55 protein-coding genes, 2 tRNA genes, 2 pseudogenes and 1 riboswitch (1 of these 60 running past the window's edge) are annotated in these 57,671 nt (G+C 51.2%); of the genes and pseudogenes, 16 read left to right on the top strand and 43 right to left on the bottom strand.

Annotation, left to right across the window (positions count from 1 at the left end; all coding sequences use genetic code 11):
- A pseudogene (locus BZG76_RS14535) lies at positions 1-113 on the bottom strand (hypothetical protein); its annotated part reaches 168 nt to the left of the window's first position; the annotation flags it as partial.
- Between the two features lie 87 nt (positions 114-200).
- On the opposite strand from BZG76_RS14535, the gene rsmD reads away from it, so the two are divergent.
- Both rsmD and BZG76_RS14525 read left to right on the top strand, forming a co-directional pair.
- Positions 201-815, top strand: a complete 615-nt coding sequence (gene rsmD / locus BZG76_RS14530) for a 16S rRNA (guanine(966)-N(2))-methyltransferase RsmD (protein ID WP_077461878.1) — start codon at positions 201-203, stop codon at positions 813-815.
- A gap of 27 nt (positions 816-842) precedes the next feature.
- Positions 843-1,109 (top strand): DUF1145 domain-containing protein, encoded by a 267-nt coding sequence (locus BZG76_RS14525; protein WP_021022233.1) that lies wholly within the window; start codon positions 843-845, stop codon positions 1,107-1,109.
- A 5-nt stretch (positions 1,110-1,114) separates the two neighbouring features.
- On the opposite strand, the gene BZG76_RS14520 is transcribed toward BZG76_RS14525, so the two are convergent.
- The 4 genes from BZG76_RS14520 to BZG76_RS14505 all read right to left on the bottom strand — a co-directional run bounded on the left by BZG76_RS14520 (position 1,115) and on the right by BZG76_RS14505 (position 3,710).
- Positions 1,115-1,414 (bottom strand): putative signal transducing protein, encoded by a 300-nt coding sequence (locus BZG76_RS14520; protein ID WP_021022232.1) that lies wholly within the window; start codon positions 1,412-1,414, stop codon positions 1,115-1,117.
- 2 nt (positions 1,415-1,416) lie between these two features.
- Positions 1,417-2,052, bottom strand: a complete 636-nt coding sequence (locus tag BZG76_RS14515; protein WP_077461877.1) for a lysoplasmalogenase — start codon at positions 2,050-2,052, stop codon at positions 1,417-1,419.
- A gap of 139 nt (positions 2,053-2,191) precedes the next feature.
- Positions 2,192-2,551: a DUF4145 domain-containing protein gene (locus tag BZG76_RS14510; RefSeq protein ID WP_077461876.1), complete on the bottom strand. Its 360-nt coding sequence runs from the start codon at positions 2,549-2,551 to the stop codon at positions 2,192-2,194.
- A gap of 148 nt (positions 2,552-2,699) precedes the next feature.
- Complete coding sequence (locus tag BZG76_RS14505; RefSeq protein WP_077461875.1) at positions 2,700-3,710, bottom strand: acyltransferase; 1,011 nt, start codon at positions 3,708-3,710, stop codon at positions 2,700-2,702.
- A 249-nt stretch (positions 3,711-3,959) separates the two neighbouring features.
- Between BZG76_RS14505 and BZG76_RS14500 the strand changes: the two genes are divergently transcribed.
- The 3 genes from BZG76_RS14500 (at position 3,960) to BZG76_RS14490 (ending at position 7,641) form a co-directional block, all read left to right on the top strand.
- Positions 3,960-5,558: an AbgT family transporter gene (locus tag BZG76_RS14500; protein WP_077461874.1), complete on the top strand. Its 1,599-nt coding sequence runs from the start codon at positions 3,960-3,962 to the stop codon at positions 5,556-5,558.
- Between the two features lie 121 nt (positions 5,559-5,679).
- Positions 5,680-6,702 (top strand): alpha/beta fold hydrolase, encoded by a 1,023-nt coding sequence (locus tag BZG76_RS14495; RefSeq protein ID WP_077461873.1) that lies wholly within the window; start codon positions 5,680-5,682, stop codon positions 6,700-6,702.
- Between the two features lie 135 nt (positions 6,703-6,837).
- Positions 6,838-7,641 (top strand): Cof-type HAD-IIB family hydrolase, encoded by an 804-nt coding sequence (locus BZG76_RS14490; protein WP_077461872.1) that lies wholly within the window; start codon positions 6,838-6,840, stop codon positions 7,639-7,641.
- Positions 7,642-7,682: 41 nt separating this feature from the next.
- On the opposite strand, the gene BZG76_RS14485 is transcribed toward BZG76_RS14490, so the two are convergent.
- Complete coding sequence (locus BZG76_RS14485; RefSeq protein WP_077461871.1) at positions 7,683-8,138, bottom strand: EVE domain-containing protein; 456 nt, start codon at positions 8,136-8,138, stop codon at positions 7,683-7,685.
- Between the two features lie 93 nt (positions 8,139-8,231).
- Here BZG76_RS14485 and BZG76_RS14480 point away from each other — a divergent pair, with 93 nt between their 5' ends.
- Both BZG76_RS14480 and BZG76_RS14475 read left to right on the top strand, forming a co-directional pair.
- A complete protein-coding gene (locus BZG76_RS14480; protein WP_077461870.1) occupies positions 8,232-9,263 on the top strand; it encodes a hypothetical protein in 1,032 nt (343 codons plus the stop codon).
- A 58-nt stretch (positions 9,264-9,321) separates the two neighbouring features.
- The gene (locus tag BZG76_RS14475; protein ID WP_158011350.1) at positions 9,322-10,011 is read left to right on the top strand and encodes a tRNA-uridine aminocarboxypropyltransferase; all 690 of its coding nucleotides are present in this window, start codon (positions 9,322-9,324) and stop codon (positions 10,009-10,011) included.
- Between the two features lie 55 nt (positions 10,012-10,066).
- Here the strand turns inward: BZG76_RS14475 and BZG76_RS14470 are convergent, their stop codons facing one another.
- The 6 genes from BZG76_RS14470 to ftnA all read right to left on the bottom strand — a co-directional run bounded on the left by BZG76_RS14470 (position 10,067) and on the right by ftnA (position 17,170).
- Entirely contained in the window at positions 10,067-11,947 is a 1,881-nt protein-coding gene (locus tag BZG76_RS14470; protein WP_077461868.1) for a methyl-accepting chemotaxis protein, read from the bottom strand.
- A 344-nt stretch (positions 11,948-12,291) separates the two neighbouring features.
- Positions 12,292-13,623, bottom strand: a complete 1,332-nt coding sequence (locus BZG76_RS14465) for an ATP-binding protein (protein ID WP_077461867.1) — start codon at positions 13,621-13,623, stop codon at positions 12,292-12,294.
- Positions 13,624-13,755: 132 nt separating this feature from the next.
- Entirely contained in the window at positions 13,756-14,940 is a 1,185-nt protein-coding gene (locus tag BZG76_RS14460; RefSeq protein ID WP_021022221.1) for an NAD(P)/FAD-dependent oxidoreductase, read from the bottom strand.
- A gap of 76 nt (positions 14,941-15,016) precedes the next feature.
- On the bottom strand, positions 15,017-16,138 hold the full coding sequence (locus BZG76_RS14455) for a mechanosensitive ion channel family protein (RefSeq protein WP_101494574.1): 1,122 nt from the start codon (positions 16,136-16,138) through the stop codon (positions 15,017-15,019).
- Positions 16,139-16,238: 100 nt separating this feature from the next.
- Positions 16,239-16,586 carry a universal stress protein UspB gene (locus tag BZG76_RS14450; protein ID WP_021022219.1) on the bottom strand — a complete coding sequence of 116 codons (348 nt, stop codon included), beginning with the start codon at positions 16,584-16,586 and terminating at the stop codon, positions 16,239-16,241.
- A 53-nt stretch (positions 16,587-16,639) separates the two neighbouring features.
- A complete protein-coding gene (gene ftnA / locus BZG76_RS14445) occupies positions 16,640-17,170 on the bottom strand; it encodes a non-heme ferritin (protein ID WP_021022218.1) in 531 nt (176 codons plus the stop codon).
- 221 nt (positions 17,171-17,391) lie between these two features.
- Between ftnA and BZG76_RS14440 the strand changes: the two genes are divergently transcribed.
- A complete protein-coding gene (locus tag BZG76_RS14440) occupies positions 17,392-17,817 on the top strand; it encodes a universal stress protein (RefSeq protein WP_021022217.1) in 426 nt (141 codons plus the stop codon).
- A 143-nt stretch (positions 17,818-17,960) separates the two neighbouring features.
- A complete protein-coding gene (locus BZG76_RS14435; protein ID WP_021022216.1) occupies positions 17,961-18,866 on the top strand; it encodes a carboxylate/amino acid/amine transporter in 906 nt (301 codons plus the stop codon).
- A gap of 61 nt (positions 18,867-18,927) precedes the next feature.
- On the opposite strand, the gene fre is transcribed toward BZG76_RS14435, so the two are convergent.
- The 5 genes and pseudogenes from fre to trxA form a co-directional block, all read right to left on the bottom strand.
- On the bottom strand, positions 18,928-19,644 hold the full coding sequence (fre, locus tag BZG76_RS14430; protein WP_021022215.1) for an NAD(P)H-flavin reductase: 717 nt from the start codon (positions 19,642-19,644) through the stop codon (positions 18,928-18,930).
- A gap of 161 nt (positions 19,645-19,805) precedes the next feature.
- Positions 19,806-21,227: pseudogene (gene ubiD, locus BZG76_RS14425) on the bottom strand (4-hydroxy-3-polyprenylbenzoate decarboxylase); the annotation flags it as partial.
- Positions 21,228-21,301: 74 nt separating this feature from the next.
- Positions 21,302-22,321 (bottom strand): hypothetical protein, encoded by a 1,020-nt coding sequence (locus BZG76_RS14420; RefSeq protein WP_131825132.1) that lies wholly within the window; start codon positions 22,319-22,321, stop codon positions 21,302-21,304.
- A 136-nt stretch (positions 22,322-22,457) separates the two neighbouring features.
- A complete protein-coding gene (gene rho, locus BZG76_RS14415) occupies positions 22,458-23,723 on the bottom strand; it encodes a transcription termination factor Rho (protein WP_021022212.1) in 1,266 nt (421 codons plus the stop codon).
- 183 nt (positions 23,724-23,906) lie between these two features.
- Complete coding sequence (gene trxA / locus BZG76_RS14410; RefSeq protein WP_021022211.1) at positions 23,907-24,233, bottom strand: thioredoxin TrxA; 327 nt, start codon at positions 24,231-24,233, stop codon at positions 23,907-23,909.
- Between the two features lie 112 nt (positions 24,234-24,345).
- On the opposite strand from trxA, the gene rhlB reads away from it, so the two are divergent.
- Together rhlB and gppA are read left to right on the top strand one after the other, a co-directional pair.
- Positions 24,346-25,656 carry an ATP-dependent RNA helicase RhlB gene (gene rhlB / locus BZG76_RS14405; RefSeq protein WP_077461864.1) on the top strand — a complete coding sequence of 437 codons (1,311 nt, stop codon included), beginning with the start codon at positions 24,346-24,348 and terminating at the stop codon, positions 25,654-25,656.
- Positions 25,657-25,685: 29 nt separating this feature from the next.
- Positions 25,686-27,218 (top strand): guanosine-5'-triphosphate,3'-diphosphate diphosphatase, encoded by a 1,533-nt coding sequence (gene gppA, locus BZG76_RS14400; protein WP_077461863.1) that lies wholly within the window; start codon positions 25,686-25,688, stop codon positions 27,216-27,218.
- Between the two features lie 73 nt (positions 27,219-27,291).
- On the opposite strand, the gene prlC is transcribed toward gppA, so the two are convergent.
- The gene (prlC, locus tag BZG76_RS14395) at positions 27,292-29,334 is read right to left on the bottom strand and encodes an oligopeptidase A (protein WP_077461862.1); all 2,043 of its coding nucleotides are present in this window, start codon (positions 29,332-29,334) and stop codon (positions 27,292-27,294) included.
- A gap of 285 nt (positions 29,335-29,619) precedes the next feature.
- On the opposite strand from prlC, the gene gorA reads away from it, so the two are divergent.
- A complete protein-coding gene (gorA, locus tag BZG76_RS14390) occupies positions 29,620-30,975 on the top strand; it encodes a glutathione-disulfide reductase (protein WP_021022207.1) in 1,356 nt (451 codons plus the stop codon).
- An 81-nt stretch (positions 30,976-31,056) separates the two neighbouring features.
- On the opposite strand, the gene BZG76_RS14385 is transcribed toward gorA, so the two are convergent.
- From BZG76_RS14385 to BZG76_RS14370, 4 genes are all read right to left on the bottom strand, one after another.
- Positions 31,057-31,410, bottom strand: a complete 354-nt coding sequence (locus tag BZG76_RS14385) for an Hpt domain-containing protein (protein ID WP_077461861.1) — start codon at positions 31,408-31,410, stop codon at positions 31,057-31,059.
- A gap of 339 nt (positions 31,411-31,749) precedes the next feature.
- Positions 31,750-32,046: a hypothetical protein gene (locus BZG76_RS14380; protein ID WP_077461860.1), complete on the bottom strand. Its 297-nt coding sequence runs from the start codon at positions 32,044-32,046 to the stop codon at positions 31,750-31,752.
- A complete protein-coding gene (locus tag BZG76_RS14375; RefSeq protein WP_021022204.1) occupies positions 32,047-32,826 on the bottom strand; it encodes a class I SAM-dependent methyltransferase in 780 nt (259 codons plus the stop codon). It abuts the gene before it with no gap.
- 35 nt (positions 32,827-32,861) lie between these two features.
- On the bottom strand, positions 32,862-36,011 hold the full coding sequence (locus BZG76_RS14370; RefSeq protein WP_241824102.1) for a bifunctional diguanylate cyclase/phosphodiesterase: 3,150 nt from the start codon (positions 36,009-36,011) through the stop codon (positions 32,862-32,864).
- A 128-nt stretch (positions 36,012-36,139) separates the two neighbouring features.
- Between BZG76_RS14370 and asnC the strand changes: the two genes are divergently transcribed.
- Positions 36,140-36,601, top strand: coding sequence for a transcriptional regulator AsnC (gene asnC / locus BZG76_RS14365; RefSeq protein WP_021022202.1), 462 nt, complete (start codon positions 36,140-36,142; stop codon positions 36,599-36,601).
- Between the two features lie 78 nt (positions 36,602-36,679).
- Here the strand turns inward: asnC and hemB are convergent, their stop codons facing one another.
- From hemB to rmuC, 9 genes are all read right to left on the bottom strand, one after another.
- Positions 36,680-37,732, bottom strand: coding sequence for a porphobilinogen synthase (hemB, locus tag BZG76_RS14360; RefSeq protein ID WP_077461859.1), 1,053 nt, complete (start codon positions 37,730-37,732; stop codon positions 36,680-36,682).
- 69 nt (positions 37,733-37,801) lie between these two features.
- Positions 37,802-38,584, bottom strand: a complete 783-nt coding sequence (locus BZG76_RS14355; protein ID WP_077461858.1) for a TatD family hydrolase — start codon at positions 38,582-38,584, stop codon at positions 37,802-37,804.
- A complete protein-coding gene (gene tatC / locus BZG76_RS14350; RefSeq protein ID WP_021022199.1) occupies positions 38,581-39,333 on the bottom strand; it encodes a twin-arginine translocase subunit TatC in 753 nt (250 codons plus the stop codon). Before tatC ends, BZG76_RS14355 begins: the two co-directional genes overlap by 4 nt.
- A gap of 39 nt (positions 39,334-39,372) precedes the next feature.
- Positions 39,373-39,753, bottom strand: coding sequence for a Sec-independent protein translocase protein TatB (gene tatB / locus BZG76_RS14345; protein ID WP_077461857.1), 381 nt, complete (start codon positions 39,751-39,753; stop codon positions 39,373-39,375).
- A 3-nt stretch (positions 39,754-39,756) separates the two neighbouring features.
- Entirely contained in the window at positions 39,757-40,002 is a 246-nt protein-coding gene (gene tatA / locus BZG76_RS14340; protein WP_021022197.1) for a Sec-independent protein translocase subunit TatA, read from the bottom strand.
- A 53-nt stretch (positions 40,003-40,055) separates the two neighbouring features.
- Complete coding sequence (gene ubiB / locus BZG76_RS14335) at positions 40,056-41,702, bottom strand: ubiquinone biosynthesis regulatory protein kinase UbiB (RefSeq protein ID WP_077461856.1); 1,647 nt, start codon at positions 41,700-41,702, stop codon at positions 40,056-40,058.
- Complete coding sequence (locus BZG76_RS14330) at positions 41,699-42,313, bottom strand: ubiquinone biosynthesis accessory factor UbiJ (RefSeq protein ID WP_077461855.1); 615 nt, start codon at positions 42,311-42,313, stop codon at positions 41,699-41,701. The genes ubiB and BZG76_RS14330 overlap by 4 nt, the downstream gene beginning before the upstream one ends.
- A gap of 9 nt (positions 42,314-42,322) precedes the next feature.
- The gene (gene ubiE, locus BZG76_RS14325; protein ID WP_077461854.1) at positions 42,323-43,090 is read right to left on the bottom strand and encodes a bifunctional demethylmenaquinone methyltransferase/2-methoxy-6-polyprenyl-1,4-benzoquinol methylase UbiE; all 768 of its coding nucleotides are present in this window, start codon (positions 43,088-43,090) and stop codon (positions 42,323-42,325) included.
- Positions 43,091-43,165: 75 nt separating this feature from the next.
- A complete protein-coding gene (gene rmuC / locus BZG76_RS14320; RefSeq protein WP_077461853.1) occupies positions 43,166-44,701 on the bottom strand; it encodes a DNA recombination protein RmuC in 1,536 nt (511 codons plus the stop codon).
- Between the two features lie 133 nt (positions 44,702-44,834).
- On the opposite strand from rmuC, the gene BZG76_RS14315 reads away from it, so the two are divergent.
- On the top strand, positions 44,835-45,740 hold the full coding sequence (locus BZG76_RS14315; RefSeq protein WP_077461852.1) for a DMT family transporter: 906 nt from the start codon (positions 44,835-44,837) through the stop codon (positions 45,738-45,740).
- An 83-nt stretch (positions 45,741-45,823) separates the two neighbouring features.
- On the opposite strand, the gene tsrA is transcribed toward BZG76_RS14315, so the two are convergent.
- Both tsrA and BZG76_RS14305 read right to left on the bottom strand, forming a co-directional pair.
- Positions 45,824-46,117: an H-NS-like global regulator TsrA gene (gene tsrA / locus BZG76_RS14310; RefSeq protein ID WP_021022191.1), complete on the bottom strand. Its 294-nt coding sequence runs from the start codon at positions 46,115-46,117 to the stop codon at positions 45,824-45,826.
- A 206-nt stretch (positions 46,118-46,323) separates the two neighbouring features.
- On the bottom strand, positions 46,324-47,529 hold the full coding sequence (locus BZG76_RS14305) for a multidrug effflux MFS transporter (RefSeq protein WP_077461851.1): 1,206 nt from the start codon (positions 47,527-47,529) through the stop codon (positions 46,324-46,326).
- Positions 47,530-47,627: 98 nt separating this feature from the next.
- Here BZG76_RS14305 and BZG76_RS14300 point away from each other — a divergent pair, with 98 nt between their 5' ends.
- A complete protein-coding gene (locus tag BZG76_RS14300; RefSeq protein WP_077461850.1) occupies positions 47,628-48,608 on the top strand; it encodes a LysR family transcriptional regulator in 981 nt (326 codons plus the stop codon).
- Positions 48,609-48,671: 63 nt separating this feature from the next.
- Complete coding sequence (locus BZG76_RS14295) at positions 48,672-50,459, top strand: aminopeptidase P family protein (protein WP_077461849.1); 1,788 nt, start codon at positions 48,672-48,674, stop codon at positions 50,457-50,459.
- 55 nt (positions 50,460-50,514) lie between these two features.
- On the opposite strand, the gene BZG76_RS14290 is transcribed toward BZG76_RS14295, so the two are convergent.
- From BZG76_RS14290 to BZG76_RS14245, 10 genes are all read right to left on the bottom strand, one after another.
- On the bottom strand, positions 50,515-50,745 hold the full coding sequence (locus BZG76_RS14290) for a glutaredoxin family protein (RefSeq protein ID WP_069361819.1): 231 nt from the start codon (positions 50,743-50,745) through the stop codon (positions 50,515-50,517).
- A gap of 13 nt (positions 50,746-50,758) precedes the next feature.
- On the bottom strand, positions 50,759-51,910 hold the full coding sequence (gene thiH / locus BZG76_RS14285) for a 2-iminoacetate synthase ThiH (RefSeq protein WP_077461848.1): 1,152 nt from the start codon (positions 51,908-51,910) through the stop codon (positions 50,759-50,761).
- On the bottom strand, positions 51,910-52,683 hold the full coding sequence (locus tag BZG76_RS14280) for a thiazole synthase (RefSeq protein WP_077461847.1): 774 nt from the start codon (positions 52,681-52,683) through the stop codon (positions 51,910-51,912). Before BZG76_RS14280 ends, thiH begins: the two co-directional genes overlap by 1 nt.
- A 2-nt stretch (positions 52,684-52,685) precedes the next feature.
- Positions 52,686-52,883, bottom strand: coding sequence for a sulfur carrier protein ThiS (gene thiS, locus BZG76_RS14275; RefSeq protein ID WP_077461846.1), 198 nt, complete (start codon positions 52,881-52,883; stop codon positions 52,686-52,688).
- Positions 52,867-53,634 carry a HesA/MoeB/ThiF family protein gene (locus BZG76_RS14270; protein ID WP_077461845.1) on the bottom strand — a complete coding sequence of 256 codons (768 nt, stop codon included), beginning with the start codon at positions 53,632-53,634 and terminating at the stop codon, positions 52,867-52,869. The genes thiS and BZG76_RS14270 overlap by 17 nt, the downstream gene beginning before the upstream one ends.
- A complete protein-coding gene (gene thiE / locus BZG76_RS14265; RefSeq protein WP_077461844.1) occupies positions 53,618-54,286 on the bottom strand; it encodes a thiamine phosphate synthase in 669 nt (222 codons plus the stop codon). The genes BZG76_RS14270 and thiE overlap by 17 nt, the downstream gene beginning before the upstream one ends.
- Positions 54,283-56,259, bottom strand: coding sequence for a phosphomethylpyrimidine synthase ThiC (gene thiC / locus BZG76_RS14260; protein WP_077461843.1), 1,977 nt, complete (start codon positions 56,257-56,259; stop codon positions 54,283-54,285). Before thiC ends, thiE begins: the two co-directional genes overlap by 4 nt.
- Before the next feature lie 94 nt (positions 56,260-56,353).
- A riboswitch (TPP riboswitch) is annotated at positions 56,354-56,453 on the bottom strand.
- A gap of 56 nt (positions 56,454-56,509) precedes the next feature.
- On the bottom strand, positions 56,510-56,890 hold the full coding sequence (gene crcB, locus BZG76_RS14255) for a fluoride efflux transporter CrcB (RefSeq protein ID WP_069586806.1): 381 nt from the start codon (positions 56,888-56,890) through the stop codon (positions 56,510-56,512).
- A gap of 257 nt (positions 56,891-57,147) precedes the next feature.
- A tRNA-Trp gene (locus tag BZG76_RS14250) sits at positions 57,148-57,224 on the bottom strand.
- 256 nt (positions 57,225-57,480) lie between these two features.
- Positions 57,481-57,557: transfer RNA gene (locus BZG76_RS14245), tRNA-Asp, on the bottom strand.
- Positions 57,558-57,671: the final 114 nt, after the last annotated feature.

Below are 57,671 nucleotides of genomic sequence, written 5' to 3'. Positions count from 1 at the left end.
GCCACGTCTGGCGAATGCGTTGATGATTCTTGTTCTGGGTCCGGCTGTGCCTGGTCTTTTTTACGACCCAAGCCCAACCATGACATAAATCCACGTTTCTTTTTTTCTGCCATTGGCAAATCCTAAAGCATGCTTGATACAATCAGCGGCACAATACCGAATCGGCATAGTCTACCACCTTCTTAACGGTCAAAAAATCTATGGTTAAACGCGCCAACCGCAAACCCTCATCGCCTACCCCTTCTCGTGGGGTTGGGTCTGTCCGTATTATTGCTGGCCGCTGGCGTGGCCGTAAGCTTGCGGTACAAGACGCGCAAGGGCTCCGCCCCACCACTGACAGGGTGAAAGAAACCGTTTTTAACTGGCTCGCGCCTTATTTGCCAGAGGCTCGCTGCCTCGATATTTTCGCAGGAAGTGGCGGACTCGGCTTTGAAGCGCTCTCTCGTGGCGCAAGCTGGGTCCATTTTTGTGAGAAACATCCCGCGGCAGCCAAACAATTACGGGCTAATGTAGATCACCTTGGGGCGCAAAACGCACACATTGATTGCGGCGATGCGCTCGCCCTACTTGCCACCGCCCCCAAAGACGGTCCGTATGATATTGTGTTTGTCGATCCGCCTTTTCATCAAGGCCTACTCGAGGACACCTTGGCCGCGTTAGACGCCAATCATTGGCTTGCGCCAAACGCCTGTGTTTATGTCGAAGCCGAGAGTGATTTAGAGGCCTATCAGATCCCCGCGCATTGGCACTGTCACCGTGAAAAACGCGCAGGACAAGTCAACTACCGGTTATATTTTACTGAACCCGATCATTAAGCAAACAAGACCCGTGAGAGAAAAACTATGAAAGTGTTAATCTTATTGGCGAAAGCCGCCATCGCCTTTGTGTGGCTGGTGTTGATTGCCAATATTGTCCATCCTTTTCCTGGTGTCGCCGCCATGGCACTGTACATCATGACGGGCTTTTTGTTAGTCATGCACGGCTTACAAATGCTGATCTTTTTAGGGGCCTTTGGCGATAAAGTTGCCATGAGCCGCTGGGAGAAGTGGTCAATTCTTATTTTTGGGATCTTTGCGCTGCTCGATATTCGCCGTAAGTATATGGTGTAACGCAATCACTCGCGACTATGCTGGCACTGCCAGCATAGTTCAAAGCTACCGGCATTCTCTTCACCGCATGCTTGGCAAATCCAATGGGTGTGACTTTGGGCTTCGTATTCCTGTAGCAACGTCCGCGCCTGAGTCACCTTTTCTGGCTCGACCCACAAGGTGACCCCCTGAACATCCGGGGGTAGCTCTCCCACCGCGGCACTCAATGTTTCACCTTTTAACACACAATCAATCTGGTGGCTGACCAGTAGCCCTTTTAGGCTGTGTGCTTCTAAGAGGTTCATCGCTTGATAGACTTGCTCCATGGTTATCCTCCTTGGGCGATCACCACCGAGGCGCTAATCAATGCTTGCGCCAAAAAGTAACTCGACATCACCATCGCTTGTGCTGCACGGAACTCACCTTTAAAACGCGCAAAAGCAAGCACCGTATCTGAGAACATGAATAATATTGCTCCCGCTAACGCCATCCCTGCTGCGAGAGAATGGGTGTTCAACCAGTACTCGCCTGCGGCCCATACCATCTGTGTGATCACGGCAATATAGATAGCAACCGGCAAGGCAAAACGCCCAAGGTTGGGAAGTAGCAAAAGAAAGACGATCACTCCAAGGCCTGAGAGCATGGCAGGTAACCACCACACCATGTGGCCGTCAAATTGCGCCCAGAACGCAAATATATAAACGAGATGTGCGAATAAAAAGCTGGTTAACCCATGGACAAATCTGTCTTTGGGTAGCATTAAAAAGACATCACCGACCACTGACAGTAATAGTGCAACGAATACCCATTGCGCATAATGGGAGACGCTAAGGTGTGCACCAACAATGAGCATCAGCAGCACAATGGTCAGCGGTTTAAAAAGATAAAACTGCCAACGCGGGCCCCGGTAGGCTGCGGAGATATGCAGCAGTCCAGAACAACAGACAGCGAACCAGCTCCACATGATTATCATTCCTTTCACAACAAGGACGCCAAGTCTAGGCAGGTTAGCGAAGATGTCCAGTGTACCTTGATAAGAACAAGATCCAGTTTAAAAAAATCGTAACGTTAACGAGGCGGTGACAGTCGCGGCGAGTCGTTCGTTAGCCGCTCCATTGCGGCCAAACTTGCGCGTAAAAACCTATCGCCCCGGCGGTAAACAGCAGAATAAGAGCAGCAGCAAGGCGCCATATTAAGCGGTTGCTTCGCGGTACCAGTTCCGACTCACAATACTTGCTTACCGATATAAATTTACGCATATCATCGACTTGGTAACCGTCTTCATGCACCACTTTATTCCTAATGGTCGCCACGAAGCGCAGCTTTTTGACCACATCATGGGGAAGCCGTTTTTGACTGCTGTCGATAAGCTGGTGGAGCCCTTTCCCTTCCGCGTGATAGTGCTGGCGCAGTAAGCTTTCTAGGCGCTTACTGTGCTTAATAACCACTGCTACATCATCCATGATCTCTCTCCTTGCTGGCTCACTGCCATCTTTCTAGTATGACGGTTTTTACGCCCTTTAGGGATTCGCGATTTCATGATTGGGATCTGACTCCGTATACATGCTTTCAATTACTTATGACTGCTTTTATCGCAAAAAGTGTCATCCACTAGGGAACCAGCCACGCGGTGATGCGCTGACGCTGTAATAATGCCGTTATCAACGCCGCGCCTGCAAACGCATAAATCGTCAGAGCCGGGATCCATAGCCACGATGGCGACAAGGTCGGCCAGTATGCACGCACCGGCCAAAGGAAAATCGGATGAATCAAATAAATGCCGAGGCTATAACGACTTAGCGTGGCCACCCATGATGGTGTGGTTCGTCCCTGCCGCCACTGCCGAACCGCCAAAAAGACCGCGGCGCTGATCAGTACCGTGTTGATCGTCGTGTAAGATAACCAGCCTTCGGTGATATAACGCTGGTATTGGATACTGGTACCAAGCACATGGTATCCGGTCATTCCCACGGCGAGTAACCCTAAAACCCACCAAAGAGGCCGCGCGCGTGGGTAATAATGAAGCCAAAACCCCAGCCACAAATAACCGCCATAAAGAATAAAGTCATTCCGCCACCACCCCTGCGCGCCCGATAAATACCAGGCGGTGACGCCCATCCACGCAAGCCCCACCGCCGCCACGCCCGATGCCGGTAAATGCGCGACAACGGGACGCAGTATCGGAATCCAAAGTAATAGCGGGATGTAATAGTAAAAAAAACCCAGATGATAATAGGTCTCATGGTCGGGCGCAGCGTGTAATGTTTGCGCTACCGTCTGCCAAGAAAAGCCTTCAGCAGTGAGTCCAGATAAGCCCGCGAACAATAGCGACCAAAGCACAAAAGGCACCACCACTTTCATCACCCGACGCTGAATAAAGTGTCTAAGCGTGAACCGGTGCGAGGACGACAACAGCAACACCCCTGAAATCATAATAAATATAGGGACCACCCAGCGGCTGGCGCTATTGAGTCCAACCGCCACGCTCCAATCTGATAAAGCGATCTGCCCAATTTCAGTGCGATATGGCCCCAAGACATGAATTGCGACCACAAATAATGCGGCCAACACGCGAAGTACATCGAGATACGCAATATGCCCTTGATGTTGCGCTGGTTGCATTTGTTAACACCTTTAACCATCTGAGTGAACAAGACGAACTTCATAATACGCCAAATTGCCGTCAAAAGACGCTCATTCACGACAACTTACAGTCAAGTATGTCAATTTTTATGCCGATAACTAGCACGCAGATCGGCTTATTACGTTAAAAGTTAGCATTTAATGTTGATATTTGGTTTAAAAAACAATTAACATCCGGCTTTCTTTCCCATTGACGGGAAGTGCAGTACTAACATGGAGACGAATGACATGCACTCAAACACCTCCGAGCAACGGGGCGGCCCACATAAACGCACGCTGTTTACGCGTTTTCTCGATACCGTCGAGTGGCTCGGCAACTTATTACCCCATCCTGTGACCTTATTCGCAATTTTCTGCGTCGCTATTCTGCTGGCATCGGGTGTCGCCGGTTACTTTGATGTTTCAGTGGCGGATCCGCGTCCAGAAGGCGCAAGCGGGCGTGCCGCCGATGGCATGATCTACGTGCAAAGCCTGCTTAATGCCGAAGGTTTGCAAATGATCGTCACCAATTTGGTGAAAAACTTTACTGGCTTTGCGCCATTAGGCACCGTATTGGTTGCTATGTTGGGTGTCGCAGTAGCCGAGCACTCTGGCTTACTCTCAGCATCAATGCGTGGTTTAGTGATGGGCGCCTCTCGCCGTACCGTCACCTTTACCATTGTCTTTGCCGGTATTATCTCTAACACCGCCTCAGAGCTCGGTTATGTGGTCTTAATTCCGCTCGCGGCGATGATCTTTCACTCGTTAGGCCGCCACCCACTTGCCGGCTTGGCAGCAGCATTTGCCGGGGTGTCGGGCGGCTATTCAGCTAACTTATTGCTGGGTACCGTCGACCCATTGCTCTCCGGGATCACCGAATCTGCTGCACAAATGATTGATCCCGAGTACACCGTGGGCCCAGAGATGAACTGGTACTTTATGTTTGTCTCCACCTTCTTTATTGCCTTTGTCGGCGCCTGGATAACCGATAAGATTGTTGAGCCTAAGCTTGGACCTTATGACCAAAGCCAAGCGTCTGAAGACATTTCTGCGGCCTCGGCCAGTAAGCTTAATGATGACGAAAAACGCGGCCTGCGTAATGCGGGGATTGCGGTGCTGATTGTCAGTGGTATTTTAGCACTCACCATTGTCCCAGAGTGGGGAGCACTGCGTCATCCCGAGACCGGTGACGTGGCGGGATCTCCGTTCTTGAAAGGGATTGTCGCCTTTATCATGGTGTTCTTCGCGGTACCGGGTATCGTGTTTGGTCGTACGGTTGGTACCATCAACAACGATCGTGATGTGATTGACTCGATGTCGAAATCGATGAGTGCGATGGGGATGTACATCGTACTGGTGTTCTTCGCCGCTCAGTTTGTCGCCTTCTTTAAGTGGACCAACTTCGGCCAAGTGATTGCCGTCGGCGGCGCAGACTTTCTGCAAACCATTGGTTTAACCGGCCCTGCGTTATTCTTTGCCTTTATTTTAATGTGCGGTCTAATCAACCTATCGGTGGGATCTGCATCGGCACAATGGGCGATTACCGCACCGATTTTTGTGCCGATGTTAATGTTGGTGGGGTATGCACCAGAGACCATCCAGTCCGCTTATCGTATCGGTGACTCGGTCACCAATATCATTACTCCGATGATGAGTTACTTTGGGCTGATTTTGGCGGTAGCTTGCCGCTATGTGAAAAACCTGGGGATTGGTACCTTAATAGCCACCATGCTGCCTTACTCGATGATCTTTATGGTCGGGTGGAGCATCTTGTTCTATGTGTGGGTTTTTGTTCTCGGTTTACCGGTCGGCCCGGGCGCTGAGACGTACTACAACTTTAACCAATAATCGTCTTTGATTCTTTACCAGGCAAGCCGATCACGCTTGCCTTTTTTCCTTCTTAAGTGGGATTTTCATCCTTCCTCGAAGACGGTTATAGTAACGCTATCTCAATGATGGTAGCCAACAAATGACAACTCTTGCCGACAGTCAGGACCAACCGGCTTGCGACGCTCACTCTCTTGCCCGCGAGGCACAACTGAGTGAGACGTTTAAACACAATATTACGCCCTTTTGGCAGCAACGTGAGCATGGATTTTTCCATGGAGAAAGTGGCTTGCGTCTGCATTGGTGTAGCTTTACGCACCCACAACACACGCGTGCAGTCGTGGTGGTAAATGGCCGCATTGAAAGCGTAATGAAGTACCAAGAGATCTTTTATGACCTCTTTCAAATGGGCTATGACGTTTACAGCTTTGATCATCGCGGCCAAGGTTTATCAGAGCGTTTAGTCATTAAACCGCGCGATTTGGGACATGTTGAACGTTTTGACGATTATGTCACCGATCTCGCGACCTTCATGCAAACCATTCGGGCCCATCGTCATTATGATCAGACCTTCATGCTAGGTCACTCGATGGGGGGCGCCGTTGCCACACTCTATGCGCATCAGTATCCGAACGCGCTCGCAGGATTAGCCATGACCGCGCCCATGTTTGGCGTACAAGTGAGTCCCTGGCTCGGCCGTATCGCGCCTTGGCTTTGTCGCTCGATGGCACGCTATCAACACCCACCGCGTTTTGGGCCGGGGCAAGTGGGCTATCGTCATGTGCCGTTTGAGCAAAACCGCCTGACTCACTCGCGAGCACGCTATGCCTGGTTTCGCCAGCTATATATCAACCAACCTCAGTTACAAATCGGTGGACCGAGCGCGCGCTGGATTGCCGAAGGCATGGCCGCAGGCGAACAATGCTTAGCGGTCGCATCACAATTAACGACGCCAACATTTATCTGCCAAGCTGGTGGCGAGCAAATCGTCTCTAATCCAGCCATGTCGCAATTTCATTTTTTACGCCAACAGGCCAATCAACCCAGCCAATGGCAGTTTTTTGCGGGGGCACGGCATGAGATCCTGTTTGAAACCGACACCCATCGTATTGCCGCTTTATCCGCGATACGCGACTTTTTTGATCGCCAATTAGAGGATCGCTAATGCAAGCTGTCGGCTCATCCATGTGCTCACTAAAAGCGGAAATCAAACAGTGATAGTGTTCCCTTTTTAACCGCTACGAGTTGCAGTAGACTCAAAGGATACTGTGATTGTGATCGCCAAACTAATGAGGACATGATGTACAAACTTGTCGCTTCTGATCTAGACGGTACCTTGCTGACGCCTGAGCATCGTATCGCCCCCTATACCAAGCAAGTGCTGGAGCACCTTCATCAGCAAGGTATTCACTTTGTGTTTGCGACAGGTCGCCATCATGTCGACGTTGCTAGCATTCGTGAAACGGTTGGTATTCCAGCTTACATGATCACCTCGAACGGCGCCCGTGTGCACGACAGTGATAACCAGTTGGTTTACCAGCATAATGTTGACCCTGCTATCGTCGCGAGTCTGATTCAAGACGTCAAAGATGATGCAACTGTCACCATTCACTTATACCGTGATGATGAATGGCTACTGAGTAAAATGGACGAAGAACTCGCCCGTTACCATCAAGACTCAGGGTTCCAGGCCCGTGAATTTGACGTCGATAATCCCCCGGTTGATAACGTGGCCAAGATTTTCTTTATCCGTCATGATCATGACTACCTACTGCAGTATGAGCATCAATTTATTGAGCAGTATGGGGATCAAGTCAGCATTGCCTTCTCTACCCCTTTCTGTCTCGAAGTCATGGGGAGTGGGGTGTCAAAAGGCGCAGCCTTAGAGGCCGTCGCCCGCCGCCACCAGCTCAATCTCAGTGACTGTATTGCGTTTGGCGATGGCATGAATGATGTCGAAATGCTGAATGCCGCCGGCCAAGGGCTGGTGATGGCAACGGCACAAGCACGGGTAAAAGCGACTCTTTCAGACAAGGCAATCATTGGCAGCCATGCCGACGAAGCCGTCGCTCGCTATTTAAAAGCCCATTTATTGGATCAGTGACAGCTTCATTGGGCTTACTTTTGGCGCCAGCCTCGCTGTGGTTACTCCCCCACCATGGCGAGGATGGCCTGCCATTGCGTATCCGTCACCGGCATCACACTTAGACGGTTGCCTTTTTTCACCAAGGGCATCTCAGCCAGGGCCGGATTACCTTTCATCTCAGCCAAGGTAATTAACGGTAAATGACGCTGATAGGCCACATCCACCATAAACCACCTCGGTATCTGTGGCGTCGATTTCGGATCAAAATAGCCGCTTTGTGGCTCAAACTGGGTATGATCGGGATAACACGCACGCACCACGGTCGCCACGCCGACTACCCCAACGTGCTTGCAGGATGAGTGATAAATCAACACCTGATCACCGACCGTCACCTCATCACGCAGCATATTTCGTGCTTGATAATTGCGCACCCCTTCCCAGCATGAAACCTTTTGCTGCTTTAAGGTGTCTATGGAAAACGTATCTGGCTCGGTTTTAAATAACCAATAACGCATGCTAGCTTGCTCTTCATCCAACCCTAACGGCAATCTTGCCCGCCAGCTTGAATCGGCGCAAGTCTGTCTATCGCTTATCACAAGGAGTTTATCGTGCCATCCACTCGTCATCTGTTCGTGATTACCGCTGTGAGTGTGCTCAGTTTGGTGGGATGTAGCCAATCTTCTGGCCCTATAGAGCTTGGGCACCGTAGCGATGTCGTTGCCTCGGGACTCAGTCAGTCGCCAATTCCTTTTATGCAAAGCGGTCGCATCGCCGTGAGTCCCGAAACAGCCAGTTTTACCCCCTGCGGCAGCCAACAACAGTACTGGCTCGATTTAACCAGCGAACAGCGCGCGGCACTTGACCAGCATGAGGCGTCGGTTTATGCCGAATTTGAAGGCTTTTTCACCCCTGTCTCTCGCCGAGGTTTTAGTGCCGATTACCCTGCCGCCGTCACCGTTTCGCGCTTAAACATGCTGACAAGTGAGCTAAAAGGTTGTGCTCAACCGCGTAATACTGTGCTGGCCGAAGGCAGTGATCCCCGACTTTGGTCCGCCGCGGTAGGAAAAGGACATGTAGCGTGGGAAAGTGACAATGATACCCAAGAGGTTCCCCTATCCGACTATCAGTTGGACGATGAACAGGCACAGTTTAGCAGTAAAGAGGCCGTTCTCACTCTCACCCTCAACGGCTGCCAACAAAGCGAACACACCCTCTATGGCTGGCAGGCTCGTTTAAAAACAGCCCAAAATACCTTCCAAGGCTGCGCGGTTTTGCCTTCAGCCGATACCAGCCAGCATTGGACGGGCCAGTATCAAGGGATTAGCCAACACTCGGGCCAACCAACACTGACCACCCAACTGACGTTACTGCCTGACCACAGCGCCATCACTACCTATCACCCGCAAGGGGAAGCCGTGACTAAAGAAACCGGGGTTTGGCAGCCGGTCGCTAACAATAAGGTACAAGTACTGACCACTCGTAGCGGCGAACAAATGGTGGTGTCTGAGCGTATTTATCAACGCAACGGCTTGTCCTTGACCGCAACCGAAGAGACATTTAATGGCAATACGTATCCTTTGGGCCCTGAAGGGTTAACACTTAAGCGTCAGGTCGATGGCGCGGACAGCAGACAACAATGACCTGGTATTCGTGGCTGGGCTTGCGCACAATAGCGCGCTATTAACCAAGGAGACAATCATGGCCCGTTCGCCCTGCCGCCAATGCGGTTTTACCTATCACTGTATCTGTCACTGCTATTGGCCGCTTGAAAGCCAATTGCAATGCGTGCTGGTGATGCACGAAAACGAAGCGGCGCGCCAATCCAACACCGGCAAACTGGTTAAAACAGCGCTGCCCCACACTCAGATAGAGATTTGGCAACGCAAACAACCACCGCAAGCCTTGCTCGACAGCTGGGCACGCGGTGATGTGTCACCTTGGTTGTTGTTTCCCAGTGATGATGCTATCCCCGCAGATAGACTCTTCGCTGACCCGGCTCGGTCTGTCTCTTGCGAGAATAGGTTAGTCTCTTGCGCGGAGACGTTAGCCGCCACGAATGCGCCTCGCGCGCCGTTACAGTTTGTGGTGCTGGATGCGACTTGGCAGCAGGCGCGAAAAATACTCAATAAAAGCCCATGGCTCAATCGTCTGCCGCGGGTCAGTTTGCCGTCGACAGCCGCCTCGCAATATACGCTCAGGCGCAACCAGCCACCTGGACACCTGTGTACCAGTGAAGCGGTGAGTGCATTACTACGAAGCCGAGGCGACGTGGATGCCGCCACGCAGCTGGACTATTTTCTTGCCCACTTTATCGAGAGCTACGAGGCCGACCGCCATCATCAAACCGAGCCTCTCCCCGCCGCCAAGGTGCTGACGCCAAAAGAATAAAAAAAAACGCCGAGCACAGCGCGCTGCCATGCTCGGCGTTTAAGCGGTTTATAGGTTACAGCTTAAAGCGGCTGATCTCTTGCTCGAGGCTATGAGAAAGCTCGGATAACGTCGCGGCTTGACGCGCGGCTTCATCCGCTTCAGTCGATAACTCATTAGACACATCGCGAATGCCCTCTGAGTTGCGGGTGATCTCCGAGGTCACGCTCGACTGCTCTTCCGCCGCCGAGGCAATTTGGGTGGCCATATCGCTAATTTGGCTCACCGCCGCAACAATTTGGCTCAGGCTTTCATGCGCAACGCTCGCCTCATCGACACTGGCATGTGCCCGTTGTTGGCTATTTTGCATCATAGTCACCGCTTTACCGGTCGCCTGCTGCAAGGTATCAATCATTTGCTGGATTTCGGTAGTCGAGGCATGGGTGCGTTGACTCAAGATACGCACCTCATCGGCCACCACCGCAAAGCCTCGGCCTTGCTCGCCCGCACGCGCCGCTTCGATCGCGGCATTCAACGCCAACAAGTTCGTTTGTTCGGCCACACTCTGAATGGTCGATAAGATACTCGTGATGCTGTGCGCGTGTTGATCCAACTCACCAATCACACCGGTGGCCGCCTCGACGTCATGGGCCAACTCGGTGATAGCGTGTTTGCTTTTCTCTACCTGCTGGCCACCATCGTTGGCGACGCTTTCGGTCTCTTGGGCGGTCCGCGCAGTATTATCCGCATTACCGGCAATATCTTGGGTCGCCGAGGCCATTTCATGGATAGCGGTCGCCACCATATTGATTTCATCTTGCTGATGACCAATACGGGTGGAACGCTCTTCCGCTTGCGCCGCGGTCAGCTCGGCTTGTTGCTTGAGCGAGCCAGACAGCTGGCGCAAATGCGACACCATGGCGTGCATGTTGCCGACAAAGCGGTTGAAGTTATTGGCCAGTTTACCAATTTCATCATTGCTGTGTGGCTCAAGGCGCTGGGTTAAGTCCCCTTCACCGGAAGCAATTTCTTCTAGCGCGGCGGACACATTGAGCAAGTCACGGAACAACACGTGCATCAACCACGTCACGGCACCGGCCACCAACAAGGTGATAACGAGGGCTGTCAGTATAAGATCGAACAAGGCATCACCCTGGCTGGCGTATTCGGTGCGCTTATCCAGTTCAATCGCCAGCACCCAGTCGGTGTTAGGAACCGACGCAAAATAAAACAGTTTATCAACGCCATCGACAGGCAATTCCACCAGCGATTGCTGTGCCAACGCCTGACGCACGCGGTTTTCATTCAGCTCAGGAGACAGGCTACGATACGGCTTTAGCAAGCGTGCTTTGTCTTTGTGGGCGAGAAAAGTGCCGTCAGCGCCTAGCAGCATCGCGTTCGCATTTTTGCCCACTTTCAATTGGGTCACATCGCGGATCAACTGGTCAATCAACACATCTGCGCCCACTACACCGATCAATTCGCCATTGCGACGTACTGGCTCGGCCAAAGTCACCAACATCGCACCGGTAATCGCATCACTGTAAGCGGTGGTAATCATCGGGCTACCTGCACTCACGGCTTGCTTGTACCACGGGCGGAGGCGAGGGTCATAGTCATCGCGGTTGCGCTCTGGGCGCGAGCGATACATGGCACCTTTAGGGGTGCCAAAGTAGATATCGTCAAACCCACCGGCCTCGCGCGCTTGCTGTAAATAGCTCACACGATGGCTACTGCTGGTGTAATCGGTAAAGGCGCTGGTGATATCAGCACGGATTTGCACCCAACCGCTGATCGATTCAGTCGCCGCATCGGCGATACCACTGACGCGGCTATAGATGCTCGACTGGGTTTGGGCTTGAATCTGGCTTACCGCAAGCCAGGTGAGAAAGGCGGCCATCAGCAATACAGCAGATAAGCATGCCCCAATTAATTTTTGTTTTAGTGATAACTGCATGGGAACGGCTCTCAAAGCAACGACAGGTTAATTCCAAACTCCCCGATAACCGAGGTAGCAATAGTGAACAGCCGTCACCCCGTCCCTAGGGTACCGCGAGCCCATCCAGTGCATCGCGGGTTCACAGCGCCGGATAGTTTTTATCCGACATGGCAAGCGCGCGCTAATGTAACAGCGCGCAAGAAAGATTGCTATTTTTTAGACAAAAAACAGTCAACTAGAGAAGAGTTAGAATCAAGATCACATAAACCAATCATCGCTTATGATATGCAGTTTGTTGTAAATAACACAAAAGCAAGCATCTGAGGATTGGGGATTCCTCGCAAGACCGACAGAAACGCGGCCTATTGGCGGACCTCAATAATAACTCGGCTATCTGCATATGAATCAATCAGCGCACCTATCTTTTTCGTATTCTCTGAGTCGAGAAACGCATCCCATTCATCCAGAATCAAGTGACCCGAGCTATTTTCCAGTAACCACTGAATACTCTTGGCGGAGTACATACCATCAGACAGTATTGCTGAATCATCCCAAGGCCACAGTAAGCGCTTAGACGGGTTGAAGTAGAGATAATCATTTTTGGCGCAGAGGTGCCTTAAGAAAGAAGTTTTTCCAGACCCGTTTTCTCCAACAACGCGAAAACGGCCCTCCTGCGCTTGAGCAAGGTTCACGGTATCAACGCTCTCGTTATCTTTAAGGATCGCGATATTCCATTGTGGCTGGTAAAGCGGCTTATTTTTCGAAAAACACGTCATCACCGACAGCTGGCCTTTGATAGACGGAAAAGAGATTAACAAGCTAACAATATCCGACGCAGAATTTAAAAGATGATAAATGCGTGTGAGGTTAACAATCGACGCCACCTTTACCTCCATCGGGACACTGCTAGACGTAAAAATGAACAGTAATACACAGGAAGTTGGCGCAAGCGCGAGCAAGGAAGAAACCAACAATGCCTTATACCTAAACACAGCCTCTTTGATTCTCAGCCCTAAGTATTTCGCTTTCCCTTCCTCGAACCGCGTTTGATAAGCCAATGCATTCACCGACGAACCAAAATGTACATTGTCATGGATAGTCGATAACGTTGACGTCAGTGATGAACCCGCTTTATGGGTGGTGACGGCGTTATTTTCCAGATGCGAGGAAATGAGTTTATTGAACCCCAAGATAAGCAGCACACTGATCATAACGCTGACAAAAAAACGCCAATCAATAAAAGCGGTGATCATTAGCAGACTCAGGAAGAAGTTGAGTCCAGACGACATCCCCCAAAAGGCATAGCCAATAAAGTCAGAAATCGCACTCTTTCCCTGAGAAACGTACACGCCCAGCGTATGGTCGACTGTGCGACTGTCAGTGCAAGATTGATAGCGTTTAGTCGCGGATTGCCAAAATCGACTCAGTGATTCACACAACCACTTTTCTTTATACACATCAGAAAAGTAGCCGATTATATAGGGAAGAATCATCGCGACAATGTAGAGGAATACCCAGAGCTTCAATGCTTCATAATGTTGATTAATTTCAAGAATATAGCCTGAAACCATCACAGAGGCGAAAATAGAAAAAGCAATCGATGACTGGTGAAGCAGCACAAATAGAAACGTATAGAGCGTGTTTTTATTCGATACACCACGGCATATCTCTCTCACGCTTAGAAAAGAAATCACTCACCACTCCTTGGCTCTACTTAAGGAAAAACGGGGAGTCTTCATCCTTTATCCACCCCGCAGCAGATTCTCTACGTGATTAGCGATTAAGCAATAAATTCAGTAAGATAATGTGCATCCAAGCATGTTTTTTTATACATGCTGCCCAGCTACCCAGCCGGAACTCCAAGCCCATTGGAAGTTATAGCCGCCGAGCCAGCCGGTGACATCAAGCACTTCACCGATAAAATACAGGCCGGGAATATCTCGCGCTTCAAGGGTTTTCGAGGAAATTGCGTGGGTATCCACCCCACCAAGCGTCACTTCTGCGGTGCGGTAACCTTCAGTGCCATTTGGGGCAATGGACCACTGGTGAAAGTAGTAATGAAGCTGATCGAGCTGCTTGTCATCGAGCTGCTTGAGCGGTTTATCCGGCAAGCTATCGCGCGCAATCAAGACCTCGACCAAGCGTTTGGGGAATAGGCGAGACAGTGAGGTTTTTAAGGTTTGGTTGGGGTGCTTATCACGCATCGCCACCAGCACGTCTTTTAGCGACTCACTGGGGAGTAAATCGATGGTGACCGCTTCGCCCGGTTGCCAAAACGAGGAAGTTTGCAACACCGCCGGTCCCGATAAGCCGCGGTGGGTAAAGAGCAGGTTCTCGCTAAAGCAAACGCCAGACTCGGTGGTGATCGAACATGGCACCGACACCCCGGAAATATCGGCAAAGCGCGTTTTGTCCTCTTGGTGCAAGGTATACGGCACCAAGGCGGCGCGAGTGGGCAGCACTTTTAGACCAAATTGCTCGGCAAGCTGGTAACCAAAGGGGGTGGCACCAAGCTTGGGCATGGAAAGGCCGCCCGTGGCGACTACCAAAGACTGGCAGCGTACCGGCTCACCATTGAGTTTGAGGCGAAAGCCAGCTTCTTCTTGCTCGATATCATGCACTTCACAGCGATAGCGTTGACTGATGGTGGCTTGGTCGCATTCGGCCAAAAGTAGGTTAACGATATCTTTGGCGCTGTCATCACAAAACAGCTGGCCATGGTCACGCTCGTGATAGGCCACGCCATGGGTCGCCACCAGACCAATAAAGTCCCATTGGCTGTATTGCGCCAATGCGGATTTGACGAAGTGCGGGTTCTCACACAGGAAATTATTGGCGGTGACGTCATAGTTGGTGAAATTGCAGCGCCCGCCGCCCGAGATCAGGATCTTGCGACCCGGCTTTTTGGCATGGTCCACCACCAAAACGCGGCGGCCACGTTGGCCGGCTTGTGCCGCACACATCAATCCGGCGGCACCGGCACCAATCACAATTACATCATACTCAGTCACACGCTTACCTGTTTATTCTCTGCTCACCCTGTGGGAGCGGCATTGTAGCAGCCCGCACGTGAGCGGCAAGCGCGATTTAACGCGCCTGTGCATCTGGCGGTGGCCTCATAGCAGCAGCACCTTGCTCTAGCATATTCGGATCCATATGCAGCGTGCGGGTAGGAAGAGCAATATCCGCACCATGCTGATGAATAATTTCAATCACTTTTAATAACACGTCTTGTTTTACCTGATGGTAACGCTGCCAGTTGACCGTTTTGGTGAAGGTGTAAATAAAGAAATCAAGTGAATGCGGGCCAAAACTGTTGAAGTTCACAATCAAGGTTTGCCGCGTTTCAATATCTGCATGCGCTTCTAACATCGCATACACATCATCAATTACCGTACTGATTTTATCGGCGTCTTGATAACGCAGCCCAATGGTTTCGTAAATCCGACGGTTCAGCATCCGCGAGGGGTTTTCCACCACCACGTTACTGAATACCGAGTTGGGCACGTATAAAGGGCGCAAATCAAAGGTGCGCACTACCGTCATGCGAATACCAATTTTTTCCACCGTGCCCTCAATGTTGCGATCGGGGGAGCGCACCCAGTCGCCCACTTTAAATGGCCGATCAAAGTAGATCATCACCCCACCGAAGAAGTTGGAGAGCAAATCTTTGGCGGCAAGACCGACAATTAAGCCCCCCACACCACCAACCGTGAGTAACCCGGAGACACTGACACCCAGGCTTTGTAGCAGCGTAATCACGCCAATGCAGACGGCGAGTGCGCGTAAGACGTTACCAATGGCGTTAATCGTGGTGTGATCACGGCGCCCTTCGTCAAATAACAGCTGCTCACCACTGTTGACCAATCGGAGCAAAAACCAGATCAATAAGAACACGACCAGCAGCTCTCTGATCACGCTCACCCAGCTTAAATTCAAGTGACCTGCGGTATTATCAAGAAAAATTTCTAGCGCATGAAACGCAGGCCAGCCCCAGATTAAGAGGGAAAATGGCGTATCAATCGCGGGCCACAACACATCATCCCAACGTGTTTGCGTGCGCTCTGCCAGTGCCTTTAAGCGCCCCATCAACACACGCCATATCGCCCAGACGACGGCTCCAAGCCCCATCAAAATGACAATATCTGAGATCCAGTCCCACGCGGCGGCTTGATAGAGTGACTGCCACCATTGGATTAGGCTTTGCATGCTTCCCTCACGATTACGGTGTCTAGGCGTTTATGCTTGTCAGACTAACAARAAAAATGCTGACCAAGGTCAGCATTTTGTCTAAAGAATGGTTATCCGTTTACCAGCCCGCAAAAGCGACAAGAAAAAAGGTCGCGAGCAAGGCACCGGACAGGGCAACATTAAGCGTGAACAGATGACGTACCTTATTGCATTTACCCACAAATGCCGCATCGTGATGATGAAGGTACTCTTGGCTGCGAATATATTGGTATAAACGTTTTTGTCGCGAGATATCGCCTTGGGGCGATAAAGTGAAGAAGTTGCTCTCACGACGACAGATTTGCTGGTAAAGCAACGGGTTGGCATCACGTAACATCACCACCAATGCCCGCAATGACGATACATAGCGTGCGATATTTATCACTGTCACTGTGAACACAGCCACAATTAGGATATCACCGTTCATAATCCTCTCCCTTCACTACACTGGATGGCGCTTCAGAGGGAGAGGTTACGTAATTACTGCCCCGCTGAGCTGTCCATCACTGACGTTGATTCTTCAACTGCCATGGATGCCAAGTCTTTGTCGATAAAGAACAGAGCCTTGCCATCTTCGCCGACTAACTCGATCTTATCGAGTACGCCTTTAAACAACTTCTCTTCTTCGTGTTGCTCCGCGACATACCACTGCAAGAAGTTAAAGGTAGAGTAGTCTTGCGTGGTAAACGCGGCATGCGCCAAGCTGTTAATTTTTTCCGTGATTAAGCGCTCATGCTGATACGTTTCGCGAAACACCTCACCTAACGAGGAAAATTCGTGACGCGGTGCATCAATCGACCCCAAGATAGGCATGGCCCCTGTCTCACTCACATACGTAAACAGGCGCTGCATATGCTGCATTTCTTCCTGTGCGTGCTTATGTAAGAATTTTGCCGCGCCTTCGAAACCCTGATCCTCACACCAAGCGCTCATTTGTAAGTATAGGTTTGATGAGAAAAACTCCAAATTGATCTGCTCATTGAGCCTGTCAACCATGGCAGGTGCTAGCATATAAAACGTCCTCTTTATTGGGGGTTAGCTGCCATTCTGACCAGCAGCACGTCGGTTTTCAAGCGGATTACGCCGGTAATGTCCAGCGTGACCGATTCTTATATCGAATTTATGACCCGCCTCATTGTCGAATTCTTAACCGGAATGCGATCACAGTGACGGATTTTGCCTCTCAAGCTGGTTAAACTGCGTTTATAACCTCGCATAAAAAGGATAACTCTATGTCATACAAGCATATTTTGGTTGCGGTTGATTTGTCAGATGACAGTGAAAGACTGTTGAAAAAAGCTGACGCACTTGCCTTCGCCTTGGGCGCACAACTGTCGTTGGTTCATATTGACGTCAATTATGCCGAGCTCTATACCGGACTGATTGATATTAACTTAGTCGAATCACGTAACCGAGTGATTGAAGAAGCCCAGCAAAAACTCAATCAACTGGCCAGCGACGCACAAAGCACGGTCACACACACCTTGGTCAGTAGCGGTGATTTAGCGGAAGAGATCACCGAGTCGATTCAAAACATGGGGATTGATTTGGTGGTCGTCGGCCATCATCAAGATTTCTGGAGCTCGTTGTTGTCGTCAACTAAACAACTGCTGAATAAAACGCCCGTTGATCTTTTGATGGTGCCCATCCGCGACTAAACCCTCTTCGCTAACCACTCTCGACAGAAGGCGGGTCATTCTGCCTTCTGCGCTTTTAACCATACGCTGACTGGGAACCGATTGCGTCCTAGAAGCGAAACGGTACACTGCCCTTTTACTCTCTTTATCGAAGGAACCGAGTTATGGGGTATCTTAGCGGCGTGACACTGCTGTGGGCCTTTTCGTTTAGCCTAATTGGCGTGTATCTAGCCGGCCAAGTCGACAGCTACTTTTCTGTATTGATGCGTATCGTGCTGGCAGGATTGGTGTTTTTACCTTTCTTACGTCCTCGCCAAGTGCGCCCCGCGTTTGCCGCCAAATTGATGTTAGTCGGCGCGTTTCAGCTTGGCATCATGTACTGTTTCTTCTATCAGTCCTTCTTATTCTTATCGGTACCAGAAGTGCTGTTGTTTACCGTTTTTACTCCGCTTTATGTCACCTTAATTTACGATGCGTTGAAAAGGCAGTTCAGCGCTTGGTACCTGCTCACCGCGGCCATCGCGGTGCTTGGCGCCGTAGTGATCCGCTATGCCACTGTCAATCCGGACTTTCTGGTTGGTTTTTTAGTGGTACAAGGTGCAAATTTGTGCTTTGCGATTGGCCAGGTTGGTTACAAATACTTGATTGAGAAAGAGCAAACTCAGCTACCTCAGCATGCGGTATTCGGTTGGTTTTATCTTGGCGCCTTAGTGGTGGGCGTGCTAGCTTTCGCCTTGCTCGGAAACAGTGACAATCTGCCTTCTACGCCAACCCAGTGGGGAGTGTTGATTTATCTAGGCACTATCGCGTCAGGGCTGGGCTATTTCTTTTGGAATAAGGGTGCAACCCTGGTCAATGCTGGGGCGCTCGCAGTGATGAACAACGCGCTGATCCCAGCCGGCATTGTGGTGAACGTACTGATTTGGAACCGCGACGCGGATCTTCTGCCGTTACTCAGCGGCGGGGTACTGATTTTAGCCGCGCTGTGGTTTAACCAAACCTGGGTCAAGCGCCGCGTCGACGCCCAACGGAATGCCGCCCAACGGAATGCCGACCCAAAGCCTCAGTAACCCGAACGTAAAACAGGCAGGGAAACCCCTGCCTGTTTATTTACCCGAGAGCCAACCCTAATCAGATAAAGGCAAACGCGTCTGAGTAGAGATGATCACGACTCACGCCGCGCTCTTTGCAGAACATATCACGTGCCACGCCTGCCATTTCAAAGCGCCCGGCAATATAGATATCGTACGCGCCGAGGCTAACAAAATCTTCCATCACCGCTTCTAATACATTCCCTACTTTGCCTCGCCATTCGCCTTCCGCCTGTTCAACCACAGGCATAAAGGTAATATTGCGATGCGATTCAGACAGTGCTTGCAGCTCGTCATGCGCGTAAAGCTGGCACGGGTTGCGTGCCCCCCAATAAATAAAGATCGGAGACTGTATTCCTTGATTAATACAGTGATCGACCATGCTGCGAACATACGAAAAACCGGTCCCGCCAGCAATCAACAGCAAGGGACGCTCACTCTCACGCAACCAGGCATCGCCGGCCGGTTCGGTGATTTCAAAGCTCGCTTCACCGCTTTCTAGCACGGCTTTGGCTTTTTCGACCACTTCCAGCGCGAACGGATTTTCATCGGCGGCGCCCACATGGAGCTCGAGCTCACCGCCGTCTTGACGACATGGACTACTCGCCAGTGAAAACGGGCGTTTATCTTTTTCGCCCATTACCGCCATCACATATTGCCCTGGGTGATAGCTCACCGCCTGCTGAGGCTTTAGGACAATGCGGTAAGTGTGACACGCCAGCGACTCAACGGCGGTCACTTCACATAGTATCGACATTCTGTTCCTCTGTTCGTTTTGCTACAGCCGTTGAGGTTATGAGAGGCGGTATCACTACCGCCTCAGGCTGTGTTTTTATCATTAACGGTAAATGCTAGCGCATACCAACCGGATTAGTCTAAGATCCCTAATTCGTCCCATATCGCATCGACACGTGCGACCACATCCGGGTCTTTCGCGATCGGTGTGCCCCACTCGCGAGCGGTTTCTCCTTGCCATTTATTGGTGGCATCGAGCCCCATTTTCGAGCCAACGCCAACCACTGGCGACGCAAAGTCGAGCGAATCTATCGGTGTATTTTCCACCATCACGGTGTCGCGCGCGGGATCCATGCGAGTGGTGATTGCCCAAATAACATCATTCCAGTCACGCGCATTCACATCGTCGTCACACACTATCACAAACTTGGTGTACATAAACTGGCGCAAGAAAGACCACACGCCCATCATCACGCGTTTCGCATGCCCTGGGTATTGTTTTTTCATAGTGACCACCGCCATCCGGTACGAGCAACCCTCCGGAGGCAAATAAAAGTCGACAATTTCCGGGAACTGCTTTTGCAAAATGGGCACAAACACTTCGTTCAGGGCCACACCCAGTACGGCAGGCTCGTCCGGTGGCCGCCCCGTGTAGGTGCTGTGATAAATCGGCTTTTTGCGCATGGTCAGATGCGTCACAGTGAATACATGGTGACGCTCTACTTCATTGTAATAGCCAGTATGATCGCCATAAGGCCCTTCGTCGGCATATTCGTTCGGATCGATATACCCTTCCATCACAATCTCGGCACTCGCCGGCACATCCAAATCGTTACTGATGCTCTTTGCCACCTCGGTTTTACTGCCGCGCAACAGCCCTGCAAAGGCATATTCAGACAGGGTATCGGGCACGGGGGTGACGGCGCCGAGAATGGTGGCCGGATCCGCACCATAAGCAACGCTGATAGGAAAAGGTTCACCCGGATGGGTTTGCATCCAGTCATGCAAATCAAGTGCGCCACCGCGGTGTGCGAGCCAACGCATAATCACTTTGTTTTTGCCGATTTTTTGCTGGCGATAAATACCAAGATTCTGGCGCTTTTTATTCGGTCCACGGGTAATGGTCAGTCCCCACGTCAGCAATGGTGCCACATCGCCCGGCCAGCAGCGCATCACTGGGATTTTATCCAAATCAACGTCATCGCCGCTAAGCACAACTTCTTGGCAACGCGGACGACGGACTGTCTTGGCGGGCATATTTAACACCTGACGAAACACAGGCAGCTTGTCGAGCGCATCGCGAAACCCTTTAGGAGGCTCAGGCTCTTTTAAGTAGGCCAGCAGTTTGCCGACTTCACGTAGCTCAAGCACATCGTGTCGGCCCATACCGAGCGCCACACGCTTAGGGGTGCCAAACAGATTCGCTAATACCGGCATGTCATACCCGATGGGATTTTCAAACAGAAGGGCCGGCCCGCCCGCTCTTAGGGTGCGGTCGCATATCTCAGTGATCTCTTGGTCAGGATCCACTGGCTGCGTAATGCGTTTAAGCTCACCTTGGGCCTCAAGGTAATCAATAAAATCGCGCAGATCGGAAAGTTTCATATCAGGCTCAATGAGTTAATGGACGCCTCTATGATACCAAGTAAACCGGTATCCGGATCGGTAAAGGGTCGACATTAGCGCGACGACAACGCAGATGCAATGTGCTGGCGGCCAAGGGGGCCAAGCTCGTCACCTAATCCACTTAACCACTCATCTTTTCCAGCTTCGACCAATAATTGTGCCACCTGCTGCCCTTGGCGTAATGATAACTGAGACATCAAAAAGTCAGCGACTGGCGCGGGTAATGGAGAAAGATTCGCCAGTTGTCGAATCGCGGGGCCACGCAGCGATGGGTTATCTGCGGCGGCCATCATTTGTTGCAACGCAAACCCATCATTAGCTCGTTGACGCAAAGCATGCAGTGCATTGAGGCTGTATTGATCGGTACCGCGCCGCCAAAGACGATCATACAGTGCCGGCCGGTCCGTCGCTTGTGCAAGTGCAGCCAAAATCGCGTTATCTGGTAGCCACATTAAGGTGGGGTCAGTGAGGTATTGTTCGACCAAATAGGCTAAGCCATCGCTGTCATACTCATCAATCATCGCGACCAATGCATCACGGCGTTGTCGATAACCCGGCTGAGATGGCTTAATCCAGTCAGCAATCACCAATTGGCGATAACTGAGTAACATGCCTAACTCTTGGGTCAGTTGTTGCTCCCGATAACGGTTTAACTGTTGGCGTGCTGCTGCCGCGTAATGGAAGGCAGGGGTCGTGACCCAATAACCGTCTTGCTGGTGACGTAACAAAAAATGGGGTTGTTGCTGACTCAATTCAGCCAGATAACGTCGCCAATGATCGTTGTTCAGTGGCAAGGGTGAAGAGAGTAAACGGTAGAGTGTCGCTTCACGTGTGAGCGGCGGAAGCTGACGAATATGCGCTTTGAGCGCAGCGACATCGTCTTTCGCGAGCAGAGTAGACATGGTACGCATGGCTTTAGCCGTGTTCGCGTTATCTAGCACCTGTTCAATAAAGGTTTGGGTGACGATCTGACCATCCGCGGCTGGCGCATTAGCCGCCAAGGCCGCCGGGCTCGACAAGCTCATGATCCCAAGCCCTATAGCCAACAGTGTCGTACAGTAACGTCTTGCCATCCGTTGCAATCCTATGCCCAGTGTCACGCGTTCGGCGCCACCTTTCCTTGGTCACGTCTATTGTGCGAGCTGGGCCTTGGGTGAGCAATAAAAAAGCACTGCGAATGCGCAGTGCTTAACACTATTGCGTTAGCCGTTACGAGTTTTGCCGCCGCATGGCATCAAAGAACTCATTATTGGTTTTGGACATCGCCAATTTACCAATCAAGAACTCCATCCCTTCAAACTCGCCCATTGGATGCATGATCTTTCTTAAAATCCACATCTTTTGCAGTTCATCGGGTTTGGTAAGTAGCTCTTCACGGCGGGTGCCTGAGCGGGTGAAGTCAATGGCAGGGAAAACACGTTTTTCCGCAATCTTACGCGAAAGGTGCAGTTCCATGTTACCTGTCCCTTTAAATTCTTCGTAGATCACTTCATCCATCTTCGATCCCGTATCCACCAGCGCGGTAGCAATGATAGTCAGGCTCCCGCCTTCTTCCACATTACGCGCCGCACCAAAGAAACGCTTAGGACGATGGAGAGCATTGGCATCCACACCACCGGTCAATACTTTGCCCGATGATGGCACAACCGTGTTGTAAGCGCGGGCTAAACGCGTGATCGAATCCAACAAGATCACCACGTCTTTTTTATGTTCAACCAGACGTTTTGCCTTCTCAATCACCATTTCGGCAACTTGCACGTGTCGGTTAGCTGGCTCATCAAAGGTCGAGGCAACCACTTCCCCTTTAACCAGACGCTGCATCTCGGTCACTTCTTCCGGACGCTCGTCAATCAAAAGCACCATCAGTTCGCAATCAGGGTGGTTAAACGCAATGCTTTGAGCAATATTTTGCAGCAACATGGTTTTACCCGCTTTCGGCGGTGCCACAATCAAACCACGTTGGCCTTTACCGATAGGCGAAGCCAAGTCGAGGACACGGGCGGTGATGTCTTCGGTAGAGCCGTTACCGCGCTCCATCACCATCCGCTCGCTCGCGTGTAATGGGGTTAAGTTTTCGAAAAGGATTTTACTGCGGGCATTGTCGGGTTTGTCGCTGTTAACTTGGTTAACTTTTAGTAGCGCGAAGTAGCGCTCGCCGTCTTTCGGCGGCCGAATTTTACCCGCGATGGTATCGCCTGTGCGCAGGTTAAAGCGCCGGATTTGGCTGGGCGAGACATAAATATCATCAGGGCCGGCCAAATACGAGCTGTCTGCGCTGCGCAAGAAGCCAAACCCGTCTTGAAGAATTTCCAGCGCGCCATTGCCAAAAATATCTTCACCGCTTTTTGCGTGCTGTTTGAGGATCGAAAAAATAATGTCCTGCTTACGCAAGCGAGCCAGGTTTTCAAGTCCCATGCTTTCGCCAAGCGCAACCAGCGTCGAGACGGGTTGAGTCTTCAGTTCGGTAAGATTCATAGTGGTGAGTGTCTTGTTTGTCAAAGTTGAGGTCTGAAATTAGTTAGCGTGTCGAGACCAGTGGCATGTTCGAGAGATGAACAGAAGTACAAATTCCGTGCAATAAGGTAGCACCTAAATGGGGTATCGTCTAGTTGACAGAAAAACAACCGCCGCTGTGAGGCAGCGACGGTTACTTTAACATTACAGGTTAGCGTCAAGAAACTCTTTCAGTTGAGTTTTTGACACAGCACCAACTTTAGTTGCTGCCACGCTGCCATCTTTAAAGAGTAGCAGTGTTGGGATACCACGGATGCCGAACTTAGGCGGAGTACCTGCGTTCTGGTCAATGTTCAGTTTTCCGATGGTGACTTTACCTGCATACTCCTCGGCGATTTCGTCCAAAATCGGTGCAATCATTTTACATGGACCACACCATTCTGCCCAAAAATCAACCAAAACAGGTCCTGCAGCTTTTAGAACGTCTGCCTCAAAGCTGTCGTCGGTTAGCTGCATAATTTTGTCGCTCATCTTTTACTCCAATACATGTTTTAGTTACTGGCTAAATTGCGACCAGTAAATTATGGGACTATTTGACTGGATTCGCTTCCGTATTGCAAGCCTAAGCTGATATTCTATCCGGATGAAAATGACGCATATCACAGAGCAGAAATTTGCCGAGCTCGGCTTGCACGCCGATGTTCTTAAAGGCTTGGATGCCAAGGGGTTTACTGAATGTACTCCTATCCAGGCATTGGCATTGCCGGTCCTGCTCACCGGCCAAGACATTGCAGGGCAGGCGCAAACAGGGACAGGAAAGACCCTGGCGTTCCTCGCTGCGACGTTTCATCACCTCCTCACGACCGATGTCCCCGCATCGCGTAAACAAAATCAACCGCGGGCCATCATATTAGCTCCTACGCGTGAGTTGGCGATTCAGATCTATAACGATGCTGAACCGCTTTTGGCGAATACCTCAATCACCGCCGGTCTCGCGTATGGTGGTGAAGGTTACGATAAACAGCAACAAACGTTGGAACAAGGGGTTGATATATTAATCGGCACCTGTGGTCGTATCATCGACTTCCACAAAAAGAAAATTATCGATTTGCACAGCATTCAGGCAGTGGTGCTGGATGAAGCCGACCGTATGTTTGATTTGGGCTTTATCAAAGACATTCGCTTTTTGTTTAACCGTATGCCGGCCCCCAACCAGCGCTTAAACATGCTGTTTTCGGCGACCTTGTCCTATCGTGTACAAGAGCTGGCCTTTGAACACATGACTAACCCTGAACACGTGGTAGTGGAGCCAGAGCAAATTACTGGCCATCGCATCAAAGAAGAGTTGTTCCAGCCATCCAACAAAGAAAAAATGCCGCTGCTACAAACCCTCATTGAAGAAGAGTGGCCCGAGCGCGCCATCATCTTTGCCAATACCAAGCATCGCTGCGAATCCATTTGGGCCCATTTAGCCGCCGATAATCATCGCGTAGGTCTGCTCACTGGCGACGTCCCTCAGAAAAAGCGGGTTAAAATTTTAGAGCAGTTTACTAACGGCGAACTGGATCTGCTCGTTGCCACCGATGTGGCAGCACGTGGATTACATATTCCTTTGGTTACCCACGTTTTTAACTATGACCTTCCCGATGATGCGCAAGACTATGTCCATCGCATTGGCCGTACAGGACGAGCCGGCGCCAGTGGCAGCTCAATTAGCTTTGCCTGTGAAGAGTACGCGATAAACTTACCGGCGATTGAAGAGTACATTGAGCACAGTATTCCGGTCAGCGAATTTGATCGTAACGCGCTATTGAAGGATCTGCCGCCGCCAAAGAAAATGGCTAAACGCCCGAATACGCAGCGTCGTAGTAACAACAAGAGCGGCAGCAGCAATAATAAAGGCAGCAGCAACAACCGCAACCGGCAGCGCCGCCGTCCACAAAAGTCGGCATAACAGAAAAGAAACATAGGTCAGAGCGCATCATGAGTGGTCACGGAAATACAACATCAACACCGACGCTGTACGCCGCGATTGATTTAGGCTCCAACAGCTTTCATATGCTGGTGGTGCGCCAAGTGGCCGGCAGTGTTCAAACCCTTGCCAAAATAAAGCGAAAAGTACGTCTCGCCGCTGGGATGGATAACCAACAACAGCTCAGCGATGAAGCCATGCAACGCGGCTGGGATTGTTTGGCTCTGTTCGCCGAACGCTTGCAAGACTTTAACACGGACAATATTCGCGTGGTCGCGACCGCTGCGCTGCGCCGTGCCAGTAACGCTGATGCCTTTTTAGCCAAGGCAAATACTTTACTGGGTTACCCTATCGAGATTATCTCGGGCGAAGAAGAAGCGCGCACCATTTACCAAGGGGTGGCGCACACCTCAGGTGGCCCGGGTAAACGCTTGGTCGTCGATATTGGCGGGGCTAGCACCGAGCTGATTATCGGTGAGCAGTTTGAACCGACCTTGTTACAAAGCCTTAATATGGGGTGCGTGACTTTTTTAGAAGACTACTTTGCCGATCGCGTCCTCAACCAAGCCGCTTTTGAGAAAGCGATCGCCGGTGCGAAAGCAGAGTTGACCCCGTTGATAGCTCAGTATCGCGAACTGGGATGGGACTGTTGTGTTGGCGCCAGCGGCACGGTACAAGCGCTGCAAGAAATTATGGTGACCCAAGGGATGGATGAAGTCATCACCTTGGAAAAGCTTCACCGACTGCGCGATCAAGCGATTGCCTGCGGGCAAATGGACGCACTGGATATTGAGGGGTTAACGCTCGAGCGGGCCTTGGTTTTTCCGAGTGGTCTGTCCATCTTGATTGCCATTTTTGAGTGTTTAGAGGTTACTCGCATGACCCTCGCCGGCGGGGCGCTACGTGAAGGCTTGGTGTACGAAATGATGACCGCGATGCGTCACAGTGATATTCGTGCGCGCACCATAGCTAGCATCCAATCCCGCTATCAGCTTGATGAGGACCACGGGATCAATGTGGCTACGACCGCACTTGAATTACTTCATCAATGTCCCGCGTCATGGATTCCAGAGCCGGAAGCCGGTAGCCTGCTCCATGCGGCAGCCTGCGTGCACGAAATCGGGTTGAGCATTGGCTTTAAACATGATGGCGACCATGCCGCATATTTAATTACTCATCTCGATTTACCTGGCTTTACCCGTGCACAAAAACAACTGGTTGCCACCTTGTTACGCTATTACCGTGAACAACTGGTATGCATTGATGGCCAACATGCCTTGTCCACCACCAGTGCCAACCGTCTCCTCCGACTACTACGCGTAGCTGTGATTTTATGCCATCGTCGCGACAGTCGCGTTCGGCCAATGATCGGACTCAATGCTGACGGCGACGCACTCACTTTGGCGTTAGATACCACACTGCTTGACGCTAGCCCACTGTTACGCGCGGAACTAGAGCAAGAGGCGCTGCGTCAATCAAGCCTTGGACAGCCACTCGTCGTGCACGCTCAAGACGCTCACGCTCTATCGCACACACACCTTTAGCAAAACAAAAGGCCCACACCTTGATGGTGTGAGCCTTTTTATCCTTGGCGCTGTCAATCAGCTCAGCGGGCAATTAAGCCGCTGCAATCCCACTATGACGCAATAACGCCTCAGGGCTTGGCTCGCGACCTCTAAAGCGAACAAACAAGTCTTTCGGTGCTTCACTGCCCCCGCGGCTAAGAATATGGTTTAAGAAGTCTTCACCGGTGTCACGGTTAAAGATCCCATCCTCTTCAAAACGCGAATAGGCATCACTCGAGAGTACTTCAGCCCATTTATAGCTGTAATAACCTGCACTATATCCGCCCGCAAAGATATGCCCAAAAGCATGCGGAAAGCGGTTCCATTCAGGCGTCGGCACCACTGAGACTTGCTCACGCACCGCATTTAGCGTTTCCATGATCCGCGGGCCCACATCCGGATCAAACTCGCTGAATAGACGGAAATCAAACAAACTAAACTCGAGCTGACGCAACATTCCCATGGCTGAGTTAAAGTTTTTCGCCGCGAGCATTTTTTCCAGCATGTCTTCAGGAAGCGCTTCTCCGGTTTGGTAATGCCCCGAAATAAAGCTCAGCGCCTCTTGCTCCCAGCACCAGTTTTCCAAAAACTGACTCGGCAACTCTACCGCATCCCAAGGCACACCATTAATGCCGGAGACATCAGCCACGTCGATTTGCGTCAGCATATGATGAATGCCATGACCAAATTCGTGGAACAGGGTGACCACTTCATCATGGGTAAACAACGCCGGATCGTCACCCACTGGCGGATTAAAGTTACAGGTTAAGTACGCCACCGGTGTTTGCAGTTCACCGTTCGCTTTGCGACGACGCACCCGGCATTCATCCATCCACGCGCCACCACGTTTATGCTCCCGCGCGTATAAGTCCAAATAGAAGCTGCCACGCAGCGTCCCTTGGCTGTCATGAATGTCATAAAAGCGCACACTTTCATGCCACGTGTCGATTCCTTTACGCTCGGTAATCGTCATACCGAACACACGTTTCATCACTTCGAACAAACCATTGAGCACTCGCGCTTCAGGGAAGTAAGGGCGGAGTGCCTCATCGGAGATGGTATAACGCGCTTGCTTGAGTTTCTCGCTGTAATACGGAATATCCCAAGGCTCAAGGGTATCGACGCCAAATTCTTGCTTGGCATACGCCTTCACTTCGGCAAACTCGCGTTCACCTTGAGGGCGGGCTTTGTCGACCAAATCATTCAAAAAGCCCATCACTTGGTCTGGTGTTTCTGCCATCTTGGTCGCCAACGACAGTTCGCTGTAGCTATTAAAGCCCAACAAACGTGCCAGTTCGTATTTTAAGCGCAACGACTCATTCATCAGCTCGGAATTATCCCACTGCCCCGCTTGCGGGCCGCGGTCAGAAGCACGCGTGGTAAAGGCTTCATACATTTGTTGACGTAGTGCACGATTATCGCAATACATCATCACAGGCAGGTACGAGGGGACATCCAGGGTAAATAAATAGCCTTGCTGCGATTTTGCCTCTGCTTGCGCTTTCGCCGCCTGGCGCGCGGACTCAGGCAAACCTGCGAGTTCACTCTCGTCAGAAATCAACTTGGTCCATCCCATGGTGGCATCAAGTATATTATTGCTAAATGAAGAGGAAAGCTCAGACAAACGCTTTTGAATGTCACCAAATCGGTGCTGCTGATCCACCGGCAAGGCAATGCCCGAGAGTTCAAAATCTTGCAGCGCATCGGTGATGGCTTTTTGCTGAGCAATCTCTAGGGTCTCAAATTCGGCGCTCTCTTTTATCGCTTTGTATGCTTGATACAAACCTTTGTGCTGCCCGCGCCATGTTGAATACTCAGATAATAACGATAAGCAGCTTTCATAGGCTTCACGTAATGGCTGGCTATTGACCACCGCATTCATATGGCTGACCGGTGACCAGATCCGGCCTAGCCGATCTTCGGCCTCAGTCACCGGTACGCAAACAGTGGTCCAGTTAGCTTGGTCAGTGCCTGCAGCGGCATCGACAGCTTGGCGACAGTCAGCAATAGCGGCTTCCACTGCCGGCTTAACATGCTCAGGCTTAATCGCCGAAAACGGAGGTAAATCCTCAAATTGAAGTAGCGGGTTGGACATAGTGCCTTCCTTTTTGCTGATAAGGTGCTCACGAAGCGAGCCCTAGGAATATATAAACAATACGGTGTATATGCCGTCTCGAGGGGGACTTTTCAATCCTTTGGACTCAAGCAAGTTGTATTGCGAGCGTTACAAAATGATTCTGAGACTGCTGCCTCACTGACGGTTTGGTATGCTAATACTCAGAAGGTCAGAGTGGGTGGCTTTACAAGCGCCACCAAACAGGACAAGCTGACCTCGACATAAAAGCCAGTGGCACCCTGTGCCTATAAGATGGAGAAAGACATGGCGAAGCATTTCGACTATATCTGTATCGGTGGCGGTAGTGGCGGTATTGCCTCTGCCAACCGTGCCGCGATGCACGGTGCTAAAGTCGCCCTTATTGAAGCAAAACACCTAGGCGGCACCTGCGTCAACGTAGGGTGTGTGCCAAAGAAAGTGATGTGGCATGGCGCCCAAGTCGCAGAAGCGCTTAACCTCTACGCGTCAGACTACGGTTTTGATGTGGATGTGAAAGGCTTTAACTGGTCAACACTGGTTAATAACCGTGAAGCCTATATCGGCCGCATCCATAAGGCCTACGACAATGTTTTAGATAAAAACAACATCGATGTCATCCGTGGGTTTGCGCGCTTTGTCGACAACAACACGGTTGAGGTTGATGGTGAGCATTACACCGCCGATAACTTCTTAATTGCGGTCGGTGGCACGCCCACTGTTCCAACAATTCCGGGCGCTGAACTTGGCATCGATTCTGATGGCTTCTTTGCTCTCCCCGAGCAGCCTAAGCGGGTGGCTGTTGTCGGTGCCGGCTATATCGCGGTGGAGATTGCAGGCGTGTTACATGCGCTCGGCTCTGACACCCACTTGTTTGTGCGTAAAGACCGTCCACTACGGACATTCGATCCTATGGTGACAGATACCTTGGTCGAGGTAATGGAAAAAGAGGGGCCAACCCTTCATACCCAGCATGTTCCGGTTTCCGTTACCAAAGAGAACGATGGCAGCCTGACGCTATCATTTGAAAACGGCACCACCCACAATACAGACACCTTGATTTGGGCAATTGGCCGTCACCCCACCACAGATAAAATCAACCTGGGTGCGACGGATGTTCAAACCACGGCAGATGGCTACATCAAAGTCGACCCATACCAAACCACCAGCGTGCCGCATATTCACTGTGTCGGCGATATCATGGATGGCGGCATTGAGCTCACCCCTGTTGCGGTGAAGGCGGGACGTTTATTATCAGAGCGCCTATTTAACGGCCAGACACATGCCAAAATGGACTATGAGTTGGTGCCAACCGTGGTATTTAGCCACCCGCCAATCGGCACCATTGGCTTGAGTGAGCCAGAAGCACGCGCCAAGTATGGCGATGACAATATAAAAGTCTACACGTCGAGCTTTGCGGCCATGTACACCGCTGTTACTCAGCACCGTCAACCCTGCAAAATGAAGCTGGTGTGTGCTGGCGATGAAGAAAAAGTGGTGGGCCTGCACGGGATCGGCTTTACGGTCGACGAGATGATTCAAGGCTTTGCGGTGGCGATGAAAATGGGCGCCACTAAGGCAGACTTTGATAGCGTGGTTGCGATTCACCCGACCGGGTCAGAAGAGTTTGTTACCATGCGCTAAGCCGCGCGAGATAGGTTCATATCAAAACGCCGTGTCGATACACGGCGTTTTTTTATGGGGATTCATTGTTTGTTACAGCAATTAGCCTGTCAACTGCGCACAGAAGCGAGCCAAGCCTTCTTTAAGACTCGCCAGTGCCGCCGTGGCTTGACCGGCTTCTCCTTGCTTGGCCGCTTGCTCTAGTGTCAACGCGTTCTGATACAGCTCTAGTGCGGCCAAATTACTGGCACTGCCTTTCATTTTATGCGCTTCACGGACCAAATCGGCGTAATTAGCCTCCGCTAACTGCCTTTCCATCATCGGAAGCTGTTGCTCGCTTTCTTCAACAAAAATACGGCAGGCTTCGTCAAGAAGCGCCGGACTGTCCATTAACCGACTTAACGCTTCTTCTTTATCCCAAACCGATAGGTCGGCCTTTCCTTGATTGACACTCATGTTGGATCCTTTGTACTGATAGACCTATGCGCCACATGGGCTTTTTGAATACTTTGTAGTCATCTTGTTTCTAGCTGTTACTAAGGTTAACCAGCTGCGTTTACCCTGTTGAGATAGTGGTTAAACTCAGGTCCAATCATGCTCGCTTTTCCCCCAAATCATAACAACAGAAGTGAGTGCAAATCATGATGGATATGTTGCCTTGGCTAATCGTTTCCGGTCTGATTGTTTCAGTCATCACCGGACTATTAACCGTATTGATGGTAAAAGGTCTCGATTAAGTCTGAAAGACTCCATGGTACGCCATGGAGTTTTTGCTTGTCCGCTGTTTATATTGATTTAAGGTTTATCCGACTTAGCCTTCTTTCTGGCCTTTTTATCCGCCTTACCCTTTTTGTCTTTCTTGGCTGCTTTTTGTTTGGCTTTTTTAGCTTTTTTAGCGGCGTGATCAGACGCTTTCTTCGCTTTCTTTTCTTCACCACTCACTAGCGAGATAGGACGACAGACGTAGCCTTTTTCACTCGCGACCCGCGCACATTTACTACAAGCCACGCGTGGCGGTGTGGTGATGATTGCCAAGGAGGATAGGTTAGCTTCAACCTCGCCTCTGCGCCATTTACATAAAGCTTTGGCCACTTACGCCTCCGCGCCTAACGCTGCGTTAATGTACATATCAAAACGGTTTTTCTTGGTGGTGATGATCGAATGCGGTGGTCTATCCGCTAACGGCGTCGCATAATCCGGCCGCTTAACCACCACGCGACTGCGGGCCAGTTGAAGTGCGGGCAGCAATAAGGCATCTGCATCGCTATCTGCCCCCACTAAAGATTGAAAAACGCGCATCTCTTTTTTCACCAAGGCGGCTTTTTTCTTGTGGGGATACATGGGATCAAGGTAAATCACATCAGGTCGCACCAAACCTGGCATGTTTGCCATGTCAGTCAGTGCTTGCTCACTATTGGCATGCAATAACGTCATCCGTGATTGCATCCATGCACCAATATCGGGGTCCTGATAGGCTCGCTGTAAGCCATCATCAAGCAAGGCGGCAACAACCGGATGCCTTTCTATCATTTGCACGGAGCAGCCTAAAGACGCCAATACGAACGCATCGCGCCCCAGTCCAGCGGTGGCATCGAGTACGCGCGGGGTGATCCCCTTATTGAGCCCAACCGCTTTCGCTATCGCTTGTCCTTTCCCCCCGCCAAATTTACGACGGTGGGCGACCGCACCGCTCACAAAGTCAACAAACACTGCCCCTAATTTAGGTTCATCGCGCTTGCGTAGTTCAAGATGCGTTTGTGTCATTACCAGGGCAAACGATGAATCAGGATCGTGAGTGAGTGACCACTTCGACTTTAGCCTTTCAAATTCTTCGTCTTTTTCAAGAGCGTCACAAATCAAACTGAGTTGCACATCGGATCTCCACAGCTGGGGCTGGTCCGATTATATCAGAGATGGTTTTTTTCCTTCACTGTCTCACGACTGGGACGCCACTTTTTTACCTGATCGCTCAACGGCGCCGGGATACTAAAGTGATAACCTTGGGCATAGTCGATGCCAAGCGCTTTGACTCTGTCCAAGATAGCTGCGTTTTCAACAAATTCAGCCACGGTTTGTTTTCCCATTTGCTTAGCTAAATCATGAATGGCTTTCACCATGGCATAGTCGGTTTCATCAGTCTCAATATCGCGGATAAACTGTCCGTCAATTTTTATAATATCGACCGGTAAACGCTTCAGATAGCCAAACGAAGAAATGCCGGCACCAAAATCGTCTAAGGCGATGGTACAGCCCAGTGCTTTAAGCTGAGAAAACAGATCGATCGCACTGCTCATATTACTGATCGCCGCGGTTTCCGTGATCTCCAGGCAGAGGCACTCGCTGGGCACCTGGGTCTGTTTAATGGCATCAAGGAGAAAAGCAACGAACGTGCTTTGGGTAATCGACCGGCCCGATAGATTAATCGATACCTTACCCAACTTCGCAATTTGCTCGGGATTCGCATCAAACCAGGCAAGCGTTTTGGTTACCACCACCGTATCCAGTTGATGCGCCATGCTGTAGCGTTCGGCGGCAGGAATAAACATACTAGGAGGTAACCAACCGCCTTTGGTGTCGCGCATTCTGACCAGTGCTTCAATGTAGAGCGTGTCTTGCGCATCTGATTGGATATCCACAATTTGTTGTGCATAGATGTCAAAGCGGTCATGCGCGATCGCCTCATGAATATGGCTGACATAAGCCATTTCTTGCTCTCGGCGTTGCAGCTCTTCATCATCGGGGTGATAAATGTGGAGTCGATTGCGGCCTTCATCTTTAGCGGCATAACACGCTGTGTCTGCTTGGGCATGAACTTGTTGAGGCGAACCCGCGGTACGGTCAAGCAGACGAATCCCCAACGAGCACGCTAAGCGCATCCGGCTGCCATGCCAGAAGAACTCACTGTCAGCAAGCACCGCCAGCAAGGCTCTCCCCCAGATCACTGACTGCTCCGCGGCGTGATGATACGCGATAACGCCAAACTCATCACCACCTAAGCGTGAGAGTACCGCCCCTTCCGGCAAGTGCTGACGGATAATCTGAGCCACTTGTTTTAACGCCTCATCCCCCGCTTCATGGCCCGCGGTATCATTAATTAATTTAAACTGGTCCATATCGATGTAGAACATCGCATGGCACTCACCATCTTCTCGAGCTTGTAATAATGCCGCGGCCAGTTTTTGTTCAAAGTAGCTACGGTTGTAAAGACCGGTCAAATAGTCATGATGCGCTTGATAGGTCAGCTGGTTTTCCATTTCTCGGTGCGCGGTAATATCTTCACCCACGACCATTAGCTGGGTTTGATTATGCATAGCGCGGATGGTTTCTCGAACCCATAAGGTGTGTCCATTGCCGGCTCGATACGGAATCTCACGGCGCCAGACTTGCTCTTGGTTATGCTGATCCCGTTTAATCATTCGATGGGGTGGCGCCTGGTCGCTCACATACAACTCAGTGATTTTATGGCCCAGCAAGCACGATTTTTCATGGCCGAATAAATCTGCGGCGTATTGGTTCAGTGACTGGATGCGCGCCTGGTAGTCCACCGTTAACAAAATAACGGGTTGTTGTTCATAGAGCATACGATATTCAATTTCGCTGCGCTGGAGCTTTTCTTCAGTTTGTTTGCGTTGGGTGACATCTCGCGCTTCAAGTAATACGCGTGGCTGGCCTCGTTCACCGGGAAAGCTTTTCACTGCCACGTCCAAGATCACTTCACGGTGGGCTTCGCTTAAACATAATTCAAACCGCTGAGGCTGAGTGGTTCCAATCTGTTTTAGGTGTTGCTCCAAACTTGCCGGATTACGCCAAATTGGCCACAGCCATAAAGGACGCTCTCCATACGCCTGTCTGTCGGTGATCAGCTGATAAAAGCTGGTGTTGCCTGAAACGACGATGCCATTTTGATCCAACAACGCGATCAGTTGATTACTTTGATCAAACACCCCTTTGAGCATCGCCCGGTGACGCATCAACGATGCCTCACTGCGTCGAAGCTGACGAATATTCGCGGCTAGCATGACAATCACGCTGCCCAGTACCAAAACAGCCAAGGCGACCGCTTGCACAGCCACCGGATGAGTTTGCCATATTGGTTCGGGTTGATTGGTGATCGTCACATCATCAAACGCGCTAATATCTAACTGCCAGCGCTTGAGTGCCGGGTAATCAAACATGGTGATATTGGTCCCATCACGTTCGGCGGGTAGCTGACCACTCAAGGTCTTAAGAAGGAGCTTCCCTTGATGGTAGCCTTGATTTTTACCATCTATCACCACGCCGCCGACCACACCCTGACCGAGCATAAAACTCATGGCACCATAGATGGGCACGGGCGTATTGTGAGTGAGCGTTCGGATACCACTGAGTTTATCGAGAAATTGTCCGTTGCTATCCCTAAAATAGGAAAGATAAAACACCGCCTCACCGTCATGCATGGCTTGAATTCTATCGCGTAGTCCCGAAAAGGTGAGACTAGAAAGGCGCACGACGTCGATGCCAGAATCACCGTTTCTGGCCAGTTGCGCTTGCACGACATTCCAGTATTGACGACTCGAGAAGGTATTATCGAGCAACACATAAACGCGCTCTAAACCAGGGTGCAACCGCTTCATTAACGCCAAGTTGCGCGGTAGATCCACTTCCTCTTTGACGCCGGTTAGCTTAGGGAGCAACGGATAATGCTGGCGACCAAAGTTATTCAGGCCCGCGTAAACAACTGGCGTTTCACCAACATATTCATGCAACTGATGGATTAACCAAAGTGCGGCATTATCCGTGGTTAAGATCGCATCGAATTGATGGTTCCCGAGCTTTTGGATATAGAGTTTTTTGAGTTGCTCTCGATACGCCTCTGACTGATAACGTTTAATTTCTAGATAAGTATGTTGAAACGCAATGTCTTCTCCCGCGGTGGCAGTATCGAGTCCTTCGACCAGAGCTTGGTTCCAAAAGAAGTTGGGATGATAGGAATGCACCACCAGCACGTTTTTTTGTGCGGCGCTGACACTCAATGCTACCCAGAACAGTAAACCGCCTAAAAGGTATTTGATCCCCACATCTACTTCCTGTTGGTTGATTGGTATCGCACTAAACAACGCGATACCCTACATTAGGTGTTAACCGAACGGTCAAGCAATCGTGTTAACGAAAAACAAGACCTCGCTATAACAAAAAGACGAAAACAATGAACGAATTGCCGAAACTGGATGACCTTGATCGTCGAATTCTTTCTACCTTACTGGATGATGCACGCGTTCCTTACGCAGAAATGGCAAAGCGATTTAATGTCAGCCCTGCCACCGTGCACGTTCGTGTCGAAAAGATGAAAGCCGCTGGCATTATCGAAGGCACCGAGATATTGGTAAATACTAAAAAGCTAGGCTATGACGTATGCTGCTTTATTGGTATCAATCTGAAAGCGGCGCGCGATTACCACTCCGCGCTAGAAAAGCTGAACCAACTCGATGAGGTAGTCGAAGCTTACTATACGACAGGGGCCTATAACATCTTCGTGAAGCTGATGTGTCGCTCTATCGAGGAGTTACAGTTTGTATTGATTGATAAACTGCAGGCCATCGATGAGGTCCAATCGACAGAGACACTGATCTCACTACAGAACCCGATCAACCGCAATGTTATCCCTTGAGTTTTGTGCGGTAATTCATGCCCTTACTAAAAAAACGCCCCTGCCAATGGCAAGGGCGTAGAGACACTGTGTGGTCATTTAGCCGACGGTATCTTCCGGCCGCGGTGGTAATGGCGCGCCCGCGTCTTCGGCTAACCACTCGGCAACTTGCTTGGCAAAGTAGGTTAAAATGCCATCCGCACCCGCTCGCTTAAAGCACAGAAGTGATTCCATTACCGTTTCCCGCTCTTTCAGCCAACCGTTATCAAACGCTGCTTTATGCATGGCATACTCACCAGACACTTGGTAGGCAAACGTTGGCACATTGAGCTCACTTTTCACTCGGCGCACCACGTCCAAATACGGCATTCCAGGCTTCACCATCACGGTATCGGCGCCTTCAGCAATGTCCATTGCAACCTCATGGAGGGCTTCGTCACTATTGGCCGGATCCATTTGGTAGTTGGCTTTGTTACCGCCTTTAAGGTTAGCGGCTGAACCAAGTGCATCACGGAAAGGCCCGTAGTAGTTGGAAGCATACTTGGCTGAATATGCCATGATTTGGGTATTAATATAGCCGTTTGCTTCCAACGCTTCGCGAATACGTCCAATTCGCCCGTCCATCATATCCGACGGCGCGACAATATCGACACCAGCTTCGGCATGAGACAGGGCTTGCTTGATCAGTACCTCAGTGGTTGGCTCATTCATCACATAGCCGTCGTCGTCGATAATACCGTCTTGACCATGAATGGTATAAGGGTCAAGCGCCACATCAGTAATCACGCCCATTTGTGGCACATGCTCTTTGAGCAGGCGCACAGCACGAGGCACTAGCCCTTCCGGATTAAAGGCTTCCGATGCACAGAGCGTTTTAGCATCTTTGGGGATCACCGGAAACAGGGCGATCGCGGGCACTCCCAATTTGGCAAGGTAGTCCGCTTCATGTAACAGCAAGTCGATAGACAGTCGTTCAATACCTGGCATTGAAGCCACTGGCTCGCGACGGTTTTTGCCCATCAGGACGAAGACCGGATAAATTAAATCATTGGCAGAGAGTGTATGTTCTGCCACCAAACGGCGGCTAAAATCAGTTTTGCGTGTACGACGCAGGCGTCGTGCAGGAAAGGCGCTTTGAATGGATACGGCCACGGTATCCTCCTTAATGTTGCAGACCTGGGCTTTGGGGCAGCGTACTGCCTCGCTATCGTTATGCACCCCTCACTGTATCGAGAAACAGCGCTGGGTATTTTTTATTGTACAATCAATAATCTGTTCAACAGGCTGTTGGCGAAGTTGCGCCACCGCCTGTGCAATATGCGGTAAATACTTGGGCTCATTACGGCTACGTTTGGGCCGCGGGCGCAGATCGCGCGGCTGCAAATACGGGGCATCCGTTTCAATCATCAAGCGATCATCGGGCAGCCAGCTTACCTGTTGCTGAAGCTGCTGTCCGCGCCGTTCGTCGCAGAGCCAACCGGTGACACCTATGTATAACCCGGCATCCAAGCAATCTCGCAGTGCCTGATCCTCACCGGTAAAACAGTGCAGTACCGCCGCCGGCAACTTGTCTAACCAAGGACGCAATATCGCCAGCCAACGGTCATGAGCATCGCGACAATGCATAAATACCGGCATTGACTGCTCAGCGGCTAATGCGAGTTGCGCCTCAAAGACCGCTTCTTGTTGCGGGCGCGGCGAAAAGTCACGATTAAAGTCGAGGCCACATTCCCCTATCGCCACCACCTCGGCGCGCTGCGCCAGTTGCCGAATCATGGTTAAATTGGCTGGATCGACAGATTTGGCATCGTGCGGATGCACCCCGGCAGTGGCATAAGCGTAGCCAGGGTACCGCGCCGCTAAATCCGCCGCCGCTTGGCTTTCTTCAACGTTGGTGCCGGTAAAAATCATCCCAGAGACGCCGGCTTGCTGCGCATGAGCAACAACCTCGTCTCTGTCTTTATCAAATCGTGAGCTGGTGAGATTGACACCAATATCAATCATTCATTGGCCTCTTCAGATGCCGATGCGTCGCGCGGGACATAAAAACGTGACAGCAACACACCCAGCTCGAACAGCAAACACATAGGAATGGCGAGCAAGGTTTGCGAAATCATATCGGGCGGGGTCAACATCATGCCAACGACAAAGGCCGCCACCACGACATACGGACGCTTGCTGGTCAAGCTTTTCGCGGTTGTCGCGCCCGTCCAGACCAGCAGTATAATCGCAATAGGGATTTCAAAAGCAATACCAAATGCTAGAAATAAAGCCAAAATGAAATCGAGATAACTGGCAATATCCGTTGCCACCTGTACCCCTTCTGGCGCAATCGAGGTAAAAAAGCCAAACACCAAGGGCAATACCACCCAGTAGGCAAACGCCACGCCCGCATAAAACAACAACGAGCTCGATACCAAAAGCGGCATCACCAAGCGCTGCTCATGCTTATACAGGCCAGGGGCAACAAAGGCCCAAATTTGGTAAAGCACCACGGGGATGGCAACAAACACCGAGATAACCAGCGTCAGTTTGATAGGGGTGAAAAAAGGCGACGCCACATCGGTGGCAATCATGCTCGCCCCTTCAGGCAGCTTGTCAATCAATGGCTGAGCGACCAAGCTATAAATGTCGTTGGCAAAATACACTAACCCGGCAAAGACCACTAAGATGGCAACGATGGCGCGAAGCAGGCGGTTACGGAGCTCCATCAGATGACTGATGAGTGGCTGAGAATCGTTTACAGAAGACATAGTGGTTTTTTCATCAGAGACATAAGGCGTCGCTCATTATCACTTATCGGTCGACGAGGTGGACGAGGGACTGGTGGCCGTGTCCGCATTCTCGGTATCGTGCGCTGCAGCGGTTGATGTTGACGAAGACGCATAAGGATGCTGCACATCGGCGGCTCGCTGTCGCAGCGTCTCCACCGACTCTTGCAGTTCAGGGGAGAGATTTTTCATCCCTGCTTGCTCGGCTTTGTGCAAATTATCTTGCAACTCTTTGATCTTGAGCTCTTGCTCGAGCTCGTCACGGACCGAGCCTGCCATACGCTTGGCCGCGCCCACCCAACGTGACACATTACGTATCGCAATGGGCAGCCGCTCTGGGCCAAGCACCACAAGGCCAATGACGGCAATCAGTACCAGCTCCCAGAAACCAATATCAAACACGGCTTATACCTGCTCTTTGTCTTTTTGCGTTTTTTCGCTTTTCGACGGTTCAGCACGCTCATTAAGCGACGTTGGCTCGAAGTCAGCATCTTGATCAGCGCGCTTACCCTCGTCATCATGCATCGCTTTTTTGAACCCTTTTACCGCAGAGCCCAAATCACCACCCATATTGCGTAACTTCTTGGTGCCAAACAATAACACCACGATGACTGCAATGATCAGCAGCTGCCAAATACTAATTCCACCCATACCGGTTCCCTTTATTCCGCTTGGTTAATGTTATGTGCGCAGCAGTGTAACTGCTATTTGTTACAGGTTTTATTACAAAGTCGCCAGCCACACAACCAGAAAACGATCGCCCCCGCTGTCGCAACACTCGGTAGTGTATCGATCCGGTTGGCATACAAGATAGTCGCAGTCAGTAGTAAGGTGGCACCAATACCCAGTAGATATGTGGCGCGCGAGTGGCGCTGTTTGGTCTGTAAATAGCTTTGATAGTAGGTGTCTAACCGCTGATTGACTTGCCGCCCCTGGCGGAGGCCATCGTAGATTAGCTCCGGAATTTCTGGCAGCTTTTCGGCCCAAAACGGTGCCTTCTCTTTGACCGCCGCCCATACCGCTTGCGGTCCGACTTGCTGTTTCATCCACGACTCTAAAAACGGCTTTGCTGTGGTCCACAAATCAAGTTGCGGATAAAGCTGACGTCCAAGCCCTTCAATATAGAGCAATGTTTTTTGCAGTAAGACCAGCTGTGGCTGCACTTCCATATTAAAGCGGCGCGCGGTGTTGAAGAGGTTTAATAACACATTACCGAACGAAATTTCACACAGCGGCTTTTCGAAAATCGGCTCGCATACGGTACGAATAGCAAATTCGAAATCGTCGACATTGGTGTCATGCGGCACCCAACCTGAATCGACATGAAGCTCAGCGACCTTGCGGTAATCACGGTTAAAGAAGGCAATAAAGTTTTCCGCTAGATAGCGTTTATCATCGCGGTTTAACGTACCAACAATACCGCAATCAAGCCCAATCCACTGCGGGTCGTGCGGGTGTTCATACGACACAAATACGTTGCCTGGGTGCATGTCCGCATGGAAAAAACTATCGCGGAAGACCTGGGTGAAAAAGACTTCAACCCCCCGCTCGGCGAGCAGCTTCATATCTGTACCGTTCGCCTCAAGCGCGTCGATATCTGACACTTGAATACCGTAAATGCGCTCAGACACCATCACGTCTTTGCGGCAATAGTCACTAAACACTTCGGGCACATACAAGGCTTGATCGTTTTCAAAGTTGCGACGCAATTGAATGGTATTCGCCGCTTCGCGCATTAAATCCAGTTCATCAAGCAAGGTTTTTTCATATTCGCGAATCACTTCTACCGGCTTTAAGCGACGTGCATCAGGGAGAAAACGCGCCACCAGCCGTGCCACGCGATACATCAGACGCAAGTCGGCCTGAATAACCGGCAAGATATCGGGACGGATCACCTTAATCACCACTTCACGGCCATTTTCTTTTAATGTCGCGGTGTGGACTTGTGCGATGGATGCGGAGGCTAATGGGTTGGGCTCAAAATCACTGAACCAAGTTTCCAGAGGCCCACCCAGTGACGCTTCAATTTGCGTTTTTGCTTTGTGGCCATCAAAGGGTGCGACTTTATCTTGCAACTGGGCGAGTTCATTGGCGATATGAGCAGGAAAAAGATCGCGGCGGGTCGACATCATTTGCCCGAGCTTTACCCATACCGGCCCCAAACTTTGCATTGCTAAACGCAAGCGCTCACCCACAGGCTTGTCTGGGTGTTGGTTTTTAAGCCAAAACAGCGATTTACGCCCAAGATGGGCGAGTCGAGTCAGCGGTTGCCTGGGTAGTAGGGCATCAACACCGTACAATAACAAAGTACGAATAATAAAATACAGGCGACGAATCTCACTGAGTGTCATGCGGACTCCATCCGTTCTACTAACTGCTTAACCTTGGCTTCCAACCGCGCCGCGTCACTGCGCAATTCATCCACTTGATCACTGTATGCCGCCACTTCTAACGGCCCCGGCGCCAAGCGCCACTCTTCGGTGATCACTTCCCCAGCATAGCGCTGCTGACGCTGAGCCAGTTGTTGTAATTGCTGCCAACGCTGCTGTGCCTGACTGACGAGGGTATGGGCAACCACATCTCCGGTATAAGGCGATAACCATTCGGCGACATCAAACTGAATGCCGCTCAACAATTGAGAAAACTGCTGGGCCACGTCCATATCACCATCAAGAGTCAGCTTATCGGCTTTTATTAACGCAGTAAGATTGGCTTTTTGCTGCAACTGCGGCAACGCAGAAAGCGAGAGGGATAATGCACAATCAAGCTCTCCCTCGTAATGGCTCAGTACATCGATCTGCTGGCCAAAAACAAAGACCCACTGTCGATTATATTCTTGCAGCGTGACGCCAATACTGCGCCCTTTTAGTCGCGCTAAACGGCGCTGGCTATCTGCATCTTTATTAATCACGCCATTTAAGGCGGTCTCGAGTCCTGCACACACGAGTGAGTCAAACGCCATACCGGCTCCTTAGAATTTATACCCACGGTGCAGCGCGACAATGCCACCGGTGAGATTATAATAGCTGGCTTGTTCAAAGCCGGCTTGTTCCATCATGCCTTTCAAGGTTTCTTGATCAGGGTGCATACGAATTGATTCAGCAAGATAACGATAGCTATCTGGGTCATTGACAATGAGCTGCCCCATCTTAGGTAAAATGTGGAACGAATAGGCGTCGTATACTTTCGATAACGGCTTCGCCACCGGTTTAGAAAACTCTAGGACCAGAAGGCGCCCTCCCGGTTTGAGTACACGAAACATCGAGCGCAGCGCCGCATCTTTATCGGTGACATTACGAAGCCCAAACGCGATGGTAATACAGTCAAAGTGATCGTCAGGAAAAGGTAGCTGCTCGGCATTCGCCTGCACATAGCTCACGTTGCCAACAATACCCTTATCGCGCAACTTATCGCGACCCACTTTCAGCATCGAGTTATTGATATCCGCGAGTACCACCTCACCTTGCTCACCGACGATGCGAGAAAACTTGGCGGTCAGATCACCGGTGCCGCCGGCTAAATCCAACACTTTTTGTCCGGGGCGTACACCACTACAGTCAATGGTGAAGCGCTTCCATACCCGATGAATGCCCATCGACATCACATCATTCATCAGATCATATTTAGCGGCGACCGAATGAAATACATCAGCCACGAGGCTTTCTTTTTCTTGGCGTTTGACTTTCTGGTAGCCAAAATCAATCGTTTCTTGGTCCTGGTGCGAATTTTTCTCTGTCATTGTATTCCCCTAACATATTGGCTCCAGTTTACTTTATCGCCCATCCGGACTCCAAGCGCGCAACCCAGTTTATTCTCATTCTTGCGTGGTGGTGCCTGGGTCCGTCTGCATGACATTGACCGACTCTCCCGGTCCAGGTTCCGTGGCCACACTGGCCAGCGCCGGACTTATATCGCGTTTAACCTCGACACCTAGGGCTTTAAAACTCTCCGCTTGGCGCAAGATATTGCCGCGCCCTTGGCTAAGTTTGTTCATCGCTCCTTGATAACTGTCACTGGCTTTACCTAGCGCGCTGCCCAGCCCTTCCATATCGCTAACAAAAAGTCGCACCTTGTCATAAAGCTTGCTAGCCTTCTCGGCGATTTGTTTGGCGTTTTGATTTTGATATTCATAGCGCCATAAATTATTGATTGTTCTGAGAGCCACTAACAAGGTGGTCGGGCTCACCAGCATGATGTTGTTGTCCATGGCGTCCCGAATCAGACTGGCATCCGCCTCAACCGCGACCTGAAAAGCCGGCTCAACAGGAATAAACATCAGTACGTAATCCAGTGAGCGTACTCCATGGAGTTGATGATAATCTTTGCGACCCAAACCACGAATATGCTGACGAATTGCCTGGACATGCTCTTTAAGCGCGGCATCTTGTTCGGCCAGTGTCTCAGCGTTGTAATAGCGTTCATACGCGACCAAGGCCATTTTGGCATCAACGACGACATCTTTTTCTTGTGGTAACTTAACCACCACATCGGGCTGATAGCGCTTGCCCTGTTCATTTTCAAAGCTGACTTGGGTTTGGTACTCACGCCCCTCTCGCAAGCCAGACTCTTCTAAAATGCGCGCGAGGACCACTTCGCCCCAATTACCTTGTTGCTTATTATCGCCTTTTAGCGCCTGAGTCAGGTTATGGGCCTCACGGGTCATGTCCGCGTTTAATAGTTGTAGATTTTTGATTTCATGAATCAAGGTATGGCGCTCTTTGGCTTGCTCGCCAAAGCTGTCGGTCACCTGCTTCTTAAATCCTTCCAACTGCGATTTAAGCGGTCCAAGCAGGCTTTCTAAGCTCATTTTATTTTGCTCATCGACCGAGTGGACTTTTTGCTCAAATACTTGATTGGCAAGTTGCTCAAACTGGGTGCGTAATCGCTCCTCCGCGTTTTCTAGCAGTGCGTGTTTTTCCTTCGCCGCGTTTAACTGCTGCTCGGCGCTGGCTTTAACTTCTCGCAACTCTGCCAACAGTTCAGACTTTTCCTCACGTACGGAGTCTAATTTGTCGCTTAAGTCGTGATTATGCTGACGCAGTTGCTCCTGTTGCCTGAGTTTCTCGCTCGCAGAGGTTAACTTGCCATAATACTGGCGTAATTCCTGGGTTAGGCGGTCTCGCTCGACATCCAAACTATCTAACTCGTGTTGCTGTTGTTCGAGTTGCTGCTGCAATTGTTGGTGTTGCATGTCAGCACTGGCTTGTTGCTGCGCATATTGCGTTTCATACCATTGCTGGTATTGCGCAATAACACGTCGGTGTAGGCCATAACCGAGTCCAAGGGCACTGACGGCGCCAAAACAAAACGTGAGAATAGGTAAAGCGGAAAATGACAAGCCATCAAGCATAAAGCGTTCTCTATTGTGCGGTCATTGGTATCAGCAAAGGCTAATGGGATACTGGATAGATGTCCAGTCTATCTCAGTCAGTTACAATGGCGTAGACTGCCTGGAACGACAGGCATATTGGCAAGGAGGCAACATGCATAACGAACGGAAGGCACTGATCTTTGCCTTGTCTGCTGTACTGCTATGGTCAACGGTTGCAACCGCATTCAAAATCACCCTAAGCTATATGACCCCCATTCAAATGCTGGCCGCCGCCAGTGTTGTATCGGTGGCGATTTTAACCGTGATTGCTGCTGTGCAAGGAAAGCTTCACGCGCTGTGGCCGACCTTTCGGCGTCAACCCGGTTACTATTGCGTGTTGGGGATGATTAATCCATTCATTTACTACTTGGTGCTTTTTAAAGCTTACGATCTGTTACCCGCTTCATTAGCCCAGCCTTTAAATTACAGCTGGGCTATCACTCTGACATTAATGGCGGCATTGTTTTTAGGCCAAACGATTCGTCGTCAAGACTGGATTGCGGCGGCGTTGGGCTATTTTGGCGTGGTTGTGATCGCTACCAAAGGCCAGCTTTTATCGCTCCAGTTCGATAGCCCGCTTGGCATTGGTTTGGCGTTACTCTCAACGTTATTGTGGGCAGGTTTTTGGGTCCTTAATACTAAAAATCGCGCTGATCCTGTGCTCGGCATTTTGCTCTGTTTTATTCTGTCACTGCCTGTATCTTTGCTATTAGCTGGATTAACAAGTACTTGGGAAGGGATCCCTTGGCAAGGATGGCTGGCAGTCGGTTATGTCGGGCTATTCGAAATGGGAATAACCTTTATGCTGTGGCTGAGCGCGATGAAATATACCCAGAACACCTCTCGGATCAGTAATCTGATTTTTATTTCGCCTTTTATCTCTTTGGTGTTACTGGCCACCATTATTGGCGAGACAATTCATATCAGTACCTTGGTTGGGCTAAGTTTTATTGTAGTGGGGTTACTGATCCAACAGCGTACCCCAAAAAAGCGCAAACAACCTGCCGCAAGCGCGTAACCTTTATTGCTTAAGGGTTGCCAATGCCGCTCACAATGCACGGCGCCCGTTGCACGGCGCCCGTTACACGGCGTCAATCGGCATTAACCCATCTTACGCTGGATCATATACTGGTATAGCTCGTCAGCCGACAAGCCATCTTGCTCCAAACCTTGGGTGATTTCCTCGATACGCTCAGCACGACGATCTTCAATCACGTGATTAAATTGATAAACCAGCTCGCGTAAATATTTGAGCGGCACTTGATGGGCGGCGCTACGGACACGCTCTTCACTTTGGCTGCCTAGCTCTACCAATAATTTACCAAACATGATTTTTTCCGGCGATTCCTCAAGTTGTTCAAGGACGCGCGCCATTTCGATTGTCGATAATGACATAGTGTATAACTGACCTTTGGATATAAAACGAAAAGGAATGAGCGTTAATTCGATTTGCTTAGTAAATATACTCTGAACCACGCACGTTTAGCAAAATAAAAAAACGCTGGCCGAGGCCAGCGCAAAAGGATGATGGGTTGTCGAGACCCCTGCGTTTTGCACGTCTTATTATTGTTTGCCAACTGAGACGTTGTTTTATTGATTATTTAGCTTTTTACCATTTTGGCATGCCATTGCTTACCTTTCGGTGACCATAAAATAATCAGACCCGGCACTAATAACCACATATGCACCGTCATCAAATCACTGGCCGATAAGCCTAGACGCTGGGTTAAGCTCACGAGTAGCCCAGCCCCGCTCATTTGGAATAACCCGAGCAATGCCGCGGCCGTGCCCGCGCGGTCCGAAAACGGCGCTAATGCTGCTCCAGCTGACGCGCCTAACACCCAAGCAAAGCCGAATGAAGAGGTAAAGACCGGCAACATAAAGGCCCAAGGTTCAGCGATGGGGCTAAGCGCCAGCATCAACCCGCCCGATCCCACCAGCATCATAAGGCCAATATTTAATGCCCGGCGGCTACCAAACTTTTGCATATAACGTGGCCCTAACATTGCCGCGGCAATATTTAACGCCGCATTGGCGCCAAACCAAAAGGTGAAACTGTTCATGGAGATACCGTATCTGTCCATCAACAGCACAGGTGCGGAGGTGACATAAGCGAGGATCACCGCCATCGCCAACATGCAAAGGGTTATGTGATAAGTAAATGTAGGTACACGCAGCACCTGCCAATAACGGCGTAAGCTGAATAGGCGGCCAGAGGTATCAGTATGCGATGGTCGGGTTTCGGGCAAAAAGACGATAACCAGCACCAACCCTAATACCGCATAACCGAGCATAAAGGTGAAGTTAGCACGCCAGTCAAACACCTGGGTTAACCAACTACCAAGTAGAGGCGCTAGAGCCGGCACAAAACAAATCGCACCATTTAAGTAGCTAATCATATGGCCACTACGTTCGGCACCAAAACGATCGCGGACGGCGGCAAAGGCACACACGGAGGTTGCACACGCGCCAAACCCTTGCAGCAAACGCGCCACCAGCATCATATCCATCGAGGTGGCGAGCCACGCCATCAAAGAGCTAAGGCCATAAAGCGAAATACCAATAATAGCCACAGGCTTACGGCCAAAGCGATCGGCCAACGGCCCCGCAAACAGCTGACCAAGACCTAAGCTAAACATAAACCAGGTCACAGTGTCTTGAGCCAAAGTGGGACTCACATTAAAGTCACCCGCCATATGCGATAGTGCCGGTAGGTAAATATCAATCGCCATGGGGCTAAATAGCACCAGTAACACCATTAAGGCGACCAGTAAGCGATTTGATGTCGGTGAATCAGTGTGCGTCATTGGTTACTCCTCTATACAGGCACGCAGTATAGTGGCTTCAGGATATGAACCATAATGGTTTATAGTAAAAGCAGTTATTCCCAAGGAGAATACCAAAGATGGATTTGGACCAACTGCAACGTACCGACCTCAATTTATTGGTGTGTTTGCATGTACTTTTAGAAGAGTGCAATGTCACGGGCACAGCCAAACGCCTGCATTTAAGTCAATCGGCGGTGAGTAAAAATCTGGCCCGGCTAAGATCGCAATTTAACGATCCGCTTTTTACTCGAGCCGCCCACGGCTTAAAACCCACGGTTCGTGCACAAACCTTGCAACCTAAATTACGCACTTTGCTCAATGATATCGCGGCGATGACCGAACCTGACCATTTTCAGCCACACTTGAGTGATCGCTGTTTTCGCTTTGCGCTTGTAGAAAGCGCCTACCCATTACTACTCCCCCAATTTATTGGCGATATGTTAGAGGCCGCCCCATCGATCACCCTCAATACCGCCGCTTGGGATCAAACCACTTTTGATGGTCTCGCCCGTGGCAATATCGACTTTGGTATTACCGGCAAAGATTTAAATCCCGCCGATGCCATGCTGACCATGATGCCGCCCAAGGGTGTGCGCTACCAAGAGCTTTGCCAAGATCACCAGTGTGTCTTGATGCGCGCCGATCACCCCGCACTCAAGGGCCCATGGGATGAAGCGCGTTACCTTGGACTGCGACATGTACAGGTGAAATGTGATGGAAATGATCGCTGGTTGTTGGACTATAAACTGGCAGAGCGTAATATTGAGCGTGACATTGCCATGTACGTGCCTGATTTTAACAGTGCGGCGAGCCTGTGTACCTATACCGACCTGGTGTTTACCTCACCAAGCCAGTTTGCGCATTATATTGCCGCGTCGCTCAATTTGGTGGTACGGCCGTTACCGACGCCAATACCGCCGATGGCGTACACCTTGTTTTGGCATCAAAATCAAGAAAATGACCCGGGGCACCAATGGCTGAAAGCCTTGATTATTTCACGCTGTCAGCAATTTAGCCCGGCAAAATTGCAGCCTATCGCCCATCGCGCTAGGGTCTAATCCACTGGTTTTTTACGCGTGGCCGAACATGGCAAGTTCACCCCATACAAAGAAGGAAGAATAATGGACGCGACCCTTACCAAGCGTGTTGAGCAGCTAAGACACTGGCTAGATCAACATGATTATGACGCCCTACTCATCCCCCACGAAGACGAATATCTCGGTGAGTATGTGCCCGAGCACAACGAACGCCTCCATTGGGCAACCGGCTTTACCGGCTCCGCAGGGGCGGCGGTGATCACCCGCGACAAGGCAGCGATTTTTGTTGATGGCCGCTATGTGGTTCAAGTCCGTAAGCAAGTCCCCGCCGGCCTGTTTGACTACTGCCACCTGATTGATGAGCCACCGGTGCAATGGGCCCAGCAACAATTGCCCAAGGGTGCCAAGCTGGCTATCGACGCTCGCATGCATAGCGTCGCTTGGTACAAACGCACCCAACGCGCGCTGGATGGGGCTTTGGCTTTGGTGAGTGTTGAGCAAAACCCGATTGAAAGCTTATGGGACGATCGCCCCGCCCCGCTTAATAGCCCTGCCATTTTACTGGGTGAAGAGAAAACCGGCCGCGCCAGCTTAGATAAGCGTCAAACCATTGGCCAGCAGTTAGCCGATCAGAACCTTGATGCCGCGGTACTCACTCAACCCGATGCCGTCTGTTGGCTGCTCAATATCCGTGGTCGCGATATCCCACGTTTGCCCGTGGTACTGACCCAAGCGATTATCAAGCAATCCGGTGACGTCACCGTGTTTATCGACCCTGACCGTCTCCCCGACGGCTTTGATGCACACGTGGGCCAAGGAGTGAGCGTCGCGCACCCTGATAGCCTGGTTGATGCCCTGCAAGCGCTGAGTGGTCAACGTGTATTGGTCGACCCAAACGGTGCCAATGCGTGGACACTGGACACGCTCCAACAAGCGCAAGTCACCGTGGTGGAAGCGCAAGACCCATGTGCGCTTGAAAAGGCGGCCAAGAACCCGCAAGAAATCGCCGGTATGCAAGCCTGCCACGTGCGCGATGGTGTTGCCGTGACTCGCTTTTTGGCGTGGTTTGACCGTCAAGTCGACGCCGGTGAACGCCCTGATGAAGCTGTGCTCGCAGACACCCTGTATCAATTCCGCCAACAAGACGATCAACTGGTCGACTTAAGCTTTGATACCATTTCCGCCGCCGGTGGCAATGCGGCCATGTGTCACTATAACCACAACAATCAGCCCAAACCGAGCGTGATTGAGAGCAACAACGTCTACTTGGTGGACTCAGGCGGCCAATACTATGACGGCACCACCGACATTACCCGTACCGTGCCGGTGGGCGAATGCAGCGCTGAGATCAAAAAGGCCTTCACGCTGGTGCTTAAAGGGCATATTGCGCTGGCCACTGCGCTGTTCCCGAAAGGCACCTCAGGCAGCCAGCTTGATGCCTTAGCACGCCAGTATTTGTGGCAACACGGCTATGATTTTGACCATGGCACCGGTCACGGTGTCGGGCATTTCTTGGACGTGCACGAAGGTCCGCAGCGCATTTCCAAAGCGCCCAATAGCGTCGCGCTATTGCCGGGCATGGTGGTGTCAAACGAGCCGGGCTACTATCGCGCCGACGCGTTTGGGATCCGGATTGAAAACCTCGAGTTGATTGAAGAAAAGCCCACCGAGGGTGACATGACGATGCTCGGATTTGCCTCACTCACGCGTGCACCGATCGATCGTCGATTGGTCGATGTGAGCTTACTCAGCGAGGCGGAAATCCAGTGGTGGAATCGCTATCATCAAACCGTGTGGGATGAAGTTAGCCCATCTTTAGATGATCAAGACCAAGCTTGGTTAAAACAAGCGACCGCGCCGCTAAGCCGTTAAGTCGCGTCTTCACTAAGTATAAAAAAACAAAAAGCGTCCGATTGGACGCTTTTTTTTATTCCCCTTTCAGGGCTTTCTCAACCGCTTTGGGCGAAAAGCCGCGCAAAGTAGTATCGCCAATGCAAATCACTGGGACACCCCGCGAGCCTGTTGCTGCCAGCAGCTTCTTGCCTTTGGGCGTGGCCGTATCGACAACACGATAACGCAGCCCTTTTTTATCTAAGTAAGCTTTGGCCGCCTCACAGTGAGGACAGCGCGGGCCCACATATACAGTAATACGTTTCATGCCCGCATTGTCGCTAACCCGCTGCCGTTTGTGAAGCCATTTGCACCTGACGCGCGACATCGTAGATGTTATCCCAATCTTTCCATACCACTTCGAAGCCGAGCGCACGGACGCTGGCGGCCACCTCTGCCGCGCTACGTTCATCACTGATGGCAAACTGCTCTAATTGTGGCTCAGGGTTGGCATAACCGCCCGGTTGAGTTTTTGACGCCGCGGATAAGCTCGTGACACCAAGCGGTAACACATTGTCGCGAAAGTGGGGTGACTCCCGTGTCGATAGCGACAGCTCCACCTGCGGATTCCACAACCGATAGGCACAAATCAGCTGGACCAGCTGCTTATCCGTCATCACCGATTTCGGCTGTAACGCCCCCGCGCAAGGGCGTAAGCGCGGAAAAGATAGCGAATAGCGGCTTTGCCAGTATTGCTTTTCCAAATAATCCAGATGCTGGGCGGTAAAAAAGCTGTCGGTGCGCCAGTCCTCAAGGCCAATCAAGGCGCCGAGACCGATCTTATCGACCCCTGCTTGTGCCAACCTATCTGGGGTTTGCAGCCGGTAGTGAAAGTCGGTTTTATTCCCGCGCTTGTGGTGTTCCCCATAGGTTGGAGCGTGGTAGGTTTCTTGGTACACCATCACCGCATCCACACCTTGTGCCACCAAGGCGCGATACGCGTCGGTATCCAGCGGCTGCACCTCCATCGCCACATGATGAAAGTATTGCTTCACCACCGGTAAGGCGCGGAGAAAATACTCGAGCCCTACCTTGGTTTCATGCTCACCGGTCACCAAGAGCACACTGTCAAAGCCCATTTTTTTGATCGCTTCACACTCGGCGGCGATCTCAGCTTCATCCAGCGTGCGCCGTTTGATTCGGTTTTCCATCGAAAAACCGCAATAGGTACACACGTTGGCGCACAAATTGGAGAGATACAGCGGAATATAAAACCCCATGGTGTAGCCAAAACGCTGCCGCGTCAGCGCCGCAGATTGCTGAGCCATGGCCTCAAGATACCCTTCAGCGGCTGGGCTGATCAGGGCAGCGAAATCGTCCAAATTGCGCGAGGATTTAGCCAGCGCCCGCTCGACATCTTGGCGCGTTTTACTGTAAATCGAAAGGCGATGATGATCCCAATCGAGTGCCGCCCACCGCTCAGAAAAGCTCATCACGCCTCCTTAGCGTCAAGAAACGTAGTTAAGGGGCTAGAAGCGTGGGCGTGATTGTGTGTGCCCGCCAGCCCAGCGCGATACGCGCAGCGTCCTGCTTCAACCGCTTGTTTAAACGCTGCGCCCATGGCAATCGGATCGCCAGCCGTGGCAATGGCGGTGTTGACCAAAACTGCATCGGCACCGCGCTCCATCGCTAACGCCGCATCTGACGGTGCACCAATGCCGGCATCAATGATCACCGGCACGCGAGCTTGCTCAATAATGATGTCGAGAAACGCCATTGAGGCCAGTCCTTGGTTGGAGCCAATTGGTGAGCCAAGGGGCATCACCGCCGCGCACCCCACCTCTTCCAAACGCTTACACAGCACAGGATCGGCATGACAATATGGCAGCACCACAAACCCCTCATCTACAAGCGTTTTCGCCGCTTGAAGGGTTTCAATCGGATCAGGCATCAGATACTTAGGGTCGGGGTGAATTTCCAGCTTTACCCAAGGCGTTCCTAATGCTTCTCGAGCAAGACGCGCGGCAAACACCGCTTCTTGCGCATTTTTCGCCCCCGAGGTATTGGGCAGCAGGCGCACACCTAGTTCACGCAGCGGGGTTAAAATATCGTCTTGTGTGGCATGCACATCGACTCGCCTTAGCGCCATGGTGACCAGCTCAGTACCACTGGCCGCCAGTGATTCGGCCATGACCTTGCGACTGGCAAACTTGCCGGTGCCGGTTAACAGCCGAGATGAAAACGTCGTATCCGCAATGGTTAACATAATTATCCTCCGGCAATCGCTTGAAAGACCGCCAAGCTATCGCCAGCGGCAAGTGACGTGGATGACCAAGCATCGCGCGCAATAATGGTCTGATTTAGCGCGACCGCGACTGATTCAGCCGGCACCTTCATCTCCTCAATCAATTGCGCGACGGTCGTGGCATTGACCTCTGTAGGCGTGTCATTAATGGTTAACTGCATCGCTTACCTCCCGCTTTGGCTGACAAACCGCACAGTGCGGATGCACAGGCAGCGAAAAGTGCTGCCATGTCATGGTTTGTCCATCCAGTCGTGACAAGCGATTGGTACCGACCGCCTGCCCTAATAATAATTTTATCCCTTCAAGCGCTTGCGCAGTGGCCATCATGCCGACCACAGGTCCCATTACCCCAGCTTCAGCGCAGCGTGTGGGTTCAGAGGGCGTCACGTCTGCAAAGGCGCACGCATAACATGCACTATGCGGTTGATAAACCAATAACTGGCCTTGCCAGCCAATCGCGGCCGCGCTCACCAACGGCGTGCCAGTCTCTACACAGACTTGGTTGACCGCATGACGAGTGGCGAGATTATCACTGCAATCAAGCACCACATCCGCCATCGCCACTTCGAGCGCCAGGCGCTCATCCTCGAGATAGGCATTGATGGCCCGGCACTGGCAATGTGGGTTCAGCGCGCCCAAGTTAGCGGCTAGCGCTGCGGCTTTATCGGTGCCGATTTGCTCATCCCGATACGCCACCTGACGCGCCAAATTGGATAGCTCAATGTGGTCCGAGTCAGCAATCGCTAACTGTCCCACGCCAGCGCCTGCAAGATAGAGACCCGCGGTGGTTCCAAGCCCACCGGCACCGACCATCAACACGTGCGCCTTTTTAAGTGCCTGCTGCCCGCACTCTCCAACCTCTGGCAGCATGATTTGCCGGCTATAACGCAGGTATTCACTGTCCGATAGCATCACGCCCTCCTTGTTGTCTTGATGGATTAAGACAGCGGTCAAATGCCTCAATGCGCGCCGCTAAATCAGGCGCTTGCGTCACGGCACGGACCACCGCAATGGCGTCCACGCCAGTGCGCCAAACGTCAGGGGCTCGGTCGAGATCAATACCGCCAATCGCCACCGTCGGAAAACGGCCATCAACAGTCGCCACCTGCTGTGCTAACGCAGAAATGCCTTGCGGCGGCTCGGCGAGCTGTTTGGTGGTGGTGGGAAAAATATGGCCGATGGCAAGATAACTGGGCGTGAGTTCAACCGCTGCAGCGAGCTGCTCGGGACTGCGCGTCGAGACGCCAAGGCGCACGCCTTGCCGCGCAAGCCGGTCAAGATCCGCCTCTTGTAAGTCTTGCTGCCCCAGATGAACGCCATAGGCGCCAGCCTCAAGCGCGAGCTGCCAGTGATCGTTGATAAACACCTGCGCATGGTGCGCGCGGCCCAATGCCACCGCGCGCTGTATCCAATCTAGCAATTGTGGATGCGCTGGCTGCTTCACACGCAGTTGCACGGTTTTCACCCCCAAGCAAAGCAAGCGTTCGAGCAAATCCACATCGTCCACTACCGGATATAATGGGCCTATACCTTCAGACATAGATGCAAACGGGGTCAGGCTCATGACTCCACCTTATCGCTGTCCACTACCTCAGCGCCTTGTGGTGACGAATGATGGGATTTTTGCAGGTAGAGCTCACTGACTTTTTCTCGGAATTCTTGCGATTTTTGCTGCATGCCTGCTAACGGGTCTTCCAGCATAGCGACATCAATCGCTTGACCCGCGGCGGCATAGCCGTTTTCTTTGGCGTAGTCCCGGACTTCCTGGCTGATTTTCATGGAGCAGAACTTCGGTCCACACATCGAGCAAAAATGTGCGACCTTGCCCGACTCTTGAGGCAGTGTTTCATCGTGATAGGCGCGTGCCGTGAACGGATCAAGGGATAGATTGAACTGGTCTTCCCAGCGGAATTCAAAGCGCGCTTTAGAAATGGCGTTATCACGCACCTGCGCCCCCGGGTGTCCTTTAGCTAAGTCCGCAGCATGCGCGCAAAGCTTGTAGGTGATAAGCCCAATTTTAACATCCTCCTTATTGGGCAGACCCAGATGTTCTTTGGGCGTGACATAACAGAGCATCGCACACCCAAACCAGCCAATCATCGCCGCACCAATGCCGGAGGTAATATGATCGTAACCGGGAGCAATGTCGGTGGTTAGCGGGCCGAGAGTATAGAAAGGCGCTTCATGGCAATGGGTGAGCTGCTCGTCCATGTTCTCTTTGATCATATGCATGGGCACGTGGCCAGGGCCTTCAATCATCACCTGCACATCGTATTCCCATGCCACCTTGGTGAGCTCGCCCAGGGTACGTAGCTCACTGAATTGCGCTTCGTCGTTCGCGTCTGCCACTGAGCCGGGACGCAGCCCATCGCCCAACGACAAAGACACGTCGTAAGCGGCACAGATTTCGCAGATTTCGCGAAAATGGGTATACAGGAAACTTTCTTGATGATGCGCCAAGCACCATTTGGCGATAATCGATCCACCGCGCGAGACAATCCCAGTCACGCGATTGGCGGTCATGGGCACATAGTGCAAACGCACCCCAGCGTGAATGGTAAAGTAGTCGACCCCTTGCTCGGCTTGCTCTATCAAGGTATCGCGCATGACTTCCCAGGTCAGGTCTTCGGCAATGCCGTTCACTTTCTCAAGCGCCTGATACATAGGCACAGTGCCAATCGGGACTGGGCTATTACGTAAAATCCACTCGCGGGTTTCGTGAATATTGCGGCCCGTCGATAAATCCATCACCGTATCCGCACCCCAACGAGTCGACCATACCAATTTTTCAGTTTCTTCCTCTATTGAGGAGCTCACCGCTGAGTTACCAATATTGGCATTCACTTTCACCAGGAAGTTACGCCCGATGATCATCGGCTCCGCTTCTGGGTGATTAATGTTAGCCGGAATAATCGCCCGCCCTTCGGCGAGCTCTTGGCGCACAAATTCAGGAGTAATGTTTGAGGGTAAATGCGCGCCAAAGCTTTCCCCGGGATGCTGGCGGTTTAGTTGCTCTTCACGATACTGCTGGCGACCCATATTTTCCCGGATCGCGATAAATTCCATCTCTGGGGTAATGATACCTTGGCGTGCGTAATGCAGTTGAGTCACACACTGATTAGGTTTCGCGCGGCGGATAGATGGTAAGGCACTAAAGCGAAGTTCATCCAAGGTTTCATCACTGAGGCGGGTTTGGGCATAGTCTGAGCTCACCGCATCAAGAAACTGAGTATCGGCACGTTCATCGATCCAGGCTTTTCGCACTGGCGCTAAGCCTTGGTAAATATCGATAGTACTCTGTGGGTCGGTATAAGGCCCTGATGTGTCATAAACCCGAATGGATTCATTGGCCTCGTACTGCGGATTGTCTTTACTCCCGCCCACAAAGGTGGGGGAAAGATGGATCTCGCGCATCCCGACGCGAATGTCAGGTCGCGAGCCCTCGACATAGACTTTTTCCGAGTTGGGGTAGGTTTGCGCAGAAAGGGAATCGATAAAGGATTTGGCCTCAAGGCGGGCCTGTTTACGGGTCGACATAGCATTACTCCGGTGTTCATTATGGGAATTAATGCTTGCCGGAAAACGCTGAATTTGAGATGTGAGCAAAATGGCAGACGGGTTGCGTCTGTGATCTGAAGCATCTCTTGTTCCCTTCGCTGGTCTTAACCAGATCAGGTTCAACGGATCCCACTTTATGTGGTCTCAGCCAATTGGCACTCCGACAAGTTCAACGCCAGTATAAGAAATCACCGCCGCAACAACAAGCAACGTAATGGCATGTTTTTACCTACCCAGTAATGCGTCCTAGCAACCAAGCCCCCATCGCGGCCGCTCCTAAGCATAACGCAAGGTTGAGACCCACGTTTAACAAGGCTTTCACCGTCTCACCATGTTGAAAAAGAAGCAAGGTATCCACTGAAAAGGTCGAGAAGGTGGTGAACGCGCCCAAAAAGCCAATCGCAATCAGTTGACGCCAAGGGACCGGGGCAATTAGCTCTTGGCTCATCGCCGCTAAAAAGACGCCCATTGCTAATGAGCCCAGCACATTAACCATTAGGGTGCCGTAAGGGAATCCTCGACCAAACACTGCGACGCTCCACTCTGAAACTAAAAAACGCGAGGACGCCCCTAATGCGCCACCAAGCCCTACCCACAATATGCTTACCACTGGGTGCTCCTTTCGATTGGTAAAAACTCATCATACCGCGACATGTGAACAAGAAACAGGAGGAAGAAAAAGGGAAGAAAGGCGTGGTACTACTACAGACAGTAGATACAAAAAAAGCACCGACGATGTCGATGCTTTAATATTTGGCAGGGGTAGAGGGATTCGATCGGACTGGCGGCCCAGCCCCCAACACGATTTTTTGTGGTTTGCATGTTCACATACAAAAAAAGCACCGACGATGTCGATGCTTTAATATTTGGCAGGGGTAGAGGGATTCGAACCCCCAACACGCGGATTTGGAATCCGCTGCTCTGCCAGTTGGAGCTATACCCCTGTAGATAGTTGCCTATTGTAGCGATCTCGCGACAAATTACCACCATCAATTACTAGTCAAACGTTTAATCGCTTATTTATAAAGCGATCTGTCTGGTCGCCCAATAACAAAAACCCTACTAAATTTAGCAGGGTTTCTAAGTAGTGGCGGAGTGGACGGGAGTCAACGCGCACTGCAAGTGCCGCGACCAAGACGTCAGGCTCAGGGGAGCTTAAACGCAAAAAACCCCAGCTTTTCAGCTAGGGTTTCTAAGTAGTGGCGGAGTGGACGGGACTCGAACCCGCGACCCCCGGCGTGACAGGCCGGTATTCTAACCAACTGAACTACCACTCCGCACCAATTCTGTCTCATCAAAGTCTTACACTTAATTGCTTTGATGCTTAAATTTTTGCTAACTAAAGCCTAATACTAAGCGCTAATTAGATAATGAGAGCCTGGCGATGTCCT

The organism is Salinivibrio sp. AR647, from assembly GCF_001995415.1.
Classification (GTDB): Bacteria; Pseudomonadota; Gammaproteobacteria; order Enterobacterales; family Vibrionaceae; genus Salinivibrio; species Salinivibrio costicola.
The sequence above is the reverse complement of the archived record's forward strand: the minus strand, read 5'-3'. Positions and strand labels throughout refer to the sequence as shown.

What these genes read in the sequence shown, in the direction of transcription:
- rsmD (WP_077461878.1), top strand. Translation starts at nt 201, where the DNA reads ATGGTTAAACGCGCCAACCGCAAACCCTCATCGCCTACCCCTTCTCGT.
- BZG76_RS14525 (WP_021022233.1), top strand. Translation starts at nt 843, where the DNA reads ATGAAAGTGTTAATCTTATTGGCGAAAGCCGCCATCGCCTTTGTGTGG.
- BZG76_RS14520 (WP_021022232.1), bottom strand. Translation starts at nt 1,414, where the DNA reads ATGGAGCAAGTCTATCAAGCGATGAACCTCTTAGAAGCACACAGCCTA.
- BZG76_RS14515 (WP_077461877.1), bottom strand. Translation starts at nt 2,052, where the DNA reads ATGTGGAGCTGGTTCGCTGTCTGTTGTTCTGGACTGCTGCATATCTCC.
- BZG76_RS14510 (WP_077461876.1), bottom strand. Translation starts at nt 2,551, where the DNA reads ATGGATGATGTAGCAGTGGTTATTAAGCACAGTAAGCGCCTAGAAAGC.
- BZG76_RS14505 (WP_077461875.1), bottom strand. Translation starts at nt 3,710, where the DNA reads ATGCAACCAGCGCAACATCAAGGGCATATTGCGTATCTCGATGTACTT.
- BZG76_RS14500 (WP_077461874.1), top strand. Translation starts at nt 3,960, where the DNA reads ATGCACTCAAACACCTCCGAGCAACGGGGCGGCCCACATAAACGCACG.
- BZG76_RS14495 (WP_077461873.1), top strand. Translation starts at nt 5,680, where the DNA reads ATGACAACTCTTGCCGACAGTCAGGACCAACCGGCTTGCGACGCTCAC.
- BZG76_RS14490 (WP_077461872.1), top strand. Translation starts at nt 6,838, where the DNA reads ATGTACAAACTTGTCGCTTCTGATCTAGACGGTACCTTGCTGACGCCT.
- BZG76_RS14485 (WP_077461871.1), bottom strand. Translation starts at nt 8,138, where the DNA reads ATGCGTTATTGGTTATTTAAAACCGAGCCAGATACGTTTTCCATAGAC.
- BZG76_RS14475 (WP_158011350.1), top strand. Translation starts at nt 9,322, where the DNA reads ATGGCCCGTTCGCCCTGCCGCCAATGCGGTTTTACCTATCACTGTATC.
- BZG76_RS14470 (WP_077461868.1), bottom strand. Translation starts at nt 11,947, where the DNA reads ATGCAGTTATCACTAAAACAAAAATTAATTGGGGCATGCTTATCTGCT.
- BZG76_RS14455 (WP_101494574.1), bottom strand. Translation starts at nt 16,138, where the DNA reads ATGCAAAGCCTAATCCAATGGTGGCAGTCACTCTATCAAGCCGCCGCG.
- BZG76_RS14450 (WP_021022219.1), bottom strand. Translation starts at nt 16,586, where the DNA reads ATGAACGGTGATATCCTAATTGTGGCTGTGTTCACAGTGACAGTGATA.
- ftnA (WP_021022218.1), bottom strand. Translation starts at nt 17,170, where the DNA reads ATGCTAGCACCTGCCATGGTTGACAGGCTCAATGAGCAGATCAATTTG.
- BZG76_RS14440 (WP_021022217.1), top strand. Translation starts at nt 17,392, where the DNA reads ATGTCATACAAGCATATTTTGGTTGCGGTTGATTTGTCAGATGACAGT.
- BZG76_RS14435 (WP_021022216.1), top strand. Translation starts at nt 17,961, where the DNA reads ATGGGGTATCTTAGCGGCGTGACACTGCTGTGGGCCTTTTCGTTTAGC.
- fre (WP_021022215.1), bottom strand. Translation starts at nt 19,644, where the DNA reads ATGTCGATACTATGTGAAGTGACCGCCGTTGAGTCGCTGGCGTGTCAC.
- BZG76_RS14420 (WP_131825132.1), bottom strand. Translation starts at nt 22,321, where the DNA reads ATGGCAAGACGTTACTGTACGACACTGTTGGCTATAGGGCTTGGGATC.
- rho (WP_021022212.1), bottom strand. Translation starts at nt 23,723, where the DNA reads ATGAATCTTACCGAACTGAAGACTCAACCCGTCTCGACGCTGGTTGCG.
- trxA (WP_021022211.1), bottom strand. Translation starts at nt 24,233, where the DNA reads ATGAGCGACAAAATTATGCAGCTAACCGACGACAGCTTTGAGGCAGAC.
- rhlB (WP_077461864.1), top strand. Translation starts at nt 24,346, where the DNA reads ATGAAAATGACGCATATCACAGAGCAGAAATTTGCCGAGCTCGGCTTG.
- gppA (WP_077461863.1), top strand. Translation starts at nt 25,686, where the DNA reads ATGAGTGGTCACGGAAATACAACATCAACACCGACGCTGTACGCCGCG.
- prlC (WP_077461862.1), bottom strand. Translation starts at nt 29,334, where the DNA reads ATGTCCAACCCGCTACTTCAATTTGAGGATTTACCTCCGTTTTCGGCG.
- gorA (WP_021022207.1), top strand. Translation starts at nt 29,620, where the DNA reads ATGGCGAAGCATTTCGACTATATCTGTATCGGTGGCGGTAGTGGCGGT.
- BZG76_RS14385 (WP_077461861.1), bottom strand. Translation starts at nt 31,410, where the DNA reads ATGAGTGTCAATCAAGGAAAGGCCGACCTATCGGTTTGGGATAAAGAA.
- asnC (WP_021022202.1), top strand. Translation starts at nt 36,140, where the DNA reads ATGAACGAATTGCCGAAACTGGATGACCTTGATCGTCGAATTCTTTCT.
- BZG76_RS14355 (WP_077461858.1), bottom strand. Translation starts at nt 38,584, where the DNA reads ATGATTGATATTGGTGTCAATCTCACCAGCTCACGATTTGATAAAGAC.
- tatC (WP_021022199.1), bottom strand. Translation starts at nt 39,333, where the DNA reads ATGTCTTCTGTAAACGATTCTCAGCCACTCATCAGTCATCTGATGGAG.
- tatA (WP_021022197.1), bottom strand. Translation starts at nt 40,002, where the DNA reads ATGGGTGGAATTAGTATTTGGCAGCTGCTGATCATTGCAGTCATCGTG.
- ubiB (WP_077461856.1), bottom strand. Translation starts at nt 41,702, where the DNA reads ATGACACTCAGTGAGATTCGTCGCCTGTATTTTATTATTCGTACTTTG.
- BZG76_RS14330 (WP_077461855.1), bottom strand. Translation starts at nt 42,313, where the DNA reads ATGGCGTTTGACTCACTCGTGTGTGCAGGACTCGAGACCGCCTTAAAT.
- ubiE (WP_077461854.1), bottom strand. Translation starts at nt 43,090, where the DNA reads ATGACAGAGAAAAATTCGCACCAGGACCAAGAAACGATTGATTTTGGC.
- rmuC (WP_077461853.1), bottom strand. Translation starts at nt 44,701, where the DNA reads ATGCTTGATGGCTTGTCATTTTCCGCTTTACCTATTCTCACGTTTTGT.
- BZG76_RS14315 (WP_077461852.1), top strand. Translation starts at nt 44,835, where the DNA reads ATGCATAACGAACGGAAGGCACTGATCTTTGCCTTGTCTGCTGTACTG.
- tsrA (WP_021022191.1), bottom strand. Translation starts at nt 46,117, where the DNA reads ATGTCATTATCGACAATCGAAATGGCGCGCGTCCTTGAACAACTTGAG.
- BZG76_RS14305 (WP_077461851.1), bottom strand. Translation starts at nt 47,529, where the DNA reads ATGACGCACACTGATTCACCGACATCAAATCGCTTACTGGTCGCCTTA.
- BZG76_RS14300 (WP_077461850.1), top strand. Translation starts at nt 47,628, where the DNA reads ATGGATTTGGACCAACTGCAACGTACCGACCTCAATTTATTGGTGTGT.
- BZG76_RS14295 (WP_077461849.1), top strand. Translation starts at nt 48,672, where the DNA reads ATGGACGCGACCCTTACCAAGCGTGTTGAGCAGCTAAGACACTGGCTA.
- BZG76_RS14290 (WP_069361819.1), bottom strand. Translation starts at nt 50,745, where the DNA reads ATGAAACGTATTACTGTATATGTGGGCCCGCGCTGTCCTCACTGTGAG.
- thiH (WP_077461848.1), bottom strand. Translation starts at nt 51,910, where the DNA reads ATGAGCTTTTCTGAGCGGTGGGCGGCACTCGATTGGGATCATCATCGC.
- BZG76_RS14280 (WP_077461847.1), bottom strand. Translation starts at nt 52,683, where the DNA reads ATGTTAACCATTGCGGATACGACGTTTTCATCTCGGCTGTTAACCGGC.
- thiS (WP_077461846.1), bottom strand. Translation starts at nt 52,883, where the DNA reads ATGCAGTTAACCATTAATGACACGCCTACAGAGGTCAATGCCACGACC.
- BZG76_RS14270 (WP_077461845.1), bottom strand. Translation starts at nt 53,634, where the DNA reads ATGCTATCGGACAGTGAATACCTGCGTTATAGCCGGCAAATCATGCTG.
- thiE (WP_077461844.1), bottom strand. Translation starts at nt 54,286, where the DNA reads ATGAGCCTGACCCCGTTTGCATCTATGTCTGAAGGTATAGGCCCATTA.
- thiC (WP_077461843.1), bottom strand. Translation starts at nt 56,259, where the DNA reads ATGTCGACCCGTAAACAGGCCCGCCTTGAGGCCAAATCCTTTATCGAT.